At 38.9% G+C, this 57,671-nt stretch carries 53 protein-coding genes and 4 pseudogenes (1 of these 57 cut by a window edge); 18 read left to right on the forward strand and 39 right to left on the reverse strand.

What is annotated here, in order from left to right; genetic code table 11:
* Nucleotides 1-33: 33 nt before the first annotated feature.
* The 3 genes from QT327_RS15430 to QT327_RS15440 form a co-directional block, all read right to left on the reverse strand.
* On the reverse strand, nt 34-1,236 hold the full coding sequence (locus tag QT327_RS15430) for a Gfo/Idh/MocA family protein (RefSeq protein WP_289553281.1): 1,203 nt from the start codon (nt 1,234-1,236) through the stop codon (nt 34-36).
* A gap of 4 nt (nt 1,237-1,240) precedes the next feature.
* On the reverse strand, nt 1,241-2,611 hold the full coding sequence (locus QT327_RS15435; RefSeq protein WP_289553282.1) for a 3-keto-disaccharide hydrolase: 1,371 nt from the start codon (nt 2,609-2,611) through the stop codon (nt 1,241-1,243).
* 303 nt (nt 2,612-2,914) lie between these two features.
* Nucleotides 2,915-4,159, reverse strand: coding sequence for an ABC transporter permease (locus QT327_RS15440; protein WP_289553284.1), 1,245 nt, complete (start codon nt 4,157-4,159; stop codon nt 2,915-2,917).
* A 256-nt stretch (nt 4,160-4,415) separates the two neighbouring features.
* Here QT327_RS15440 and queA point away from each other — a divergent pair, with 256 nt between their 5' ends.
* Nucleotides 4,416-5,465 (forward strand): tRNA preQ1(34) S-adenosylmethionine ribosyltransferase-isomerase QueA, encoded by a 1,050-nt coding sequence (gene queA, locus QT327_RS15445; RefSeq protein ID WP_013667241.1) that lies wholly within the window; start codon nt 4,416-4,418, stop codon nt 5,463-5,465.
* Nucleotides 5,466-5,527: 62 nt separating this feature from the next.
* The gene (locus tag QT327_RS15450) at nt 5,528-6,229 is read left to right on the forward strand and encodes a 2-C-methyl-D-erythritol 4-phosphate cytidylyltransferase (protein WP_289553286.1); all 702 of its coding nucleotides are present in this window, start codon (nt 5,528-5,530) and stop codon (nt 6,227-6,229) included.
* Here QT327_RS15450 and QT327_RS15455 read toward each other — a convergent pair.
* Both QT327_RS15455 and fbaA read right to left on the reverse strand, forming a co-directional pair.
* Nucleotides 6,226-6,378: a lmo0937 family membrane protein gene (locus tag QT327_RS15455; protein WP_013667243.1), complete on the reverse strand. Its 153-nt coding sequence runs from the start codon at nt 6,376-6,378 to the stop codon at nt 6,226-6,228. The two genes, QT327_RS15450 and QT327_RS15455, sit on opposite strands and share 4 nt — an antisense overlap.
* A gap of 223 nt (nt 6,379-6,601) precedes the next feature.
* Nucleotides 6,602-7,680: pseudogene (gene fbaA, locus QT327_RS15460) on the reverse strand (class II fructose-bisphosphate aldolase).
* A 201-nt stretch (nt 7,681-7,881) separates the two neighbouring features.
* Here fbaA and accD point away from each other — a divergent pair.
* A complete protein-coding gene (accD, locus tag QT327_RS15465; RefSeq protein WP_013667245.1) occupies nt 7,882-8,724 on the forward strand; it encodes an acetyl-CoA carboxylase, carboxyltransferase subunit beta in 843 nt (280 codons plus the stop codon).
* A 38-nt stretch (nt 8,725-8,762) separates the two neighbouring features.
* Here accD and QT327_RS15470 read toward each other — a convergent pair whose 3' ends face one another.
* From QT327_RS15470 to glmM, 3 genes are all read right to left on the reverse strand, one after another.
* Entirely contained in the window at nt 8,763-8,936 is a 174-nt protein-coding gene (locus QT327_RS15470; RefSeq protein WP_013667246.1) for a hypothetical protein, read from the reverse strand.
* Nucleotides 8,937-9,031: 95 nt separating this feature from the next.
* The gene (locus QT327_RS15475) at nt 9,032-10,168 is read right to left on the reverse strand and encodes a cysteine desulfurase family protein (protein ID WP_130855771.1); all 1,137 of its coding nucleotides are present in this window, start codon (nt 10,166-10,168) and stop codon (nt 9,032-9,034) included.
* Between the two features lie 65 nt (nt 10,169-10,233).
* The gene (gene glmM, locus QT327_RS15480; protein ID WP_130855770.1) at nt 10,234-11,616 is read right to left on the reverse strand and encodes a phosphoglucosamine mutase; all 1,383 of its coding nucleotides are present in this window, start codon (nt 11,614-11,616) and stop codon (nt 10,234-10,236) included.
* 357 nt (nt 11,617-11,973) lie between these two features.
* Here glmM and QT327_RS15485 point away from each other — a divergent pair, with 357 nt between their 5' ends.
* Entirely contained in the window at nt 11,974-12,474 is a 501-nt protein-coding gene (locus tag QT327_RS15485) for a phosphatase PAP2 family protein (protein WP_354004821.1), read from the forward strand.
* On the forward strand, nt 12,471-13,190 hold the full coding sequence (locus QT327_RS15490) for a ZIP family metal transporter (protein WP_130855769.1): 720 nt from the start codon (nt 12,471-12,473) through the stop codon (nt 13,188-13,190). The genes QT327_RS15485 and QT327_RS15490 overlap by 4 nt, the downstream gene beginning before the upstream one ends.
* Before the next feature lie 22 nt (nt 13,191-13,212).
* Here the strand turns inward: QT327_RS15490 and QT327_RS15495 are convergent, their stop codons facing one another.
* The 8 genes and pseudogenes from QT327_RS15495 to QT327_RS15530 all read right to left on the reverse strand — a co-directional run bounded on the left by QT327_RS15495 (nt 13,213) and on the right by QT327_RS15530 (nt 19,353).
* The gene (locus tag QT327_RS15495; RefSeq protein WP_013667251.1) at nt 13,213-13,662 is read right to left on the reverse strand and encodes a MarR family winged helix-turn-helix transcriptional regulator; all 450 of its coding nucleotides are present in this window, start codon (nt 13,660-13,662) and stop codon (nt 13,213-13,215) included.
* Between the two features lie 103 nt (nt 13,663-13,765).
* A complete protein-coding gene (locus tag QT327_RS15500) occupies nt 13,766-14,704 on the reverse strand; it encodes an MBL fold metallo-hydrolase (protein WP_130855768.1) in 939 nt (312 codons plus the stop codon).
* The gene (coaE, locus tag QT327_RS15505) at nt 14,701-15,315 is read right to left on the reverse strand and encodes a dephospho-CoA kinase (protein WP_130855767.1); all 615 of its coding nucleotides are present in this window, start codon (nt 15,313-15,315) and stop codon (nt 14,701-14,703) included. The genes QT327_RS15500 and coaE overlap by 4 nt, the downstream gene beginning before the upstream one ends.
* Nucleotides 15,306-16,247 carry a CdaR family protein gene (locus tag QT327_RS15510; RefSeq protein WP_130855766.1) on the reverse strand — a complete coding sequence of 314 codons (942 nt, stop codon included), beginning with the start codon at nt 16,245-16,247 and terminating at the stop codon, nt 15,306-15,308. The genes coaE and QT327_RS15510 overlap by 10 nt, the downstream gene beginning before the upstream one ends.
* A gap of 105 nt (nt 16,248-16,352) precedes the next feature.
* Nucleotides 16,353-16,699: pseudogene (gene yajC / locus QT327_RS15515) on the reverse strand (preprotein translocase subunit YajC).
* A gap of 28 nt (nt 16,700-16,727) precedes the next feature.
* A complete protein-coding gene (locus tag QT327_RS15520; protein ID WP_130855764.1) occupies nt 16,728-17,204 on the reverse strand; it encodes a DUF1573 domain-containing protein in 477 nt (158 codons plus the stop codon).
* Nucleotides 17,205-17,279: 75 nt separating this feature from the next.
* Complete coding sequence (gene nusB, locus QT327_RS15525; RefSeq protein ID WP_013667257.1) at nt 17,280-18,227, reverse strand: transcription antitermination factor NusB; 948 nt, start codon at nt 18,225-18,227, stop codon at nt 17,280-17,282.
* A 43-nt stretch (nt 18,228-18,270) separates the two neighbouring features.
* Complete coding sequence (locus QT327_RS15530; protein WP_013667258.1) at nt 18,271-19,353, reverse strand: Glu/Leu/Phe/Val family dehydrogenase; 1,083 nt, start codon at nt 19,351-19,353, stop codon at nt 18,271-18,273.
* A 201-nt stretch (nt 19,354-19,554) separates the two neighbouring features.
* Between QT327_RS15530 and QT327_RS15535 the strand changes: the two genes are divergently transcribed.
* Entirely contained in the window at nt 19,555-21,336 is a 1,782-nt protein-coding gene (locus QT327_RS15535; protein WP_289553291.1) for an ABC transporter ATP-binding protein, read from the forward strand.
* Between the two features lie 48 nt (nt 21,337-21,384).
* On the opposite strand, the gene QT327_RS15540 is transcribed toward QT327_RS15535, so the two are convergent.
* The gene (locus QT327_RS15540) at nt 21,385-21,921 is read right to left on the reverse strand and encodes a tetratricopeptide repeat protein (RefSeq protein ID WP_013667260.1); all 537 of its coding nucleotides are present in this window, start codon (nt 21,919-21,921) and stop codon (nt 21,385-21,387) included.
* Between the two features lie 162 nt (nt 21,922-22,083).
* Here QT327_RS15540 and ung point away from each other — a divergent pair.
* Nucleotides 22,084-22,754, forward strand: a pseudogene (ung, locus tag QT327_RS15545) (uracil-DNA glycosylase).
* 31 nt (nt 22,755-22,785) lie between these two features.
* On the opposite strand, the gene QT327_RS15550 reads toward ung, so the two are convergent.
* The 7 genes and pseudogenes from QT327_RS15550 to pyrF all read right to left on the reverse strand — a co-directional run bounded on the left by QT327_RS15550 (nt 22,786) and on the right by pyrF (nt 29,722).
* Entirely contained in the window at nt 22,786-23,256 is a 471-nt protein-coding gene (locus QT327_RS15550; protein WP_013667262.1) for an Lrp/AsnC family transcriptional regulator, read from the reverse strand.
* 120 nt (nt 23,257-23,376) lie between these two features.
* Complete coding sequence (locus QT327_RS15555; protein ID WP_013667263.1) at nt 23,377-23,796, reverse strand: SufE family protein; 420 nt, start codon at nt 23,794-23,796, stop codon at nt 23,377-23,379.
* Nucleotides 23,797-23,807: 11 nt separating this feature from the next.
* A pseudogene (locus QT327_RS15565) lies at nt 23,808-25,030 on the reverse strand (aminotransferase class V-fold PLP-dependent enzyme).
* 32 nt (nt 25,031-25,062) lie between these two features.
* On the reverse strand, nt 25,063-26,370 hold the full coding sequence (gene sufD, locus QT327_RS15570) for a Fe-S cluster assembly protein SufD (protein ID WP_289553295.1): 1,308 nt from the start codon (nt 26,368-26,370) through the stop codon (nt 25,063-25,065).
* A gap of 42 nt (nt 26,371-26,412) precedes the next feature.
* On the reverse strand, nt 26,413-27,183 hold the full coding sequence (gene sufC, locus QT327_RS15575; RefSeq protein ID WP_289553296.1) for a Fe-S cluster assembly ATPase SufC: 771 nt from the start codon (nt 27,181-27,183) through the stop codon (nt 26,413-26,415).
* Nucleotides 27,184-27,250: 67 nt separating this feature from the next.
* Nucleotides 27,251-28,702 carry a Fe-S cluster assembly protein SufB gene (sufB, locus tag QT327_RS15580; RefSeq protein ID WP_013667267.1) on the reverse strand — a complete coding sequence of 484 codons (1,452 nt, stop codon included), beginning with the start codon at nt 28,700-28,702 and terminating at the stop codon, nt 27,251-27,253.
* A gap of 183 nt (nt 28,703-28,885) precedes the next feature.
* Nucleotides 28,886-29,722, reverse strand: a complete 837-nt coding sequence (pyrF, locus tag QT327_RS15585) for an orotidine-5'-phosphate decarboxylase (protein ID WP_289553298.1) — start codon at nt 29,720-29,722, stop codon at nt 28,886-28,888.
* A gap of 367 nt (nt 29,723-30,089) precedes the next feature.
* Here pyrF and rho point away from each other — a divergent pair, with 367 nt between their 5' ends.
* Together rho and QT327_RS15595 are read left to right on the forward strand one after the other, a co-directional pair.
* On the forward strand, nt 30,090-31,649 hold the full coding sequence (gene rho / locus QT327_RS15590; protein WP_013667269.1) for a transcription termination factor Rho: 1,560 nt from the start codon (nt 30,090-30,092) through the stop codon (nt 31,647-31,649).
* A 142-nt stretch (nt 31,650-31,791) separates the two neighbouring features.
* Nucleotides 31,792-32,499: a CDP-alcohol phosphatidyltransferase family protein gene (locus QT327_RS15595; RefSeq protein WP_013667270.1), complete on the forward strand. Its 708-nt coding sequence runs from the start codon at nt 31,792-31,794 to the stop codon at nt 32,497-32,499.
* 64 nt (nt 32,500-32,563) lie between these two features.
* On the opposite strand, the gene folK is transcribed toward QT327_RS15595, so the two are convergent.
* On the reverse strand, nt 32,564-33,049 hold the full coding sequence (folK, locus tag QT327_RS15600; protein ID WP_130855758.1) for a 2-amino-4-hydroxy-6-hydroxymethyldihydropteridine diphosphokinase: 486 nt from the start codon (nt 33,047-33,049) through the stop codon (nt 32,564-32,566).
* Nucleotides 33,050-33,222: 173 nt separating this feature from the next.
* On the opposite strand from folK, the gene sppA reads away from it, so the two are divergent.
* From sppA to QT327_RS15635, 7 genes are all read left to right on the forward strand, one after another.
* Nucleotides 33,223-34,989, forward strand: a complete 1,767-nt coding sequence (gene sppA / locus QT327_RS15605) for a signal peptide peptidase SppA (protein ID WP_130855757.1) — start codon at nt 33,223-33,225, stop codon at nt 34,987-34,989.
* 141 nt (nt 34,990-35,130) lie between these two features.
* A complete protein-coding gene (locus QT327_RS15610) occupies nt 35,131-36,813 on the forward strand; it encodes a DNA polymerase/3'-5' exonuclease PolX (RefSeq protein WP_130855756.1) in 1,683 nt (560 codons plus the stop codon).
* 12 nt (nt 36,814-36,825) lie between these two features.
* The gene (locus QT327_RS15615; protein ID WP_013667274.1) at nt 36,826-37,434 is read left to right on the forward strand and encodes a DUF4254 domain-containing protein; all 609 of its coding nucleotides are present in this window, start codon (nt 36,826-36,828) and stop codon (nt 37,432-37,434) included.
* 33 nt (nt 37,435-37,467) lie between these two features.
* Nucleotides 37,468-38,499, forward strand: coding sequence for a glycosyltransferase family 9 protein (locus QT327_RS15620; RefSeq protein ID WP_013667275.1), 1,032 nt, complete (start codon nt 37,468-37,470; stop codon nt 38,497-38,499).
* Nucleotides 38,492-38,983 (forward strand): SixA phosphatase family protein, encoded by a 492-nt coding sequence (locus QT327_RS15625; RefSeq protein WP_130855755.1) that lies wholly within the window; start codon nt 38,492-38,494, stop codon nt 38,981-38,983. Before QT327_RS15620 ends, QT327_RS15625 begins: the two co-directional genes overlap by 8 nt.
* A gap of 52 nt (nt 38,984-39,035) precedes the next feature.
* Nucleotides 39,036-39,905, forward strand: coding sequence for an aldose 1-epimerase family protein (locus QT327_RS15630; RefSeq protein ID WP_130855754.1), 870 nt, complete (start codon nt 39,036-39,038; stop codon nt 39,903-39,905).
* Nucleotides 39,906-40,045: 140 nt separating this feature from the next.
* Nucleotides 40,046-40,885, forward strand: coding sequence for a mechanosensitive ion channel family protein (locus QT327_RS15635; RefSeq protein ID WP_013667278.1), 840 nt, complete (start codon nt 40,046-40,048; stop codon nt 40,883-40,885).
* A 252-nt stretch (nt 40,886-41,137) separates the two neighbouring features.
* Here QT327_RS15635 and cls read toward each other — a convergent pair whose 3' ends face one another.
* The 10 genes from cls to QT327_RS15685 all read right to left on the reverse strand — a co-directional run bounded on the left by cls (nt 41,138) and on the right by QT327_RS15685 (nt 53,795).
* Nucleotides 41,138-42,598, reverse strand: coding sequence for a cardiolipin synthase (gene cls / locus QT327_RS15640; RefSeq protein WP_130855753.1), 1,461 nt, complete (start codon nt 42,596-42,598; stop codon nt 41,138-41,140).
* Nucleotides 42,599-42,647: 49 nt separating this feature from the next.
* Nucleotides 42,648-43,433 carry a GLPGLI family protein gene (locus QT327_RS15645; protein ID WP_130855752.1) on the reverse strand — a complete coding sequence of 262 codons (786 nt, stop codon included), beginning with the start codon at nt 43,431-43,433 and terminating at the stop codon, nt 42,648-42,650.
* A gap of 45 nt (nt 43,434-43,478) precedes the next feature.
* Complete coding sequence (locus tag QT327_RS15650; RefSeq protein ID WP_130855751.1) at nt 43,479-46,259, reverse strand: outer membrane beta-barrel family protein; 2,781 nt, start codon at nt 46,257-46,259, stop codon at nt 43,479-43,481.
* A 220-nt stretch (nt 46,260-46,479) separates the two neighbouring features.
* A complete protein-coding gene (locus QT327_RS15655; RefSeq protein ID WP_130855750.1) occupies nt 46,480-48,360 on the reverse strand; it encodes a M1 family metallopeptidase in 1,881 nt (626 codons plus the stop codon).
* A gap of 70 nt (nt 48,361-48,430) precedes the next feature.
* Nucleotides 48,431-50,458 carry a M3 family metallopeptidase gene (locus QT327_RS15660; RefSeq protein ID WP_130855749.1) on the reverse strand — a complete coding sequence of 676 codons (2,028 nt, stop codon included), beginning with the start codon at nt 50,456-50,458 and terminating at the stop codon, nt 48,431-48,433.
* Between the two features lie 130 nt (nt 50,459-50,588).
* Complete coding sequence (locus QT327_RS15665) at nt 50,589-50,813, reverse strand: hypothetical protein (RefSeq protein WP_013667284.1); 225 nt, start codon at nt 50,811-50,813, stop codon at nt 50,589-50,591.
* A 31-nt stretch (nt 50,814-50,844) separates the two neighbouring features.
* Nucleotides 50,845-51,186 carry a hypothetical protein gene (locus tag QT327_RS15670; protein ID WP_130855748.1) on the reverse strand — a complete coding sequence of 114 codons (342 nt, stop codon included), beginning with the start codon at nt 51,184-51,186 and terminating at the stop codon, nt 50,845-50,847.
* 33 nt (nt 51,187-51,219) lie between these two features.
* A complete protein-coding gene (locus QT327_RS15675; RefSeq protein ID WP_013667286.1) occupies nt 51,220-51,795 on the reverse strand; it encodes an RNA polymerase sigma factor in 576 nt (191 codons plus the stop codon).
* A gap of 211 nt (nt 51,796-52,006) precedes the next feature.
* Nucleotides 52,007-52,930: an SMP-30/gluconolactonase/LRE family protein gene (locus QT327_RS15680; protein ID WP_130855747.1), complete on the reverse strand. Its 924-nt coding sequence runs from the start codon at nt 52,928-52,930 to the stop codon at nt 52,007-52,009.
* Nucleotides 52,931-52,964: 34 nt separating this feature from the next.
* Nucleotides 52,965-53,795, reverse strand: coding sequence for an alpha/beta hydrolase (locus QT327_RS15685; RefSeq protein WP_289553300.1), 831 nt, complete (start codon nt 53,793-53,795; stop codon nt 52,965-52,967).
* Between the two features lie 181 nt (nt 53,796-53,976).
* On the opposite strand from QT327_RS15685, the gene QT327_RS15690 reads away from it, so the two are divergent.
* On the forward strand, nt 53,977-54,462 hold the full coding sequence (locus tag QT327_RS15690) for an anthrone oxygenase family protein (protein ID WP_289553301.1): 486 nt from the start codon (nt 53,977-53,979) through the stop codon (nt 54,460-54,462).
* A gap of 4 nt (nt 54,463-54,466) precedes the next feature.
* Here QT327_RS15690 and QT327_RS15695 read toward each other — a convergent pair whose 3' ends face one another.
* Both QT327_RS15695 and QT327_RS15700 read right to left on the reverse strand, forming a co-directional pair.
* Nucleotides 54,467-55,057, reverse strand: a complete 591-nt coding sequence (locus QT327_RS15695) for a 2'-5' RNA ligase family protein (RefSeq protein WP_289553303.1) — start codon at nt 55,055-55,057, stop codon at nt 54,467-54,469.
* A gap of 217 nt (nt 55,058-55,274) precedes the next feature.
* A complete protein-coding gene (locus QT327_RS15700; RefSeq protein WP_354004822.1) occupies nt 55,275-55,538 on the reverse strand; it encodes a VOC family protein in 264 nt (87 codons plus the stop codon).
* Between the two features lie 454 nt (nt 55,539-55,992).
* Here QT327_RS15700 and QT327_RS15705 point away from each other — a divergent pair, with 454 nt between their 5' ends.
* A complete protein-coding gene (locus QT327_RS15705) occupies nt 55,993-56,427 on the forward strand; it encodes a soluble adenylyl cyclase-like protein (protein WP_130855743.1) in 435 nt (144 codons plus the stop codon).
* 116 nt (nt 56,428-56,543) lie between these two features.
* On the opposite strand, the gene QT327_RS15710 is transcribed toward QT327_RS15705, so the two are convergent.
* Entirely contained in the window at nt 56,544-57,338 is a 795-nt protein-coding gene (locus QT327_RS15710) for a response regulator (RefSeq protein WP_289553304.1), read from the reverse strand.
* Nucleotides 57,339-57,544: 206 nt separating this feature from the next.
* Nucleotides 57,545-57,671, reverse strand: partial view of a LytR/AlgR family response regulator transcription factor gene (locus QT327_RS15715; RefSeq protein WP_013667294.1) — the end only. It continues 605 nt past the right edge of the window; the window shows 127 of its 732 coding nt (coding positions 606-732); its start codon lies beyond the right edge, outside the window; its stop codon occupies nt 57,545-57,547.

A 57,671-nucleotide genomic window follows, 5' to 3' on the forward strand; every position in this document is an offset into this window, starting at 1 on the left:
GTCGGTGATCTCCGGAGCAAATACGGGTATTTTTTATATATCATAGTCCGCCTTCCAATACTCAGGCCGATTGTTATAAATGGCGTTATTAGCCATGGCGACACAAATAGCAGCGCTAGCACCACGTTTTACGTTTGACGAAGGCATCGTATTGGTCTTTATAGCTTTGTAAAACTCCTGTAGTGCATACCAAGTACCATCTTTAGTCGGTTCATCTAAAATCGGTGTTCCGCCATCTTTGTTCCAAACAATTTTCGTTGCACCACTTACCCCATCTACTGTACTTAAAGCCTCCTTTGCTTCTTTTTCAGGATAAAACAGCCCTGTGTTTGTCAACAAGGAAACAGTTCCTTTGGTACCCTTGATCTTAAATAGATAACCATCTCGCGCATTTCCGCAAGTGGCACCAAAATTACCGATCATCCCCTCCTTTTTGTACCTAAACATGACTTGGATATTATCAAACGTTTCCCTACCATCAGGATAAATATCAATACCGCCGGTACCATAAACTTCATCCGGGTGCGTATCAAAGGCCCAGTTTATAAAATCGATCTGATGTGACAACAATTCTGCTGCTAAGCCACCGGAAAATTCTTTATACATGCGCCAATTAATTTGCCTTTCCAGCCCAGGTTCGGGTACTGCCCTTCTCCAAGTGCCATTTCTATCCCACCTGCAGTCAACCTGACTAACTTTGCCAAGGAAGCCGCTACTAATCATATCTTTCACTTTGAAATATAGGGGTGAATACCGGTATTGATAACCTACTTGAACCGTTTGTTTAGGGTGTTGATCAGCTAACCTCACTAATTGCTTTGCTTCATCAATCGAGTATGTCATCGTTTTCTCTACGTAAACGTGTTTACCTGCTTCAATTGCGTCCTTAGCAATACTAAAATGCGCACTCAAGGGCACTGCAATAAAGACAGCATCAAGATCCTTGTCGTCAAGCATTGACTGATGCGATTTGAATTTAATAATCTTATTGTCTTTCAGAAGATGATTTGCCTCATCTAATCTAAAGTCCAAGACATCACAGTAACTTCTGATTCTGAATAACTGGGGCAACGACTTTATGACAGATAACACGCCCTTTCCCCGATCACCACAACCAATCATCCCAATGTTAATTGGCTTATCATTCAGCCAGTTCGTTTTCGCCAACAGCTCATCAAACATAAGTAGACTCCCCCCTAACAAACTGCCTTGTTGTAAAAAACTTCTTCTGTCCATTCTTTTACAATTCCCTTATTTTAATGCTTCTAAAGCTCACCTCATTCCCGTGATCTTGTAGTAAAATACGACCCTCTTTTGCCTCACCAAATCCAGGTTTATCTTTAAATTTACTTAAAGATACCATTTTTTTGAATTCATCAGAGCCCCTTACATACTCAAGAACCTTTACACCATTTAAGTAATGCTCTACCTTATTATCCGGATACACAACGATTCGTGCATTATTCCAGGAACCTATTGGCCTTAAAAACCTTGGCTGCTTTTCGGCAGTCAATAGATCGTATAGCGAAGCGAGCGTCCGATTGCCATCACGTCCCATTTTTGCGTCCGGATGTTTTACATCATCAAGTACCTGGTATTCTAGACCCAAAGGCCAATCTTTGTTTTTGTCATCGATTACGACGAAATATTTAAGTCCACTATTAGCACCGGGTGTTAGCTTAAATTCAAAGGATAAGTCGAAAGCACTAAAAAGCTCTTTAGTTACAATATCACCGGCACGGGGTATATCTGTTCCTTCAGTAGCATGCACGCGCAATTCTCCTTGATCGTACGACCATCCCTTTTCAGGAAAGACATTTTTATTTGAGCTGACCCAATTATTTGTTGTTTTACCATCATAAAGCAGTTTATATCCGCGCTCGCGTTCATGGGACGAAAGTGTGTTGGGCTCTAAATTCACAACATAAATTTCCTTTCCTATCCTTTTGGGCTGTAAATTATTCGTTTGTATTTTAATATTTTTGAAATAGACTTTTTTGCCCTCCTCGCCATTTTTGCCGACGCTATGAACCTGTAAACCGATAAACCCGGTCTTGTCTAGGGTATCAACGACATAAGAGACAGGGATGTCATTAATCCAAGTTTTGGTTGTGTTGCCAATGCATTCAATCCGAAAATGATTAAATTCTCCTTTTTTGAATGCTGATTTACTTGTCGGATTGAGATCTAAAGGATAAAGCCAATTTCTTCTCGCCTCGTCATAAATGCCACCTGTCCAACTACGTGGAGTCGGATCGATTTCAACCTGTCTTCCATATACCCGCCCTTTACCATTATTTGCCTGTTGATCGATATGACTTCTCGTTTGAATGCCTGAATTATTGTGATCTCCTTCTATTTTCGCATCCAGTTCCAAAATAAAATCCCCATATTCCTTTTCCGTTACCAGAAAGGTATTCCCGGTATTTTTAACGGTAGTTCCAACAATCATTCCGTTTTCTACGGTATAAGGGGCATCCCCTGCAACTTGTTTCCAGCCTTTTAACGACTTTCCGTCGAATAAATCCTGCCAAGTGCTTTTCTGAGTATAAAAGGCTGAAAAAACACAGACCCCAATGGCGCTCAAAGCAATTAAACTTATTTTTCTCATGTTTTAGTATCCCTATATTGGTTTAATAATATACATTCTAATGGCTAGCGAAGCTTCTTCAATATGTGCGAGTGATTTTTAAGCGGGACAAAATTTAACATTGCTAGCGAGTCGGTTATCATTGGATATTTATCAATTGAAACGCTGTAGACTGCACCCCTTGCAGGCTATCTATCATTTAACAGCCTACAATCGGATCTTTGTCCCAACGTTCAATATTAGTAAATATTCCCAATACTAAGGTTGGAAAGGATGTATTATTTACGAAAACGATATCGTAATTTTTTCGCGACGGTGGGCAGATTATTTGCTTCTTATAGCCTCAACAGGATCCAGTTTACTAGCAATTATAGCGGGTATAATTCCGGAAATGAGCCCAATAGTAGTGGAAATAAAAATAGCCAACAACACTTCATCAAGGTGTACGACAACGCCTATACCAGCGATGATTTTTAATAAAAACGCCAAGGTGTATACCACAAATAAACCCATTAAACCGCCAAAAATGCATAAAGCGACTGATTCGATCAAAAATTGCCAAAGTATAAAGTAGTTCTTTGCACCAAGCGATTTTTGAATGCCAATAATATGGGTACGCTCTTTAACGGATACAAACATAATATTGGCAATTCCAAATCCCCCAACTAATACAGAAAGAATGCCTATACAAAAGCCTGCTGTATTTACAATTTGGAACATGGTATCGAGCTGCGCGGTAATAATGGTTGTTTGATTAAGTGCAAAATCGTCCTCCTGTTTAGGGCTAAGCCGATGAATGGAACGCATGAGCCCTCTCAATTCGCTTTCCGCTTCATCCAAGGAAACACCACTTTTTGCGTTAACAATAATCGACGGTCCGAAATTTCTCACATTAATTACGTTTCTGGCAAAATTCAACGGTACCACTGCAATATTATCCAGCGAAACATCAATTAACATGCCTTCCCCCTCTTCCTTGAAAACACCTATTACTTTTAATCGGCGCCCGAGCGCCTGTATAGTCTTTCCTATGGGATCCGTATGCGGAAATAAACCTTTAGCTATCGTTGATCCAATAATGACAACAGCGGTACCTCTCTCTGATTCACTTTCGGTAAAATATCGTCCTGTCTGAAATTCGAGATTTCGTATTTTATAGTAATCATTTGAAACTGCACTGATGTACACCTTCTCCACATTGTTATTCAAAAATTTGAGCGTTTTGTCCGACATTCCGACTTCAAGTGCGATACCATCAGCAAGTGTTGCCCGTTGTTTTAATTGATCAAAATCACGGACAGTAGGCTCGGGTCTGTTCACATATTTCCACCAAGGGTAATCACCTCCACCACCCCAGGGCCACTTTTGAATGTAAATTGATCGACTTCCCAATTTTTCAACGCTACTTTCTAAATTCGCTCGGAGTGTATTAACGGCAGAGAAAATACCAATAATCGTCATAATACCGATCGTTACACCTAATAGTGAAAGGAAAGTACGCGTCTTATTTTCCCTTAACGCTGAAAATGCAAACCGGAAACTCTCAAAAAATAGCTTGATAAAAATCATACGCTCTTAAGACACGTAAAACAGGGAAAGGTTACAAGTTTCGGTACTTTTTTATAGGCGGATGTTTTTATCCAACAATCACCTAATATATAGCCTTTAAGGCTTACGTTTTTAAAACTTTTTTTTGTAAATTTGCGCGCTAATTTATCAGCTAATAAAAGAGGGGAACAAATTATGCCCCGTTTTTGTTATTACCATATTTAGGTTGACTGACCTATTTATTATTAAGAAATAAGATATATAAAATTCACAAAACATGAAGTTATCTCAATTTAAGTTTAATCTACCTGATTCGTTAATTGCTCATGAACCCGCAGAAACGAGGGACGAGGCGCGTTTAATGGTGCTTGATCGCAAAACCGGTGCAATTGAACACAAAATTTTCAAGGATGTATTGAACTATTTTGAAGAACATGATGTGATGATCCTCAATAACACAAAAGTTTTCCCCGCTCGTTTATATGGCAATAAGGAAAAAACAGGCGCCACGATAGAAGTCTTCTTACTCCGTGAATTGAATAAGGAATTGCGTCTTTGGGATGTACTGGTTGATCCCGCCAGAAAAATCCGGGTCGGGAATAAATTATATTTTGGCGACAACGACTTATTGGTTGCTGAAGTTGTAGACAATACGACATCGCGTGGTAGAACCATTCGTTTCCTGTTTGATGGGTCTGATGAAGAGTTTAGGAGAAACATTGAAATCTTAGGAGAAACACCACTTCCCAAGTATATCAAAAGAAAGCCTACGCCGGAAGATAAGTTTAGATATCAAACTATTTTTGCTAAGAACGAAGGCGCTGTAGCGGCACCTACAGCTGGTTTACACTTTAGCAGAGAATTGATGAAGCGCTTGGAATTAAAGGGTGTTGAGTTTGCAGAGGTTACTTTACATGTTGGTCTTGGAACATTCCGTCAGGTAGAGGTAGAAGACCTAACGAAACATAAAATGGATTCGGAGCAATTTATTATTGAACAAAAAGATGCTGATATTGTCAATAAAGCGATTGCTGAAAAGCGAAGAGTATGCGCAGTTGGTACAACAAGCATGCGTTCTATCGAGTCAGCGGTTTCGGCCAACCGGACCTTGAAAGCGGCAAACGATTGGACCAGCAAGTTTATATTCCCGCCTTATGATTTCAGTATTGCAAATAGTATGATCACTAATTTCCACACACCGGAATCCACCCTTTTAATGATGATTTGTGCTTTTGGCGGTTATGAACATGTGATGAATGCTTACGAGATCGCCGTAAAAGAGAAATACCGTTTTTATAGCTACGGTGACGCGATGTTAATCATATAAGGGGGAATACTCTTAACGAATAGGCTATCTAATAAGGGTAGCCTATTTTTCTTGGTATTGGAATGATGAAAAACTACGTAATAATTGTTGGCGGCGGATCGGGAACGCGCATGCAAAGCGCAATTCCGAAACAATTTATGCTATTAAATGGTCTTCCGGTACTAATGCACACGCTGACTGCTTTCTCACAAAGTAACACCAGACCAACGATTATATTAGTATTGAATAACCGACTGAAATCAGAATGGGAACAGCTTTGTATTAAGTATAGTTTTGATGTACCCCATATAATTGTTGAAGGTGGAGATACCAGATTTCACTCCGTACAGAATGGATTAAACCACATAAAGCAGTTAAGTGAACCAATAAAGCCAACTTACATCGCGGTTCACGACGGGGTACGTCCACTTGTATCTAAAGAAATCATTGATTACGGCTTTCAACAAATAGGTCGGCACCGAGCACTAATAACAGCTGTCAGCAGCAAGGACTCTGTACGCATTAAAGAGTCGGGAGATACCTCTAGAGCGGTTGATAGAAGCACCGTTTTCCTCGTTCAAACGCCTCAATTTTTCTCCGCGGAGATTTTATTTGAAGCTTATGAGCAAACCTATAGTGATACATTTACAGACGACGCTTCTGTTGTGGAAAAAAAAGGGTATCCGATTCAGATTCTACCTGGGGATACCCGTAATATTAAAATCACTTTTTCGGAAGATTTACTCTTTGCAGAGGTCATAATGAAGTCGTTAGCCAACGACTAGGCAGCTCCTCTGATAATTCTAAGCAATACCGCAATGATTGCAATTACCAACAGAACATGGATAATACCGCTACTGGTGTATCCCCCGAAAAAACTGATGGCCCAGATAATTACCAGAACAACAGCGATTAAATACAATAGATTTCCCATAACAATTCGATTAATAATTAGTTCAGGCAGGCACATTTCATTGCGCTGTAACTGCCTATTTATTTCTTGCCATAATAAAGCTTTTAAAAGCTATTTTGTTTTACATTTTTTATATTAGTCAAAAGAAAGGGAATCGGAAGACTACGAGAGGATGTTTAGAAAATTTTGAACATAAAAAAAGGGAAACAACTTGTTTCCCTTTACTATGGCAAAAATACCTTTTTTATAATTTATCGTTCACATCAACGCAATTAAGTTCTTCGAAAGCCTGTTTTAAACGTTTCACAAAGCTCTCTTCTCCCTTCCTTAACCAAACGCGAGGGTCATAATACTTCTTATTAGGAGCATCCTCTCCGTCAGGGTTACCAATTTGACTCTGAAGATAGCCTTCATTTGCTTTGTAGTAATCTTTTATCCCCTCCCAAAACGCCCATTGCATATCGGTATCAATATTCATTTTAATGGCTCCATAAGAGATCGCTTCCTCAATTTCGGCCGGAGACGAACCTGATCCACCATGAAAAACAAAATTCACGGGTTTTTCAGCGCTTAGTCCAAACTTTTCTTTAATATAGTCCTGAGAATTCTTGAGGATAACCGGTTGAAGTTTAACATTTCCCGGTTTGTAAACGCCATGCACATTTCCAAATGCTGCCGCCACGGTGAACTTATCGCTTACTTTACTGAGTTCTTCAAAAGCATAAGCTACTTCGGCCGGTTGTGTATAAAGTTTTGAGCTATCAACATCGCTATTATCCACTCCATCTTCTTCTCCGCCAGTTACTCCCAATTCAATTTCAACAGTCATTCCAAGCGGCTTCATGCGCTCTAAATACTTTTTAGAGATTTCTATATTTTCTTCAATAGGTTCTTCTGATAAATCAAGCATATGAGAAGAAAATAAAGGCTTACCATGTTGGGCAAAAAACGCTTCGCCGTGATCTAACAAACCGTCTATCCAAGGTAGAATTTTTTAGCTGCATGATCTGTATGTAGGATAACCGCTACACCATAATGTTCGGCCAGTAAATGCACGTGTTTTGCAGCAGATACAGCACCTAGTATACATGCTTGCAATTTACTATTATCCAGCGTTTTACCAGCATAGAATTGCGCACCGCCATTTGACAATTGAATGATTACCGGTGAATTAACTGCTTTTGCAGTTTCCATCACTGCGTTGATAGAATTTGTTCCAATGGTATTTACTGCGGGGAGAGCGAATCGATGTTTTTTAGCGATCTCAAATAGCTCTTGTACAGCATCTCCATGCAGAACACCTTTATAACCTTTTAAACTCATTTGTAATACGTTGTTTAATTTTTGATTCCCGAAAGTAGGTATTTTATTTAAAATAAGCTACTTTCCCTTTCATTTTTCTTTCAACAGCAGGAGCCGTTTAGGGTAGTTTTTAGTAAAATAGGATATAAAGTGATAAGGTTACACAAAAGGTCACGTTTTATACATTTTTTTTGTTTCTTTGTACCTCTAATATTTTTTTGAATGGCTTGGTTTAAACGAGATCGTGCCGGTATTAACACGGCAACAGAAAATAAAAAAGAAGCTCCCGACGGGTTATGGAATAAATGTCCGTCCTGTAAAAAACCACTCTTGAAATCAGAGCAAGTTGAAAACAAATATGTATGTCAATATTGCGGCTATCATTTGAGGATAGGCTCAGCAGAATACTTTTCAGTACTATTTGACGACAATCAATTCACTGAGCTGTTTGGCAGTCTACGTTCAGCAGACCCCCTTAACTTCGAAGACACAAAAAAATACACGGAACGAATTGCGGAAAGCCATGCTAAAACGGGTTTAAACGATGCAATACGTGCCGGGCACGGCAAGATCGAAGGGCTTGATCTAGTCATAGCCTGCATGGATTTTACTTTTATCGGTGGTTCAATGGGCTCCGTAGTGGGAGAGAAAATTGCAAGATCGATCGACTATTGCATACAGCACCGTCTACCTTTTTTACTTATCTCAAAATCGGGTGGTGCCAGGATGATGGAAGCAGCGTTTTCGCTTATGCAAATGGCCAAGACATCGGCTAAGCTAGCGCTTCTCAGTCAGGCGAAGCTTCCCTATATATCCCTTTTAACAGACCCTACGACAGGAGGCGTAACAGCCTCATATGCCATGCTCGGTGATATCAACATTGCGGAGCCGGGTGCATTGATCGGATTTGCAGGGCCTCGTGTCATTAAAGAAACGATCAAAAAAGATTTGCCAAAGGGATTTCAAACAGCTGAATTTGTGCTTGAACATGGCTTTTTAGATTTTATTGTTGATCGAAGGGAAATGAAGCATAAAATAGCAACATTCCTAAGAAATATTTTATAGTGTAAAAAAAGCCTGATTTAAAATCAGGCTTTTTTACACTATTTCCGTTCTCTTGTGGTAGGTGAGTCTGCAGTAAAAGCAGGACCTTCGTTTTTTCTATGATGGTCTCTCTCGGAAAAACTGCCTTGATTCACCTCAACGACTTTTTTCTTTCCATCTTTTTCCTTTATGATTTCTTTGTCACTTTTTCTATCTTTCAATTCATCACGCATAATAACCTCCTCTTAATTAAATAAACAAAAAACGGGTTGGTAATTGATTAACAAGTCCAAACCCATTTTGTTGGATAAATATCACGAAAGTTACGTTATACGTTCTCCGGACATACTTCCTTCAATTTAGAAACAACGAAATCGATTTCTTCTTTCGTATTGAATTTACTAAAAGAAAATCGAACAGACGGCCGTTTGGCATCCACGCCAATCGCGGTTAAAACATGAGATCCGATATTTGATCCCGAACTGCATGCACTGCCGCCCGAAGCGGAAATACCCGCAATATCTAAGTTAAAGAGTAACATGTCAGCTAAATCTGTAGGTGGAAACGACACATTTAATACCGTATACAAGCTTTGATCGGCTTCCAACTCGCCGTTAAAGCTTACACCGGGAATATGCTGAATAAGTTGCGCTCTCATGTAATCTTTCAGCCCCTGTATATAAGCCCTATGTTCGGCCATATGTTCATAAGCAATCTCGAGTGCCTTGGCCAAGCCAACAATGCCATAGACATTCTCCGTGCCCCCTCGCATATTTCGTTCTTGCGCACCGCCATGGATGAACGGCTTTATTTTTACTTCATGATTAACATATAGGAAGCCTGCTCCTTTCGGGCCGTGGAATTTGTGCGCTGCTCCCGCCAAAAAGCTTACTTTCAGAGCACTTAGGTCATGCACAAAGTGTCCCATTGTCTGGACCGTGTCGGTATGAAATAATGCGTTATAGGTCTGACAGATATCGGATACCCTTTGTATATCGGTTATTGTGCCTATTTCATTATTTGCATGCATCAATGAGACGAAACTAGGTGGACTATTTTGCAAAACTCTTTCCAGTTGCGATAAATCCACATGTCCCTTCGCATCAACGTCAAGCAGTGTTAGCTTAATGCTCCCTTCTTTTTCCAGTTCTTGTAAGGTATGCAAAACCGCATGGTGTTCGAGCGGTGAACTGATTGCGTGACTTAATTGATGATCTAAAATTCCCCTTCGAATTGCCGTATTGTCGGCTTCTGTTCCTCCTGATGTAAAAAAAATCTCCGCTGGAGAAGTATTTAATAAAGCAGCGACTTTTTTTCGGGCTTTTTCGATAATTGTTCTAACCTTTCTACCATCCGCATGAATGGATGAAGGGTTCCCATAATCGTCTCGCATAACAACCATCATCTCTTGCAATACTTGTTCATCTATTGCAGTGGTTGCCGCATTATCTAAATATACGCGCATGCTACAAATCTACTAAGTAATCCATTAACAGAATTTTATTCTTTTATACTTTTACTTCTAGGTGATCAAGATAAAATGGCTTCTATTTCGCCAATAATCTTATCAGCCAATAAGTCGGCGCGATTCTGTGTTGGCGATTCTGTGTAAATACGGATGATCGGTTCGGTGTTCGACTTCCGTAGATGAACCCATTCTTCCTCAAAATCTATTTTCAAACCATCAATGGTGCTATGGGGGGTATCCTTATATTTTTCCTCCATCGATTTTAAAAGCTGATCAATATCCAATCCAGGAGTGAGCGTGATCTTTTTCTTCGCCATAAAATAGGAAGGATAACTGTTGCGCAAAGCGGACACTTTTTGACCGCTTTTAGCAAGATGTGTCAAGAAAATACCGATACCTGCCAAAGCGTCCCTACCATAATGGGTAGCCGGGTAAATTACACCTCCGTTCCCCTCGCCTCCTATCACTGCATTTACCTCTTTCATTTTGGTCACTACATTCACCTCCCCAACCGCTGCTGCGTAATAAGTACCGCCGTGTTTCTCTGTTATATCCTTAAGGGCCCGTGTGGAGGATAAGTTAGATACCGTATTCCCTTTCTTTTGCCGGAGGATATAATCTGCAACGGCTACTAATGTATATTCCTCTCCAAACATTTCTCCATTTTCCATGACGAAACACAACCGATCGACATCTGGATCAACCGCAATTCCGAGATCGGCTTGCTTTTCTTTTACAAGGGCAGATAAATCCTTTAGATTTTCGGCCAAGGGCTCAGGATTATGCGGAAAGAGGCCATTTGGCTCACAATACAATTCATATACGGTTGATACCCCTAGTGCTTTCAATAAAGCTGGTACAAAGCGTCCCCCCGTTGAGTTAACGGCATCTACAGCAATTGAAAAATTAGCCTGTGCAATTGCGTCTCTATCAACTGTTTCCAGCGCTAAGATCTTCTCAATATGCCTTTCCAGGTAGGTGTCCTTTTTTATGACCCGTCCAAGTGCGTGTACTTCAGAAAAATCAAAACTCAATTCATCGGCTAAAGCCAATACTTCTTTTCCCTCGTAATCATTAATAAACTCTCCTTGCTGATTAAGCAACTTCAATGCATTCCATTCTGTCGGATTATGGCTAGCTGTCAAGATGATACCACCTGCCGCATCCTCCTCGGGCACGGCTATTTCAACGGTAGGCGTAGTAGACAGACCGAGATCAATCACCTCAATGCCGAGACTTTGGAGTGTACCTGTTACAATATTACTTACCATTTCTCCTGAAAGCCGTGCATCTCGACCTATTACTATTTTTTTATTGCCGGCTTTTTCGGTAATGTATTTTCCAAAAGCAGCGGTAAATTTTACAATGTCAATAGGAGTCAGGCCTTCGCCAGGTTTTCCACCTATGGTTCCGCGAATACCCGAAATAGATTTTATCAATGTCATTTTATACTCGAATTTATTAAGTAGGTGGTAAAAATAGCATTTTCATTAGAATATTCTAACGCTTCTGTCACCATCTGTAGAAGCAACCGATTGCTTAATAAAATAATTTTTTATTTTTATGACGCAATTATAAATCCGGATACGTTTGTAAACTGTATATTTGCAACCTTATTGAATTTAGCGACACAGAAAGGCATATTACATTTCAATGGTAATTTATATACAGATCGCTTTGGGGGTAAAAAAGATTAAAATCTTATTTCATAAAAACACATGTTTGCTTCTATCATACAATTTGATATAGATCTTTTCCTGATAATAAATCAGGATATGGCCAATGTTGTCTTTGATTGGCTAATGCCTTACTTGCGGAATCCATATACGTGGGCCCCCTTATACTTGTTCATCTTAATTTTTTCGATACGTACTTATAAAAAACGAGGAGTAATCATGATGTTATTTCTGGTGCTTAGCTTTGGAATAGCTGACTTTTTATCTGCCTCGGTTATTAAACCCATAGTAAAAAGGATAAGACCCTGTAATGAACTTACCCTACAGGGGGAAATGGTAAGCCGGGTACGATGCGGCAGCGGATACAGTTTTCCGTCGTCCCATGCAAGTAATCATTTTGCCATGGCTCTATTTCTTATTATGGTCTATAGGAAGCGTTGGAGCGCCATATTATGGTTTGCTTTGTTATGGGCTTTCGCTATTAGTTTTGCTCAAGTCTATGTAGGCGTGCACTATCCTCTTGACGTAACTGCCGGCGCCCTATTTGGTAGTATCATTGGCTATTCTATGGCAACGTTATTTCTTTATATTCAGCCCGAAACAACTCGGCAGATAGCACAACCATGACACTTCTTATAATAGTTACTTTATTTCTTTCGGCTCTCTTGGGCGGTTTGGCTGTATTCTTTGTAAAAAGAGATAATACCGATTTATTAAGGCTCGTACTTTCTTTTAGCGGTGCGTATTTATTTTCGATCACTGTATTGCATCTTATCCCTGAGATCTACGCGCATAACGACGATCATTATTTAGGCTTATATGTACTTGGCGGTTTTTTATTTCAGTTATTATTAGAGAGATTTTCAGAAGGTATAGAACATGGTCACATTCATAAGCATGGCCACCACGGACATTTCCCGATAGGCGTTATGACCAGCTTATGCTTACATGCTTTTTTAGAAGGGATGCCACTAGCAAAGGGACATCAGAGAGAGCTGTTATTCGGCATTGCCATTCATCATATTCCTGCTGCCTTCGCTTTAGGCAGTTTACTCATTCAGTCAACTGTTAGGCAACGCACCATTATCCTATCTCTTTTTATTTTTGCTTTAATGTCGCCAATAGGTTTTACATTGAGTAATATGATTAGTTTAGGAGGTATTGGCGAAATCAACCAATACTTTGATAAAATGATGGCGATTGTCATCGGTATATTTCTTCACATCTCTACAACGATTCTGTTTGAATCTTCTTCAGCAGATCATCATCACTTTAATAAAAGAAAGCTCTTAGCAGTGATTACCGGGGTCACTCTTTCCCTATTTAATTTTCTGGTGCATTAAGCTACTGGTTTGTCTAATAAATTTAACCACGCAACTTATCAAGAAGGTAATTAAGTTGCTTGCATTCTTCTTCAGAAAGGTTTTCATCCAAGACGCTCAAGATAGACATTTTTTTATCTAAACGTTCCAAAATTGTCATACCATCATGGGTAATGAAAATATCAACAGCACGTCTATCTTTATGGCTCATACACCGCGAAACCAGTCCCTTTTGCACCAAACGATCGATAATTCTACTCACATCCGACATTCTATCCAACAAACGCTCCTTTAACATGTTAACGGTAGCCGGTTTTGCGTTTTGACCCCGCAAAATTCTCAACACATTGTATTGTTGAAGCGTTATTTTCTCTTTGTCGGTCCGCTCTTTTAAAAGACTTTGAATGAAGTTGCTTGTATATATGACGTTTAGAGCAGCCTTATGGTATTCGTTTTCGAATTTATTAGTGACGAGTACTTCTTCTATCTTCATATACCTAATTTAGAATTGGAGCACTAATATATAGCTTAAAATCTGATCTAAAAAATAAAGATGTCTTGCAACTACATTCTGTATAATATCGTGTAATCGACGATTATAAAATTTTCACATAACGACTGCCTCTATAATGATCTACAAGAAAACTGCCATCACCATGAAGTGTCCATATCTCCCGGGGATCAACAACATCAATTGTCTTTAAAATATCCCCCCAATCAACATGATCTGAAATAAACAATTCCATATCATTTCTGTTTTGCAGATATTTCCAACCGGAGGCAAAGACCTTTATAAGGTTTTTAGCTCTAAAATAGCTATTAAAAGTTAATGGTGGCACAAGGTAAATGATATTCTCAGGCTGCTCTTTAATAATTTTACGACCATAAGGTATATAGTGCCAACCAGCATAGCCATATTGTTCATAAATCCGATGAAAAGGAAGCACTGCATGATGGAGAAGTACTTTTTTTTCCGGGCAATATTGATTGATCATCGCCGTCAAACGTTGTGCTTTGCCTAACGCATAAGCACCAAGCATAATCGGATAGGTTGTACTATTTAGCTTATCAAGTTCCACCGAAGGGTCCGGATGTTTTACAATCGGATTCGCAAAAGTGCTTTCTGTAATCAAAACGTCCGCCTTAACAAGCGAGATGGGAGTACAGGTTGGATCTGCTTGCAACTTATAATCGCCGGTATATAAATAACGTACTCCTTTGAATTCCATCAATATTAAAGACGAACCCAAAATATGACCTGCAGAAAGAAACGTAACCGTCACACCTCCTAACGTAAAAGGCACGCCATAATCATAAACTTGGAAGTCGCGTGCAGCGCCCTTGTTATAACGCAGCTCCATAAATGACTTTGTTGGAGCCGTACAGAATACAGTAAAGCAGCCTGATGTTATGTGATCACCGTGGCCGTGAGACACCACCGAAACTCTCACCGCTTCCCGGGCATCTATAAAAAAGTCGCCATAAGCACAATAAATACCCTTGGAATTGACTGTCAAAAAATCATCTAAAATCATCTTGCTTTCAGCTGCGCTAGCAAGCGAGCCCTGACTTTTAAAACTTGCGGAATAAGAGCGTGAATCTCGTCATTATCTATCACAAAATCAGCGAGCTTGCGTTTTTCTTCATCAATCATTTGTTTATCTATTCTTGCTAACACCGCCTCTCTTGTTAGCTGGTCCCTTTCCATCACGCGCTTGATTCGAAGTTCCTGCGGGGCAACTATTAAAATATTATAGTCTGATAATTTATAGGTTCCTGTTTCGAAAAGTAACGCAGCCTCTTTAAATGTTAGCTCTGCTTGTTGTTGCCTTTCCCAGTTTTCATAGGCTTTTATTGTAGCTGGATGAACCAGGGCGTTAAGCTTATCTAATTTATCACGGTCTTGGAAAACAATCCTCGAGAGATAGACCCGGTCAAGTTTACCTTCTTTTGAATAGACTTCCGCTCCGAATATTCCTTTGATATCTTCCACTAAATCCTTATTGTCTACCATCACATTCTTAGCTTCGGTATCCGCATAAAACACCGGATATCCCATAGCTTCAAATATTTTACAAACGGTGGTTTTACCAGTACCAATTCCTCCAGTTACGCCAATGCGTAGTTTATCTTTATTTATTTCCACAATAAAAATTCTACATTTTGCGGTTCTGCCTTAATAATTTTCACGAAATCCGGCTGCTTCGTGATAATAACCGGCAAATTCTTGATGTGATTACTTCGCCAGTCGTTCAAATTAATAACTGCTTCGAACATATCCCGATCTATATCTTCGTATTTTTCTAAAGACACAATGGTTGTTAATCTTACTTTCTCAGGTAGCACTTTCACCGTTCTAAAGGCTCTACTATTCTCTGCCCTAATAGGTACCTCTATAATCTTTTCCGTCACTTCACCTACCGGTATGGTAACATCAACCGATGAGGGGTGTACATTAATATTTGCTTTCTGACTTTTTGATAAAGTAACTTTGGCAGTAATGGTATTGTCAACATTATTTCTCCTTAATGTATCTGTCGCCCAGCCATCAATCAATACCAGGTCTTCCAAAGGCCCTGTAACCGTCACAAACTTCGGTTCAATCTGAATATCGCCTGTGATATCATATTGCTTTCTAAACTTAATGTCTTTGGACAAATTAACGGTTACTTTTTTAACATCTTGCTTAGAAAAATTAAAGAAAAGTGTATCGGGAGAAATGGAAACAATACGTTGATTTGCACTAAATTGCCGATTTATATATCCCATTTGATTGGAAAATAGTATCCAATCACGTGTTTTTAAACCGCTTAAGTCAACATGTATATCTTGAGGTTTAAGTCGAAGATTAGAAAATAACACCTGCCAGCCCGTTCCTTCGACCTGCATAGCGACGGTATCTGACTGAAGTGGGTGAAATGCCCTTTTCGGCGGAACATTTACATAATTTAGAGAGGCCTTTACCGTATAAATGTAACGGTTTGATAAAGCAAAGAGGCTCCACACCAGAAAGGAGATAAAGAGACAAATAGCAAATAAGCTTAGTTTCTTTTGTTGCTTCTTATTGAGATTAAACATACCTACCCTTTATAAACGAACAAAACGCCTAACAAAAATAACAACCTTTGTCGGTCAAATCAATTTTGTCAGGCGTTTTATAGCACCTCGTCTAGCCGACAAAGTCTATTTCTTTTCGTCCGTTGTTGTAGTTACTGTCCCTTGCTTTGGTGTATTGGCAAGTTTGGAAGCATCCAATGAAATCGCAGCTTTATCGAATTTGATACGTGTACCGGAACCTACGTCAATGATAAATGTGCTTTCGCCTATCTCAACGATACGACCGTGAATGCCTGCGGTAGTTACCACTTATCATTCACCTTTAAATCTTCTATATATTTTTTATGATCTTTCTGTTTCTTCATCTGTGGGCGTATCATGAAAAAATAGAATACTACCACAATTAATCCCATCATAATGAGGGATGACATTCCGCCTGATCCTGCTTGTAATAAAATTGCTGCTGTTGTCATGTAAATTACTGTGATTTAAAATTGTTAACTATTGTACTTCACCTTTTAAGTGTAGCATTAATTGTGCGGGTTGCGCGTTACTATATACGGTAATAATTTTATGCTGTGCACCGCGTTGTCCTGCACTATTAAAACCAACTTCAATGCTGCCTTGCTCTCCGGGTTTAATCGGTTTTTTATCAAATTTGGGAGTAGTACAGCCACATCCTGCCTGCACGTCGCTTATTATTAAAGGTGATTTCCCTGTATTAGTAAATTCAAAAACGTGATTTACCTTCTCCCCTTCTTTGATCTTGGAGAAGTCATATGTATCATTCTTAAATTTTAGCACGGGAGCATCCGCTACATCGGCGGAATCCGGAATCTGCTTATTCACCCCGGTATTATCAGTCGTATTTACACTTTCGATAATATCCTCTCCAGCACTTTTCTCCTTTTGTTTAGATCCATTGCAAGCGCTTAGCGCCAAAACTGCTAATGATAGTAACAAAATTTTATTTTTCATATACTTATAATTGTTGGTTATTTGATGTAGATAAGCCATGCACTAGCTTATCGACTAAGGGTTTATAGAAACATCTCATCCAATAAGTCCCCTTCCGAATTTTCTGATTTTGCCCTCCTTTTGAAGTTCGATCAAAATTTTATCGAGGATGCCATTGATAAACGAATTGCTCTTCGGTGTACTAAATTCCTTAGAAATTTCAATATACTCATTAATTGTAACCTTAACAGGTATAGAAGAAAAATTCAATAATTCGGTGATCGCCATTCTCATCAGTAAGGTATCAATTAACGCTATTCTGTCAGCTTCCCAGTTTTTTGTTTTCCCCGAAATATATATCTGATAATCCTCTCCATGCCGAGTTGTCAATCGAAACAAGTCAACAATAAATTCTTTATCATCAACCCAATTTGGACACAATTGCGCTAACTTATTTTTCTCCGGATCTTCGCTGTTGAAATTTTTCAAAGTTTTAGCTAACAGCGCTTGTAACACATCTTTATCAGTCGTCCAATTAATAAAATGCTCATCGAATATCTGTTCAATAGCCGGTGATTTCAATATAATTTTTTTAAAGATAAACTTTATAATATCCTTCTCAGCCTTGAGCGATCGATCTTCATTCTCTAAATAAGCAACATACTCGGGAGATTGTTTTAAAATGTGGAAAATACTTTTCACCGTTTCCATATCAAAAACGGCATCTACCTTATATTTTTTACACAGATCCACAAACTCCTCATTTTGTTGTAGCAGTTCAATAAAGGTGTTATTCGCCAATCGTGTATTGGCATTGAGATCGTGTTCAGTAGGTAAAAATTTATTTGCCCGGTCTTCCGCATCTACCAACGCATATTCAGCCACCTCTGACGCGAGTGCGAGCACCCAAATATACATCTCATAAACCTGATCAACACTTTTCAGCAATGCCTTTTCAAAATTGTTTATATTCTTATCATCCGATTGCTGGAATGCATAGATTGTTTGTAATACTTTAACCCTCAGGTGCCTTCTATTTAACATATTATTTATAAAGAACGATTATATAGTCATGCTAGCCCTATGACTAGTTTTGTTTTATTTTTTTTATAAGCGCAATCCGGTCTTCAGCAATTTGCATAGCAGCCTGATGCGTTGGAATTTTTTCTTTCAACGATTTTTGAATCACCGAGCGCGTTGCTTCATAGATATTTTCGGTTAATGCGGCACTTCTTAAGACATTATATCCAGCAATTTCAGCATAGCAGCTCAAAAGGCCTCCAGCATTTATTAAAAAATCAGGCGCGTAAATAATGCCTTTTTCCAGAAGCTTAGCGCCATGTTCACGATCGTTGGCCAACTGATTGTTAGCAGAACCCGCAATAATTTTGCATTTCATACGCTCAATCGTGTAATTATTAACTGTCCCTCCTAATGCACAAGGCGCATAAACATCCAAATCCATATCGAAGAGGTTATTATGCGCGATGGCTTCTGCACCGTATTTGTTAGAAACCTGAATCATTCGATCTTCAACAATATCACTTACATATACCTTCGCATTCTCTTCCCGAAGTAATGAAACAAGATGTTCCCCCACTTTTCCCGTTCCCTGCACGGCCACCGTCCGCCCAGCCATACTATCTGTACCATAAAGTTCTTTGACGGCTGCCTTTATACCATAAAACACGCCTTTCGCGGTGAAGGGAGCCGTATCGCCGCTTCCACCCAAAGATTTCGGCAAGCCAACCACATGGTTGGTTTCCATGTGGATAAATTCCATATCCTTGGAAGTAGTTCCCATATCCAATGAAGCGATAAATGAACCATTCATCTCTTCTACAAACTGCCCGAGCCTCCTTAAGATAACTTCCGATTTCTGGGTACGGTGATCGCCAATAATTACCGCAGTTCCACCCCCTAAATTGACACCACTTATTGCCGATTTATATGTCATCGCCCGAGACAATCTTAAGACGTCGTCTATCGCTTCCAATTCGGTTTTATATGGCAACATACGTACTCCACCGATAGCGGGACCAAGTGTAGTGTCATGAATAGCGATGATAGCCTTTAATCCTATTGTATGATCTTGGCAAAATACAATCTTTTGATGTTCAAATTGTCGTAACAAATCAAACATTTGGGGGTATGGCGTTTCGGAAGACATATTTTACTATTATTTTAGTATCGGCAATTCTGCGCAAAAGTACTAATTTTATCGGTATCTTTTTACGAATTTAAAATCATTTCATTCAGTAAATAATTGTTTGCATTGCCATTTAATTTTAATATTAGTTAAATGCACTCAGTATAGCAATAGTTTTATCAGGATACGTACTTTTGTACGATAGGTTTAATTTTAGTCTTCATGAAGCACTTAGCTTATCTTAATAAATTTTTCTATAAATATCGTTGGCGAATGATTCCCGGTTTTATATTCGTGGTAGTATCAAACTACTTCGGCATTATACCGGCTCAAGTAATTCGTATTGCCTTTGATCTGGTTAAAGATAATATAGCTCTTTTTCAGCTATTCGATGGCTTTGAACGTCAGTCGTTGATTTATGAGATATTTGGACATAGTCTTCTTTTATTTGGTACGCTTGTTTTGGTCTTAGCACTGATAAGGGGACTGTTCCTCTTTCTTATGAGACAAACAATCATCCTGACTTCACGTCATATCGAATATGATCTAAAGAATGAAATTTATGATCACTACCAACAATTGGATATGGCTTTCTTTAAACGAAACAACACGGGAGATTTAATGAATCGTGTAACCGAAGATGTAAGTCGTGTCCGAGCTTACTTGGGTCCGGCCATTATGTACTCTATTAACACGGTTGTGCTCTCAGTAATGGTCATTAGTTCTATGTTTACCGTGAACGCCAAGCTAGCTATTTACGCATTAGCTCCTATACCCGTTCTATCAGCGGTCATACTTTTTATTAATAAGCTCATCAATAAAAGAAGTGAAAAAATACAGGAGCAGCTATCCGCGTTGAGCTCTTTTGTACAAGAGACTTTCTCAGGGATCCGTGTTATTAAAACATACAGTCGTGAGCAGGATAAGAAAAACAGCTTTGCAAAAGAAAGCAACGATTACAAAACTGTCTCCTTATCATTAGTGAAAGTTCAGGCTGTATTTTTTCCGCTTATCTTACTTCTCATTGGTTTAAGTACGATTATAACTATTTATATTGGAGGTATCGAGGTCATGCGTGGTAGCATATCATCCGGAAACATTGCAGAATTTATTGTTTATGTTAATCAATTAACATTTCCTGCAATGTCACTTGCCTGGGTGACTTCATTGGTGCAGCGAGCGGCAGCTTCGCAAAAACGGATCAATGAATTTTTAGATACTTCTCCTCGTATAAAATCGCAAACCGGCGGGAAAGAGGAGTTTAGAGGAGATATTGAATTTAGAAACGTATCTTTCACCTATCCGGATACAGGAATTACTGCACTAAAAGAAGTATCTTTTAAGGTTAATCCAGGAAAAATTTTAGCGATCATTGGCAAAACAGGATCGGGAAAATCCACCATTGCACGACTTTTAATGCGTATGTATGATACTTCTTCCGGTACTATTCTTGTCGATGGGATACCCATACAGGACTTAAACCTAAACAGCTATCGGAGCACAATAGGTTTTGTTCCGCAAGACGTTTTCCTTTTTTCAGATACGATAGCAAAGAACGTCGCTTTTGGGCTGGATCAACTGGATATGTCGAAGGTAGAGGAGGCAACAAAAAAAGCAGCCGTGTATGACAATATCATGGAGTTCGAAAAAGGTTTTGAGACAGCTATCGGAGAAAGAGGAATCACCCTTTCGGGAGGACAGAAACAGCGTGTTTCGATAGCAAGAGCAATTACAATAAACCCTAAAATACTAATTTTTGATGACTGCCTATCAGCGGTAGACACCAAAACAGAGGAAAAAATTCTTCAGAATTTAGGTACGGTTATGCGTGACAGAAGCGCCATATTTATTGCGCATCGTGTTTCTACCATCAAGAACGCAGATCATATCTTGGTAATGGAAAACGGTCAGATAATAGAAGAAGGTAAACACACAGAACTTCTGGCTGCTAAAGGCAGTTACTTTGAGCTATACGAAAAACAGCTACTGGAGGAAGAAGTTTAACCAACAGTAGCTGCTCTTAATTCGCTTGGGTATCTGGCGTCTTGTTTACTAACGGAATCGCATCTGCTGCTTGTCAAGCATACCCATTTGATCTTTCATCATTTTAATCTGATCGGCTAGCAATTTATTTTTATCAGCTTTTTTAGCCTCTTGAAGTAATTGTGTAGCTTCCCGCTTATTTCGCTTGGCCATGGCGATGCCCGCCAGGCTTAATTTAGCCAATGCTACGTTATGATCCATCTGCATGCCTAAGCTAAGTGCCTTCTTGAAATATTTTTCTGACTGTAATGGAGCGGATCGCGACTCAATTAGTCCAATGAGTAAATGATAATACCCATGCTGAGCACGAATCAACTGTTTCTCATAATTAGTGATTTTATTTAGCCAAGTTTTTGCTTTGTCCATATTTTCCTTTCGTAAGTAAAATTGCGCAATCAGCATATTTTCGTTAAAAAAGAAAGTGACAAAAACAACTATAGCCAAAAGAAGTGCTAATACTCCCCACGGCCAGTGGCCAAATACAAATAGACTGACAGCTGCTCCCAACAAAAGGAAAGCTATAATAATACGAATGAAATTTGGCATATCTTTACTTTATGAATGTATTCATTATAATGCTGCAAATATCCGTTAATTTATGGGTTTTAACAAAAAATTATCCGTTAAAATCTGTTGTTAAATCCGGTCTATAGGACGTGCAAACGACTATTGTATTGTATATAATGTCAATTTTAGCTAAGTTTGAGCATGAGTATAGCCCTTGAAAAAAGCTGGAAAGAAATTTTAGAACCGGAATTTTCCAAAACCTATATGAGCGAGTTACGAAATTTTTTGAGGACAGAGCAAGCACAATATCAGGTATTTCCGCCCAATAAACTTATATTCAATGCCTTTGAACACACACCCTTTTATGAAGTGAAAGCCGTTATCTTGGGGCAAGATCCTTATCATAATATCGGACAAGCACATGGATTGTCTTTTTCGGTTCAACCAGGCATTGCAATCCCTCCATCGCTACGGAATATGTATATCGAATTAAGTAATGATATTCCAGGTTTTAAGATTCCCAATCACGGTACACTGACCAAATGGGCTGATCAGGGTGTACTGCTCCTTAATGCGGTACTGACGGTGCGAGCACACATGGCAGCATCTCATCAAAAAAAGGATGGGAAGTTTTTACGGATACCGTAATTAAGGAACTCGCACAACGAAGAGAAGGAATTGTTTTTATATTATGGGGAAATTACGCTAAACAGAAAGTGAAACTGATCGATTCCTCCAAACATTTGATTATAACATCAGCCCACCCTTCGCCGCTATCTGCACACAATGGATTTTTTGGCAGTAAACCCTTCTCAAAAACCAATGACTATTTAGAAAAACACGGAAAAACGCCAATTGACTGGCAGGTGTAGACCTAGTAGATTGTTATGCAAAAAATCGATCTTAGTATTCCATTGGTACGATCGGTTCTTTTTTAGACGTTGACATAATCATCATCGTTTGAAAGGTTTTCACACATGGTATCCGACTAATCTTTTCCATAATCAACCGCTCGTAAGATTTAATGTCCTTGACATAAACCTTTAAAATAAAATCACATTGCCCGGTGACGTGATGGCATTCGGTCACTTCAGGTATACTTTTGATCGCTTCAACAAATTCAGGGATTGAATTGTGTGTATGAAAATCCAATTGTATTTGTATAAAGGATTTAATGCCCAAGCCTAGAAGCTCTTCATCCACCAAGGCATGGTAGCTTTTGATATAGCCCGCATTTTCAAGTTTTCGAACCCTTTCCAGTGTTGGTGCCGGTGACAAACCGATATTGGAAGAAAGTTGTAAGTTGGTTATTCTACCGTTTTCTTGGAGTAATTTAATAATCTTTAAATCAATTCTATCTGGTTCAAAAGCCATGGCTAACAGTTTTAGCGTAAAGTTAACAAATAACCAAATAAAATTTTACAATATTGATTTTTTTATTTCAAAGATTAGGTATTCAATAGTACATTTAATACGATGGAAAATGAGTGCCAATTAACGTTTAGCATTTAGGGCAAGCGCGTACAATTTCATTTGCTTTACCATCGCCACCAACCCGTTAGCACGAGTAGGTGACAAATGTTCTTTTAATCCGATTTCATCTATAAAATAAAGATCGGCACTCACAATATCTTCTGCACGCTGTCCGGATAAAACTTTGATCATTAAGCTAACAAGTCCCTTAGTAATGATTGCATCACTATCGGCCGTAAAAAAGACTTTGTCGTCTACATACTGTGCATGCAACCAAACGCGAGACTGGCATCCTTTAATCAATAAATCGTCAACTTTATGGGACTCGTCGATTAAAGGCAGCTCCTTCCCCAATTGAATAATATATTCATATTTAGCCATCCAATCCTCGAAAAAAGAGAAATCTTCTATCAATTCGTCCTGTATTTCCTTAATTGTCATATCAACCATCGTTATAGCAACATAGAAGCGGCTCTTTTTACAGCGCTTACCAACAGATCTATTTCTTCCTTTGTATTGTACATTGCAATGGAGGCACGCACCGTGCCAGGAATCCCAAACCGCTCCATTAAAGGTTGTGTGCAATGATGACCAGTACGAACAGCAATGCCCAACTTGTCTAAGATAACGCCCACATCGTACGGATGCGCACCATTCACCAGAAAAGATATCACGCTGGATTTCTCTTTCGCCGTACCTATAAACCGGATTTGATCAATTTCCGACAAAGCTTTAGTCGCATATTTAAGCAGTTCCGTTTCATAAAGCGCAATCTGACTCAAGCCAATCGTCTTTATATAATCTACGGCTGCCCCCAAACATATTCCCGCTTCGATATTGGGTGTACCCGCCTCAAATTTAATGGTAGTTCGTTATAAATCGTCTTTTCAAACCTAACCTCTTTAATCATATCACCCCCTCCTTGATAAGGCGGCATCTGATCCAACCATTTTTCCTTTCCGTACAAGACCCCCACGCCGGTTGGACCGTACATCTTGTGTCCTGAAAAAGCGAAAAAATCAACATCTAAAGCTTGTACATCCACATGTAAATGTTGTATGGCCTGCGCACCATCAACCAGCACGGGAATGCCATGATCATGCGCCAGCTTTGTAATCTCTTTTATTGGGTTTAAAGTTCCGAGCGTATTTGATACGTAGGTTATGGAAACAAGCTTTACTCTTTCGTTGAGCATAGCCTGATAAGCGCCCATATCCAATTCTCCTTCATCATTTATGGGAACTACACGTAGCTTCGCGCCCTGCTCTTCGCATAACATTTGCCAAGGCACAATATTGCTATGGTGTTCCATGGCCGAAATAATAATCTCGTCCCCTTCTTTTACAAATTGCTTTCCATAACAATGCGCAACCAAGTTGATGCTGTGCGTAGTCCCATTGGTTAAAATAACCTCATAATCTTGCGCTGCATTTATAAATTCAGAAAGCTTTCTCCGTGTGACCTCATAAGCATCTGTTGCCAGCTGACTTAAGTGATGAACACCCCGGTGCACATTACTATTGATTTGTGTATAATAATCAGTAATAGCATTAATTACCGATTGTGGCTTCTGCGTAGTCGCTCCGTTATCCAGATAAACCAAGGGGTACCCATTTACCTTCGTTTTTAATATAGGAAAATCAGCTCTTATACTATGAATATCGTAATGTGTCAAAATCAGAAATTTAAAGTAAGACCGAAAACTTATTACTCAATAATTAGGCCCTGTTCGATTAGATGATCAACGTAAGCTCTTACATTATCATTGCTGAACTTTTCCGTTACATCAAAGGCAAAAGCATGAACCAAGAGCACTCTTGCACTCGCTTCGCCAATACCTCTTGCTTTAAGGTAAAATAAAGCTTCATCATCGAATTGTCCCATGGTACAACCGTGACTACATTTTACATCATCTGCAAATATTTCTAATTGCGGTTTGGTCAGAATACTTGCTTTATCACCAATTAACATGTTGTTATTCTGTTGAAAAGCATTGGTTTTCTGAGCGTCGGGTTGTACAAAAATCTTGCCATTGAATACTGCCGTTGAGGTATCTTGTGCAATATTCTTGTACCATTCATAGCTTTCACAATGAGGCATTCGATGGTCAACAATAGTATGATTATCCACCAGTTGATCTTTAGCGGTAAGCGTTACCCCGTATAAATGACTTTCTACCGATGTATCGTCTAAACGGACATTAATATTGTTTCGAACGAATGAAGATCCAGGAAATGAACAATTATAGTTGTTGTACAAGCTATGCTTAGCTTGTTTAACCTCTGTATGATTAAGGTATCGAGACTTTTCGCCGGAAGTCTGTAAATAATAATGTTGCAGATGAGCATTCTCGTTCAAAACAAGTTCGGATACTGTATTGTTCAGACTTATCGTGCTACCATTTGCAATAAAGGATTCGATAATCTCTGCTTCAGCGTTTGGGTCTAAAACAAATAAATTCCTTGTTTGGTTAAAAATAGCTTCACTTGAAGATGCAACATGAATAATTTGAATGCTCTTTTTTAAAGCAATATTTTGACCTATATGGATATAGAGTCCCCCCTCATGAAGAGCTGTATTGAGCGCAACTAGTGGATTATCTGTTTTATCTGCGTATTTTGCAAAATGCACAGCGAATAATTCATTATTCGCTACATCTTCAATAGCACTCACAAATATGCCTGGTTCTGTAATAACATCAGAAAGGTCTTTGCGATAGCGCCCATTCACTAATATGAGTCGATAAGCGTCCAAACCTTTTATAATCGCTTGACTCGTATCTACATTTTTTCCCGGAATGGCGTCATTTAATAGATAATGCTGATTGATTAAAGGTTGCAGATTCGTGTACTTCCAATCTTCCGCCTTCAGCGTAGGAAAGCCCCAATCCTTAAAACGGGCAAAAGCCTCCTTACGTAGAGAGACTTGCGGTTCCTGGTATCCCTTTAAGGTGAGCCTCTCTTCAAAAAAAGTAACTAATTGATGATATAATGAACTTGAAACTTGTGTAATCATTTGTTAATTATCATAAAAGGATGAGAAAATAATCGCTATAACCTAAATGGCAGCATTCTCTTCTGCATCCACACTTTCTTTTAACCAGTCGTAACCCTTCTCCTCCAGCTCGAGTGCTAGTTCTTTCGTTCCGGATTTTACGATTTTTCCTTTATATAGTACATGTACAAAATCAGGCACTATATAGTCCAAAAGGCGTTGATAGTGCGTAATAACAATAAAAGCATTATTCTCTGAACGCAAATGATTAACACCGCTCGCCACAATGCGAAGCGCGTCGATGTCTAAGCCTGAATCTGTTTCGTCCAAAATAGCCAGCTTTGGTTCCAGCATGGCAAGTTGAAAAATTTCGTTACGCTTTTTCTCTCCACCTGAAAATCCTTCATTTAACGACCGGTTAGCCAATTTAGCATCAAATTCAACAAGCTTTTGCTTTTCTTTAACCAACTTTAAAAATTCTTTCGCTTCCATTGGGGCTAGTCCCTTATAGGCCCTGATTTCGTTAACGGCCGTTTTTAAAAAGTTGATATTAGAAACACCTGGAATCTCAACCGGATACTGAAAAGCCAGAAAAAGCCCTTCCCGTGCTCGATCCTCGGGAGATAGCTCCAGTAAATCCTTGTTATCTAACCTAACTTCCCCGCCGGTTACCTCATAAGCTTCCTTACCGGCTAAAACCGAAGCCAACGTGCTTTTACCCGAGCCATTCGGCCCCATAATAGCATGCACTTCACCCGCTTTAACTTCTAAATTTAATCCCTTTAAAATCTCTTTATCATCTACAGATGCCTGTAGGTTCTTTATACTTAACATATCTTGATCAATTCAAATCTCGCGATTTGCTATTTGTTTTTTATATTAACAATATTTACAATACTCTTTATCCAACACTACCCTCCAGTGAAATTGCCAGCAACTTTTGCGCCTCCACGGCAAATTCCATCGGTAATTGGTTAAGTACCTCCTTAGCATAACCATTAACAATCAGTCCAACGGCTTTTTCCGGATCAATACCTCGTTGTGTAAGATAGAATATCTGATCTTCTCCAATTTTTGAGGTAGTAGCCTCGTGTTCCAATTTCGCTGTTTTATTCTTTGCTTCAATGTAAGGAAACGTATGAGCTCCACATTTATCGCCAATTAATAAAGAATCACACTGCGTAAAGTTTCGAGCTTTTTCGGCACCTTTACCTATTTGAACCAGGCCTCGGTAACTATTTTGACTAACACCGGCGGAAATGCCTTTAGAAACAATTTTACTGCGTGTGTTTTTACCGATATGATACATTTTACTTCCGGTATCTGCTATCTGATGGTTTCTTGTCAAAGCAACGGAATAAAATTCTCCTACAGAATTATCGCCCTTTAAAATTACACTTGGATATTTCCATGTAATCGATGAACCGGTCTCAACCTGTGTCCAAGAGATCTTGCTATTATCACCTTTACAAATTCCTCTCTTGGTTACAAAGTTGTAGATACCTCCCCGGCCTTCTTTATCTCCGGGATACCAGTTTTGTACAGTGCTATATTTTATCTCTGCGTTTTCAAGTGCAATTAATTCTACAACGGCAGCGTGCAACTGGTTTTCATCCCGCATTGGGGCGGTACATCCTTCCAGGTAACTCACATAACTTCCTTCATCGGCAATTATTAGCGTACGTTCAAATTGCCCTGTGTTCTGCGCATTAATCCTAAAGTAGGTGGAAAGCTCCATTGGACAATTTACGCCCTTTGGTATATAGACAAAAGATCCGTCGGAAAATACAGCGGCGTTTAAAGCCGCATAAATATTATCGGTTTGTGGCACTACTGTTCCCAGGTACTGCTTTACCAAATCGGGATGTTCTTTTACCGCCTCTCCAAAAGAACAGAATATGACGCCATATTCTTTCAATTTTTCCCTAAAGGTTGTCTTTACTGATACACTATCAAAAACAGCATCTACAGCAACGACACCTGCCAACACCTTCTGTTCATCTAGGGGAATTCCCAATTTTGCGAAAGTATCCAACAATTCGGGGTCAACCTCATCCATGCTGTTTACCTTCGGTTTTTCCTTTGGCGCAGCATAGTAAGATATATCCTGAAAATCAACTTTGGGATGCTCAAAGTTTTGCCACTTAGGCATTGTCATTTTTTCAAAATGCCTTAAGGCCTTTAACCTCCAGTCAAGAAGCCAAGCAGGCTCACCTTTTTTTGCAGAAATGAAGCGTACTGTTTCTTCGGATAGACCCTTTTTAGCGATATCCATCTCGATATTGGTAGTAAAACCATATTTGTACTCCTCTACCGCGAGTTCTTGCAATATATTATCGTCTTTCGTACTCATTTCATTATCGATTTCGCTTCGTACTTCTCTTCTCCTTTAGAAGCGATTGCCATTAATTAATTTGCAAAGTTACAATTTGAAGAGCAATTATTCGAGCATTTACCGGCTCTTTTACGGCAAATAAATAATCTCAATGTAAATTAATGACGGTCGTCATTTTCCCTTCGCAGCTTTTTACTTTCTTTAAATTAGTATACCGATTTTTTGTAATTCCTGTTCCATTTCAATTTGCAATTTTTGGGCCTCCTCTCTTGCCCTTTCAGCGAAATCACTACCATTGCTCGCGTAAATAATTGATCTGGTAGCATTTACCAACAAACCACATTCCTTATTCATTCCAAACGCACACACTTCTTGCAAACTGCCGCCTTGAGCACCGATCCCCGGCACTAGCAGAAAATGATCGGGTGCTATCCGTCGTATATCCTTAAAATATTCCCCTCTGGTGGCTCCTACGACATACATTACCTGTTCACTACTTCCCAGAGCATTAACCTTTTCAATAACATGTTCAAACAACCTTTTACCACTTAAATCGGCCAAAAACTGGAAGTCCAAGCTTCCTTTATTTGATGTTAAGGCCAGCACGACCGACCATTTACCCGGATACTCCAAAAAAGGGCTAATCGAATCTTCTCCCATATAAGGTGCAACAGTTACCGCGTCGAATTCCAGACCGGACACCTCCTTTGAAAAGAACGTCTTAGCATACATATCTGCTGTGTTTCCTATATCGCCACGTTTGGCATCTGCAATATTTAAGCAACTTTTCGGAATGATCTCACACGTACGCTGTAGGCTCCGCCAACCCTGAGCGCCCTTGCTCTCATAAAAAGCAATATTGGGTTTATAAGCGACACATAGATCAGCAGTTGCCTCAATAATACGCTTATTAAATTCAAAAATGGGATCTTCCAAGTCCAATAGGCAACTTGGTATTTTCTCGATATCCGTATCTAAGCCAACACACAAAAAAGAGCGTTTCAGTTTAATCTGCTCTATTAATTGCTTACGAGTCATATAAGGGGAAAAATTATTAGGAACATGTAAAAAACACGACAAATTTAGCTATATTTGTCGGCATATACAAAAGACTTTGCAATTGAGACCTTATCACTTTTTTAATGGTGTTCAATATAAAAGGGTACTAAATTGAATCAATTTTAACAAGACGTATTGATCTCTTATTTTTTATTTTTTTCGTTTTTTTTTTGAATTTTCAATTCTTATGCATACAATTGCAGCGGAATCTCAAAATTTACCTATCCGTTAAAGGAGAATCATTAGTCCTTCAGCGAAAAATTTAAACTTATCAATCGAGTTTTTATATGGGTAAATTTCTGTTAAACACAAGCATAAAAATCCTTATTACACATAACGACATTTGATGAATATTAATGAATTGAACGCTAAGCTCGTGTCTGAGCTACGTGAAATTGCAAAATTAATCGGTATTGCAGATGCTGAAAAGTTGAGAAAACAAGAGTTGATCAACAAAATTATTGCTACAGACAATGAAAAGCCTGCAGAAGAAGAAGAGGTGGCGGACATTCTTGAAAAAGAGGAAGAATCCGGTGAAACGAAACATCGTAAACGGGTCAGGACCTCTGTAAAACAGGCCGAGCCTATAGAGATAAGAAAAAAAGTAGAGAAAGAGCCTGTCTTGGCTACGGCTATAAAAGATGAACCTAGCAAAGAAAAACTTGCTTCATCTGAAAACCGTCCACAGCGCACTGATCGCAGAGCGAGCAGCTCAACTCCCTCCTCTACAACCCCACCTCAAACAAAAACGGAAACTGCTCCGGCATCGACACCCGCTTCTAATCTTGATTTTGACAATGTGATCGTCAACGAAGGCGTATTAGAAATCATGCCTGATGGCTATGGCTTTTTACGCTCGTCTGACTATAACTACCTGACATCACCCGACGACATTTATGTCTCACAATCACAGATAAAGCTTTTCGGGCTTAAAACAGGCGATACCGTCAGAGGAAGTATTCGCCCTCCGAAGGAAGGCGAAAAATATTTTCCTTTGGTGCGTGTAGAAGCCATTAATGGCCAAATTCCCGCAGAGGTAAGGGATCGGGTTCCGTTTGATTATTTGACACCGCTATTCCCTACTGAGCGTTTGAAGCTCTATACCGATGCAGGAAACAATTCGACCCGCATCATGGATTTGTTTACGCCTATTGGAAAAGGGCAACGCGGCTTAATTGTAGCGCAACCAAAAACCGGTAAGACAGTTTTATTGAAAGAGGTGGCAAATGCCATAGCAAAAAATCACCCAGAGGTTTATTTGATCATTTTATTAATCGACGAACGTCCGGAAGAGGTGACTGACATGGCTAGAAGTGTTCGGGCAGAGGTGGTGTCTTCTACTTTTGACGAACCGGCTGAACGACATGTTAAAATCGCCAATATCGTGCTCGAAAAAGCAAAGCGTATGGTCGAATGCGGTCATGATGTTGTCATTCTGTTAGATTCGATTACCAGGCTGGCTCGCGCTTATAACACAGTTGCTCCTGCTTCCGGAAAAATTTTATCGGGAGGTGTGGACGCTAATGCCTTGCATAAACCGAAAAGGTTCTTTGGAGCAGCTCGTAATATTGAGCATGGCGGCTCGCTTACTATCTTAGCTACTGCCTTGACCGATACCGGCTCCAAAATGGACGAAGTGATTTTTGAAGAGTTCAAGGGTACAGGTAACATGGAATTACAACTCGATCGGAAGTTGGCTAATAAGCGTATATTCCCGGCTATTGATATTACTGCATCGAGTACACGTAGAGACGATTTGTTAAACGACAAGGAAACACTTCAACGTATATGGGTGCTTAGAAATCACTTAGCGGATATGAACTCCACAGAAGCTATGGAATTCTTGCTAGCTCAAATGCGTGGAACAAGATCAAATGAAGAGTTTCTTATCAGCATGAACGGCTAGAAACGGGTAATCGTACAATTAATTGATAAACAAAGCTTTCTTACTTTATAATAGGTAGGAAAGCTTTTTTGTAACACTTTATGAAGACACTGCCAAAATCATATTTTTTCTAAGCATTTGACGGGAGTGAAAGAAATGACGCATGAAACAACATATACCTAATACGATTACAAGTTTTAATCTGTTCAGTGGGTGCATAGGTGTCGTACTAGCTTTTGAAGGACAGTTGATAAATGCGGGGTACGCTATTATCATAGCCGCAATTTTTGATTTCCTCGATGGCATGGCGGCTCGTCTATTGAAAGTAAACTCTCCGGTAGGTAAAGAGTTGGATTCACTTGCTGATATGATTAGCTTCGGTTTTTTACCGTCTGTTATTGTCTTTATGATGCTGGAGACAAACCCGGCGATAGAATACGGCGGTTCGTGGATCAAATATTCGGCTTTTTTGTTAGCCGTTTTTTCTGCGCTACGTTTAGCGAAATTCAATTTAGATAGCAGGCAAACTTCTATTTTCATAGGTCTTCCTACTCCTGCCTGTGCATTGTTCATCCTATCGCTTCCACATATCGCCTTAAGCAAAGATCCGATAATCAGTGCCTATGTGCAGCATCCGGTTATTTTGCTTGCTTTAATACTTGCTTTAAGTTTTTTATTGGTGGCGGAAATCCCGCTCATGTCGCTAAAATTTAAAGATTTACAATTGCGCACCAACCTTCATCGCTATATCCTTCTTTTGGTCAGTGTAATATTGCTTCTGTTATTTCAACTAACGGCCATTCCGTTCATCATTATTTTCTACTTGGTATTGTCGCTTATGCAATATAATAAGCTTACTCAAGAGTTATAAATCGAAAAATGATTCGATTTTCAATTTATCTTTGCTCAGATTTGATGAAGTTTAATGGTAAAGTCTATTTTTCAAGTCGCCTTACCGACAGGTTATCATCTAATTTTTCATATAAGTCGGCTATTCCCATTCTATAGGAAGGGTGCATTAGGCCAGGCGCTATTTCAACGAGAGGAGTTAGTACAAACCTCCGTAAATGAAGCAACGGATGAGGGATTTTCAAATTAAGGGTATCTAAGATGATTGCATCATAAAATAAAATGTCAATATCGATTAGTCGAGCCTCCCACTTTGTATTTCTTTTCCTTCCAAGCGTCTCCTCAATCGCGAGAATTTCTTTTAGCGTTTGTTCAGGGGTTAAAATCGTATTGACTTTGAGTGCCTGATTTAGGTAATTCGGTTGGTTGTTTACCCCCCAAGCAACTGTCTCATAAATTGCGGATTGATCAATAACGTTTCCTACTCTACTTTCAATTAATTGAATGGCTTTAGTTAATTGCTGTCTGCTGTCTCCTAAATTTGAACCCAATATCAGATAAACTGTGTGCATAAACAAACTTAATCAAAATGACATTGATATCCAATTATGGTTTTGACGGTACTCCGATGATCGATTGAGCTTCTATACCGATGATTACTTATTTTGCATTTCATGTAACAATACAGCACCTTATTTGTCTTATAGCAGTGTAAACATTTAAATTTCAGACATAGAAAACATACATGAAGCAATTTTTCAAATTTGTATTTGCCTCCATGCTTGGAGTATTTTTATCAACGATCATTTTTTTCTTCGTTGCTATTGCCATTATGGCCGCGATAATAAGTGCTGCCAGTTCAGACAAGGCAGTAGAAATAAGTGAAAACTCCATTCTACGCGTGTCTTTAAATTACGCCATTAAAGAACGTACAGACAGAAGTCCCTTTAACAATGTTAGCCTTCCGTCTATGAATTCGGAAAAATATATTGGTTTAGATGAGATATTGCTTCGAATTGATGCAGCAAAAAATGACAATCGAATAAAAGGTATTGTACTCGATATGGACGGTATCGGTGCAAGTTTTGCCACACTTCAAGAGATTAGAGATGCATTGCTCAAATTTAAAGAATCAAAAAAATTCATATTAGCTTACAGTGAGGGGTATTCAATGAAGGGATACTACCTTGCTTCAACAGCTGATAAGGTTTATTTGAACCCGGAAGGGTCGGTCGACTTCCGCGGAATGGCAGCGCAGCTTCCATTCTTTAAAGGCACACTTGAAAAACTGGGCATTGAAGCACAGGTAGTGAAAGTAGGTACTTACAAGAGTGCGGTAGAGCCTTTTATATTAGATAAAATGAGCCCGGCAAACAAAGAACAGGTCAACTCCTATCTTAATTCTTTATACGACTATTACCTTGGCAATGTGTCCAAATCACGGAATATACCTATGGATTCCTTGCGGAACATTGCCGACAACTACAGTGGAAGAGATGCCGAGAAGGCGCTGAACGCAAAATTAGTTGACGGGTTGAAATATAAAAATGAAATAATAGATGAACTAAAAGTTAAGTTGTGCATTGATAAAAAGAAGAAGATCAAGTCAATAAATATTGAAGATTATACTTCTCCAAAAACAGAAGAAAACGGTTCGCAAAATCGGCTAGCTGTAGTCTACGCAGTAGGTGATATCGTTTCCGGTGAGGGTTCTGATGAGCAAATTGGTTCGGAAAGAATTTCGAGAGCGATTAGAACAGTACGTGAAGATGATAAAGTTAAAGCAGTTGTGCTTCGTATCAACTCTCCGGGTGGAAGCTCGTTGGCTTCTGATGTTATTTGGAAAGAAGTTGAACTGACAAAAAAGGTAAAACCTATTATCGTATCAATGGGCGACGTTGCAGCTTCGGGTGGTTACTATATTGCCTGCGCCGCCGATTCCATTTTTGCTCAACCGAATACCATTACAGGTTCAATCGGTGTGTTTGGTATTATTCCAAATTTACAGAACTTTTTCAACAACAAATTGGGAATTACGTTTGATGAAGTAAAAACAGGAAAATATGCTGACCTAATGAGTGTTAATAGACCACTTACAGCGGACGAGCGCGACCTTATTCAACAAGAAGTAAACAAGACGTACGATACCTTTACAAAAAAAGTAGCTAACGGTAGAAAAATAAGTCAAAGCCAAGTAGATAGTATCGGTCAAGGACGGGTATGGACGGGTGCACAAGCGGCAAAAATTGGTTTAGTTGATCGTTTAGCCAGTTTCAATGAAGCTATTACAGCTGCAGCTCGTAAAGCCAAATTGAAAGACTATAAACTGGTGAGCTACCCTGCCATGAAAGATCCTTTAGAAGCTTTTCTCGGTTCTTCCAGCGATAAGCTGAAGACTTGGATAATGAAGAAAGAAATGAATGAAGGCTACCTTCTTTACGAACAAGCAAAGCAGGTTATGCAACAAAGCGGTATACAGGCAAGATTACCGTATATGATTAATATTCATTAAATCTTACCGTGCGCAACCAAAAAAGGGCACTCCTTTCGGAGTGCCCTTTTTGGTTGCGCACATTTTGTTATATATCGTCTATATACGTAAGTTTGCCCGTTATATTGGCAAAGCTTCGAAGCCCCTTAACAATACATCGAAATGGAAAATAAAATTATATCCCGCAAATTTAGATTGCTTTCGCAATTGATGGAATTACATGGCGAGAATTCCTTCAAAACTAAAGCGATAGCTAATGCAGCTTTTAAGCTAGATAAGCTACCTTTTAAAATTATTGATAAAACGGAACAAGAATTAAGTACAGAGCAAGGTATCGGCAAAAGCATAGCGTCAAAAGTTTGGGAGCTTATCCATACGGGCTGTATAGAGGATCTAGAGGCATTACTCGCTAAAACACCTGAAGGCATTTTAGAGATGCTAACAATAAAAGGTTTGGGGCCAAAAAAAATCTTGATCATATGGAATACGCTTGCAATCGAAACGTTAGGAGAGCTTTACTATGCGTGTAACGAAAATCGACTGATCGAAGCAAAGGGGTTCGGGCTAAAAACACAAGAAGAAATCAAGATGGCCATTGAGTTTAATATGGCCAGTCAAGGTTTATTTTTGTATTCCCAGGCAGAGAAGTTAGCCAGTTCAATTTTTGATACACTCAAAGAGATGCTTTCCGACCAACATCTCTTGAGTTATACAGGTGATTTCAGGCGCAAATTGGAATTACTATCATCGGTCGAATTGATTACAACTGCCAGTGCCGAGGAAATATTGATATATATTGAAAAAGATAAGCGACTTATCCAATTTGATTATCAGGAAAATAAAATTCGGACAGTTCACGAAAGCGGTCTTCCTATACATTTTATTTTAAGCAACGTAAATGAGTTCTCTAAGCACCTATTAATCACCACAGGTAATCAACAGCACATCGCGTTACTCGAACAACTTTATGAAAAAGGAGTTCCTAATGCGGAAAGTGAAGAGGAAATTTACCGTCAATTAAACTTAGACTTTATTGAACCTGAATTGCGTGAAGGCTTGGATGAAGTCCAAAAAGCCCACGACCATACACTTCCTAACCTTATAACTTATGACGATATAAAAGGCACTTTGCATAATCATAGCACCTATAGCGACGGCGTTCATTCACTGAAAGAGATGGCTCTATATTGCAAAGACGTTCTTCAGTTACAATATTTAGGGATATGTGATCACTCTCGGACAGCAGTTTATGCAAATGGCTTAAAAGAGGACCGGGTAAGATTGCAATGGGAAGAAATAGATTCGTTAAATCAAACATTATATCCTTTTAAGATTTTTAAAGGTATTGAGTCGGATATTTTGGGAGACGGCTCTTTGGACTACCCGGATGAGTTATTAAGAGAATTTGATTTTGTAGTTGCTTCTGTGCATGCCAACCTGAAAATGGACGAGGAAAAAGCTACCCTACGTTTAATCAAAGCTATTGAAAATCCTTATACGACCATTTTAGGGCATCCAACCGGGCGCCTTCTGTTAAGCAGAAAGGGATATCCCATTGATTATAAAAAGGTAATCGATGCCTGTGCTGCCAATGGGGTAGCCATCGAAGTCAATGCAAACCCGTTAAGATTAGATTTAGATTGGCGCTGGCACCGTTATGCGATTGAGAAGGGTGTCTATCTTTCCATCAATCCCGACGCCCATCGCGTAGAAGGATTTCACGATATGCGTTATGGAACTTTAGTGGCAAGAAAAGGAGGACTTACAGCCTCGCAATGCCTCAATTGTTTTGATCTGGAAAAATTGGACAGCTACTTTAGCTCTCGTAAAACAAGTATAAAATAATTACCTTTGAGAATGATCGCACAACACGCTAATAAAATATTCAGTCAAGCTATTCACGATTACCATGTTCTTAATAATATAGACCATCCTATAAAGAATCCTTATGAAGCTCATACGCTGGAACATTTACTATATCTTAAATGTTGGATAGACACGGTACAGTGGCATATGGAAGACGAAGTACGTGATCCCAATATCGCTCCGGTGGAAGGGCTAAAATGGAAAAGGAGGATCGATCAGTCCAATCAAGACCGCACAGATACGGTTGAATACATAGATAGTTACTATCTAAATGCATTCAAAGATGTAAAGCCTCTACCGGATGCTAGGATAAATACGGAGAGTCCTGCCTGGGCTATTGATAGGCTTTCTATCCTGGCATTGAAAATTTATCACATGCAAATTGAGGCTGAACGTCGTGATGCCACGCCTGAACATCGCGATCAGTGTGGTCAAAAGCTTCGTATATTATTAGAGCAGCGGGAAGATCTTTCCAATAGCATCGATGAGTTACTCGAAGATATTAAAATGGGAAAAAAATATATGAAAGTATACAAACAGATGAAGATGTATAATGATCCCTCGCTGAATCCGGTTTTATATACAGGCGAAAAGAAATAAGAAACCTCTGAATACGTTAGGGGTGAATAACACATGAATAAAAGGAGCATTTTGGTTTTTCGTTTTTCAGCAATGGGCGATGTCGCTATGATTTCACCCGTTATAGAACAGCTATGTGAACAACATCCCCAAGTCAGCATAATTCTGGTAAGTAGGCCTTTCTTCAAACCTTTTTTTGATACAAATCCCCAGATACGCTTTCATCCTATTTATCCAAAAGAACAGCACCGGGGCCTAAGAGGCTTGTATAGATTGTTCAAAGAGCTGCGAAATTATAAGATAGATGCAATAGCAGATCTTCATGACAGCCTCAGAAGTCGTATTCTTTCTACATTCTTTAGACTAACTACTATTCCAATAAAAAGAATAGACAAAGGAAGAGCTGAAAAAAGAGCTCTAACGCGCATTCAGAACAAGCATTTAATCCCTCTTAAATCGACTTTTGAGCGTTATGCAGAAGTGTTTCAGTCGCTTGGATTCTCTATTCGGCTAACAAATAAATTAGTAAAAAAGACCAGGCCGCTTCCTGCTGCATTCTTGCGTCAATTTAATAGTTCTTCTGCGCTGAGGAGAATAGGTATCGCTCCCTTCGCGCAACATCGGTATAAAGTATATCCGCTTGATAAAATGGAGGAAGTAATCGCTGTTTTAAGTCGTAATCACGAACTGTTTATATTCGGTGGAGGCGAAACGGAACAAGAAATGGCGACAAAATGGGAGAAAAAATACGCGCATGTTACCAATGTAATAGGTGTGGTAGACTTAACCCACGAGCTTGATTTAATAGCTAACTTAGATCTTATGCTCAGTATGGACTCCTCCGGCATGCACATGGCTTCTTTGGTAGGCACTCGAGTAATATCCGTTTGGGGGCCAACGCATCCCTATGCTGGTTTTTTGGGCTTTGGCCAAAAAGAAGATGACTGCCTACAGTTCCACCACCCCGCAAGACCTAGCTCCATATACGGCAATAAACCCTGTTTATGTGACGGGATTCCGTGTATTGAACGCATTAGTCCTGAACAAATCGTCACAAAAATTGAAAAAACATTAAGCTATGGCTAAATATTTATACCTGATTCGTCATGCCAAGTCGGACTGGAACTTTGATCTCCCGGACTTTGATAGACCGTTAAATAAGCGCGGATTGAGAGACGCCCCTATAATGGCTAAACGGTTAAATTTGCAAAATCTACGCCCGGATCGGTTGGTGAGCAGCCCTGCCAATCGTGCCATTTCTACCGCTAAAATTTTTGCTAAAGAGTTAAAATTTTCTGAGGCCGATATACAGGAAGAAGCAGCCATATATGAAGCCGATGTTCCTACCTTACTGAAGGTTATCAATTCATTCCAAGCTGAAGCGGATTGCGTAGCAATCTTTGGACACAATCCGGGCATTAGTTTGTTGGCGGAGTATCTTTGCGATGATGCAGCCATCGATTTCCCCACTTGTGCAATAGGCTTTCTGTCTTTTAACATAGAACAATGGAGTGAGGTAAGTATAGGAACAGGCAATTTAGTTTGGTTCAATTATCCCAAACTTGTTTAGCAACAGAAGCTTTATTAACTTTACCAGATAACAATTATTCTTTCCTGTTCACATGATTCAATTAAGCAACGAATATATCCGCGTAAATATTAAAAAAAAGGGCGCAGAGCTTTCTTCAATTTATAACAAGAACATGGCTCATGAATATATTTGGCAAGGAGATCCAAGCTTTTGGCCATGGCATGCCCCTAATCTTTTCCCCATTGTTGGCGGCTTAAAAGATAACCACCTAGCTGTTGATGGCCAAATCTATGAATTAGCCAGACACGGTTTTGCAAGACATACCAACTTTCAAGTTATTGAGTCATCGGGCACCCATGCAATCTTTTCATTACGTTATAATCAGGAAACATTACGTGTTTTTCCATACCATTTTGAGTTTCAGGTTATTTACCATCTGGAAAACGAATCCCTTAAGTGCATTTACAAAGTCATCAATCTAGAGACGAAGCCGATTTATTTTTCAGTAGGAGCCCATCCCGCCTTCAATGTGCCTTTTTTTTCCTATGAACATTATAATGATTATTACCTGGAGTTTGAAAAAGATGAGCCCTTGATACGCCATCACCTTTCTGACGCCGGTTATTTTAACGGCGAGGAATCAACGATTTTACTTGACAATAGAAAGCTGCAACTAAATGAAAACCTTTTTGATACCGATGCTCTTGTTTTTAAAACATTGCTAAGTAAACGTGTAGCTATTCGAAGTAAAAATCATCCTCACGCGCTGCTCATCAGTTATTCTGATTTTAAATCTTTAGGTATTTGGGCGAAACCGGGTGCACCTTTCGTTTGTATTGAGCCTTGGCTGGGATACGCAGATAGTGAGGCCGGCACTTCCACTATAGAAAAGAAAGAAGGCATCGTATCCTTAGCCCCAGGTCACGTATTTGAAGCCGGCTATTCTATCACAATTCAATAATTTGATCATTTTAAACAGATCTAACATAAGAAAAAAGCCTAAAGTAGGCTTTTAAATTGAAAAAATAATTTTCGAAACTGTAATTGCTTTTGCGGGTTATATCATTAGTATTCCGACAAAGTGCAAAAAAACAAATAACAATGAATAACAGAGTAGAAAGAACCATTGAAAATTTGATCGATTCTTTTATTGACAAACTTCCTTCGCTTTTACTGGCTATAATCACATTAGTTTTAGGTATTTGGCTAATTAAGGTATTAGTTCGTTTTTTACATAAACGGTTTACGAGTGGAAAAATCGATATTTCACTTGCTGAATTCTTGACCAGCATTATACGTGTTTTGCTCTACGTTCTATTGTTCTTGAGTGTTGCTTCCACTTTAGGTATCCAAACGACGTCTTTTGTTACCATGCTAGGTGCTGCGGGATTGGCCGTTGGTCTTGCGCTGCAAGGCAGCTTATCTAATTTTGCAGGAGGTGTTTTAATCCTGCTCTTTAAACCTTTTCGTGTCGGCCATTTTATAACGACCAATAACAATGTCTCAGGAACGGTATTAAAAATAGATATTTTATATACTACGCTAAAAGCAGGAAACGGCACGACTATATATGCGCCAAATGGGCCCTTGGCTAACGCTGTTATTAATAATGTGTCCGACAATCCTACTCGGATGGCGGAATACAAAATAGGCATCTCCTATAATAATAATATTGATACGGCACGAAAAATAATTCTTAATGTATTGGAGAACGATGAACAAATTCTAAAAGATCCGAAGCCAGCTGTATTGGTAGATTCTTTAGGTGACAACGCCGTTGTGCTAGTTATAAGAGGATGGGTTAATAACAAAGAGTTTTGGCCGGTTTATCATGCCAATTATCAGAAAATTAAAGAAGCTCTAGATCAACATAACATAAGTATGCCTTACCCTCAGCGAGACATACATATCATAACTAACAACACGGATAGCAATTCTTAAAAAACAGGGAAAGGAATCCCTTTTCATCTGCATAATGAAAGGGATGAAACAGTACTTTTAACAATGCCTATCTTTATTTTAACCAATAGGTTAAGATATGCCATATCTTTTTAAAGACAAAAATAAGTGTCCACAAAAAATAATGGTACAAGGTGAAATTATGTTTGACTCTCATATTTGTTAAAATTAAGCGTTCACTCTCACCAAGTTAACGAACTTTTATTAACTTTTCGTTAATAAAACAATAATATTTTATAGCAATGGAGATATCATTCTAGCCGACTTTTCCAGTAGTTTACGCCATTTGGCACGATGTTCCCACCGTTCCGCGTCTATTTCTTCTGCATTTAATAAGTCTTCATTGAAAATTTCGCGTAATTCTTCCGCTACTTTTGGATCCAGTATAAGAGACATAACTTCAAAATTAAGATCGAAACTGCGCTGATCCATATTCGCTGTTCCTATAATCGCTAATTTACTGTCAAACACGATCGTCTTAGCATGAATAAATCCTTTTTTATAGCGAAAGATACGTACCCCTGCTTTTAATAAATCATCGTAGTATGAATGTGCTGCCGCATTTACAATTTTAGAATCAGAAATATAAGGTACTAACAGCTTAACGTTGACACCACTTAACGAAGCAATGATGAGCGCATCCATTAAACTTTCACCGGGAATAAAGTAAGGCGTTGTAATAAGAATTTCCTCCTTCGCGGTAGCTATGGCCTTCAACAAGGTGTATAAAATAGAGGGAGAAACCGAGTCTGGTCCGCTTGACACGATCTGAACCAAGCTTCCCCCCTCTTCACTGGATAGCTCGCTGAAAAAACGCGGCTCCGGATGGAGCTTATTTGGGCTACAAAAGTTCCAATCACATAGAAAAATATACTGAAGGTATAAAGAGCCCTGTCCTTTTATACGAACGTGAGTATCTCTCCAAAAGATTTGCTGCTCTTGTCTTTCATCATTCACATATCGATCAGCTACATTAATTCCGCCAACGAACGATGTATAACCATCTATCACAATGATTTTTCGGTGATTCCTATAGTTTAATCTATTGGCTAATAAAAGAAATGTAATTTTATGAAAGGGGTACACTTCTACTCCTGCAGCAGCCAACTCATCAGAAAAGCTCCCATCAATCGATCGGCTGCCGAAATGATCGTAAATAAAACGGACTTCTACCCCCTCCTTCGCCTTTCTGATAAGTGCATCTTTAATCGTATTGCCGATGGCATCGTTTTCAAACGTATAATACTCGAGATGTATATGGTCTTTTGCCTGGCTAATTGCCTGTAAAATTGCGTCGAATGTTTGCTCTCCATTAATCAAAATCTTAACCTCATTACTTGTGGTCAGCGGACTCATCATGTCTTTCAAAATCATATGAGCAAGTCCTTTATAGCTCAGACCATAATCGCCCACACTATGTAAGGCATCGAATGACGATTTATAGATTTGTATTTTAAGTCGTTCTTGCAGTTTTTGATCGGAAAGTAGCTTTTTACTATACATGCTCCTATTCCGATAATTTATTCCTATCGAAAAGTAAAGGATGATACCCGCTATTGGAACAAATATCGTTAATAGTAAATAAGCCAGTGTTTTTGTACTTGATCGGGTTTCATATATAATCCGCAGACAGACACCAATAACAAGAAGGATATAGGTAATTTCTGCAACAAGGAACCAGTCGATCGAAGGCATAGCATTTATCCCGAATATGGGAATAAACTTAACAAAAATTATTGATACCCTAAAGCATCATTGCCTTGAACACTTCTTGTGCATATTCTCCCCAGTCTTCCATACTCTCTTTTAAGGTGCTTAACAAACCTACATTATTAACTTTTTTCGCTTTTTTTGCCGGCGTAATAGGACTGGGTTGTATAGAAACATCACTAACTTTAGTGGCAAACCAGGTTGTATTATCGTGCGGTAGCGCAAGACCCAAAATCATACCCGGTAACCCGGTAAAGGATTCCGGTCCGCCCGAAACAGGTATTTGATCCGTATAAAAAGCGACGACATAGATTGAGTCCATCACCAATGCGTTTGCTCTTCTGCAATCATATCCGGCGATCTCCCTGGTTTCATCGGTAATCTTCCATTTAATTTTTCTTACGCTGTCTTCCACGAGAAAGATCTCTTCGTACAGTTTCTTTTCACTGACGGAAATACCATTTTTAAAGTCTGTATAAATAGTTTTTTTCAAATCGATCGTAGGATCATTGCTAAAAAAACTATTAGTTGACGGCATGTTGGTTTCTATCGGTTTATATAAGGACGCGGTTTGCGAAAAGGATAAAGTAGCCTTTACTGAGTTGAACTGTGGCTGTGTCTTTTTGTACTGATCGTAAATTTGTTGCATCCAGCTTGAATTTCTCTTTGTAATGCGTTTTGCTAATTTAGCGTACATATTCACTCTCTTTTCGTATTCTATAGTTCCGCTATTAACAAAACGAACGTTTTGGCCATATACTAAATGACTGATTATTAATAACAGAACAATGGAGGTTGCGAGTTTTATTCCTTTTTTCATTTCCCTTAATAACTTTATAAACACAATATTTACATCTGGGTTAACCTATGGTTTTGCCCCCATTTTGCTAAATTCCCAAGTAACCGAGAACATAAAATAACGACGAATGGTTGTATAACTACTCTGATTAATGGTATTATTAAAAGCATTTCGATTAAAGCCTACGTTCTGGTTCAACAGATCATTTCCGGAAATAGTAAAACGAAGGTTTTCTTCTTTAAAAAACTTTTTGGTGATATAAGCGTTCAGTATAAATCGCTCAAAATTTTCATCGAAAGACTGTGTCGCTTGCGTATAAGTATAACTTCCGTCAGATCCTATTTGAATCTTACCGGGCAAATATATATTGAACCCCGCATCTCCACTCATGCCCCATCCGTTATTGTTGAATTCAGGCTGCAGCGATGATTCAGAAGTGTTGTAGCTTGGCCCAAAATTCACACTAAAATCATATTTCTTCTCCTTATACTTTGATAAAGATAAGCGGCTTGAATAGTTGTATGACTTCGTCTCATTGAGGTTATCATTGGTTAAATTATAGTACGTATTACCATTCGTACTCAAATCAAGCCCTATCTGCATATCCAATTTCTTTATTTTCTTACCTGCATACATACCACCGTAAAAATTAGAGGTGTTTCGATCTTTTAGGTTAGCGGATTGATAGGTGCTTTTCCCAACGGAATCCGTTACTGTATTACTTACGATAGGGTTTGTGGTAAACGAATAGCTACCATAAAAATTAACATACTGATTGCTGAGCACCTTGTAAGAATAATAACTCAAATTAAAGCGATTGGTAAAAGAAGGCTTTAGATCCGGATTACCCAATACGATATTGAGTGGATCTGTGTTTACCCTAACAGGTTGTATCTGATTGATTGTAGGCTGTGTATTGTTACCATTATATCCAACGCGTAAGGATTTTTGCTGCGAAAATTTATATTGGTAATTCAACTGTGGATTGAAATTCGTAAAATTTCTTGTAAACAAATCGTCTGTGTACCTATCAAGTTGTTTGAACCGCACGTCACTTACCTTTGCTCCAAAATTCAAGTTGGTTTTCTCCGTCTTATAATTGAAAATGGCCCCAACCTGGTTGGATGTTTGATCCAATTTATAATCATTACTGTATAAACTATCCAATACGTCATAAGCTCCCGTTGCCGATTGATTAAAGGACCGCCTATTAGAATGGCCACTATTAATACTAAGTCCATAATTCAATACCACAGCGAAGTTCTTAAAAAGAGGTTCTGAGTAGGTTACATTAGATCGAAAAGAGTTATTTACAATATCGTTAGTTTTGTATTGATTGATGTTAGAAACGCTATCTTCCACGCCGGCACTACTATAAAATACGTTTTCTGCATCTAAAAACCCGTCCGTTTTGTTTGTGTTGGATGATTGATTCAGATTCAGGGAAAAAGACCGCCCCATCTTTTTAAATTTCTTTGTGAACAAAGCACTTGCATTAAAAATCCGATCGTCTGCCTTGTTGGTTAGCCTTCTTTGACTTTGGTTCAATAATCCGCCGGAACCGTTCCTACTTTCGGAAGTATAATTGTTTTCGGTGTCACTGTTTCTCAGGGTTCCATCTACTGAAATACGCAGGTTCGTAGTCGAATCTAATTTAATGTCATATCGTGCATCCAGTTTATGGCGGAACATATGGTTATTAAACGTCTCGTCTGAACGATCATTGATAACTCCCGTGGGTAAGTTGCGTTGCGTCAAATTATTTCGAGTACCGTCCACATCCAATGTACCTATTTTATAGTTGGTATTGATTGATTGTTTATCGCCATCCCACTTGTTATCATAGTGTAAACCACCTGTACGTGCCAAAGGAATGCCTTGTCCATCATATTGCCCGTTGAATGATTCCAAGTCGTCTCCCCCTCCCCCATAAAACATCATGCCGCCATCGTCCGTAAATTCCATGTTATTGGACGTTGTACCGTATCTATTTGCATCCTGCCAGCCAAGCCCTACTTTCCCCGTATTCCCGATGGTTCCGTAGGCAGACATTTTTTCTTTCCCTTTAAACTTATTGATCATACCCTGTGCCTGATAAAATTCGTCATTTCCCGCTGCCGCTTCCAATTTACCAAAGTAACCCCTTTTACTGTCTTCCTTTAACTGAATATTGATCGTCTTGGTTTTTTGCCCATCATCAACTCCTGTAAAGGCGGCTTGGTCACTTTGCTTATCATATAGCTGCACCTTATCGACCATATCACTTCGAATGTTTTTTGTAACTAAAGTAGGATCGTCTCCAAAAAATTCCTCGCCATCTACCAGTACCTTATTAACCGTTTGTCCTTGCGCGGTAATCTTACCATCTTTATCCACCTGTATACCCGGAAGTTGCTTTAACAAATCTTCTACTTTAGCATTTGGCTGCAGCTTAAAACTTGCGGCATCATACTCAGTCGTATCGCCCTTAATGGTTATCGGTTGCCGCCCGGTAATAACCACCTCTGCTAAAAGCTGAGATTTTAAAATCATATCGATCGATCCGAAGTTAATTTCATTTAACGAATCGAGTGTGAAATTTTCAACGTAATCAGCGTATTTAGGATAAGTAACAAGCAAAATATATTTACCTTTCTCCAATCCCTCCAATTTAAAATTGCCCATCTGATCAGCTCTTGTAAATTTATAAAGCATGGAATCCCGCGCATGTAAAATACTAATCGTAGTATTGCTAAGTTTTATATTGGAAGCAGTATCTATTACTGTTCCTTTAATTAAAAATCCGTTTTGAGCGTGCGAACTAAAACAAGAGATAAGTAAAAGCAAGATAAAGGTTAATCTTTTCATAAATTTTTAGGCAATCGGCCTCTAAAATATTAAAAATATCTACACTCCAACTAAAAGATCAAAAGTTTTAACATTAATTAACATAATATTAAAGTATGAGGATCAGGCTTCTTTTAGGCAGCATTTTCATCCGGCAAATGCCAGTCTGAATTACTTAGAACATAAACTATTGCGCCGAACCGGGAAGGTTTTTAACGATGCATAATAAAATTCAAGATGACTAATTAACGTAGAAGACATTGTCTTGATTATTCTTATCCGGCACATAAGTATTGCCGAGCGCAACCGACTTAATTTTTTTCTGAGTGTTTAAGAACAAAGACACGGTTCTTCCGCCATCCTTCCATATGCCAATCGATCGATTTATCTTTTCTGTCGACCCATCTGAATAATAGACCGTGAGATAGATAGGCAGTGGTTTATTACTCTTATTTTTAACGGTTATTAGGTATTCATCATTTTCCTGTTTTACGACACGCTGAATGGCTAAATCCAGCATGCCCTCTTCGTAAAACCACCGATTCCAAAACCAATCCAAATTCTCTCCACTTCCTGCATTCATAGCACGAAAAAAATCCAAGGGCTGTGGATGCTTTCCTTGCCATGTTTTGATATAGTGATGTAACGCGTTTCGAAACAATTCCTTTCCCAAATAGCCTTCTAAATAGAGATACCCTAACGCCGGTTTTGGGTAAGAATTTGTAAAGGCTCCACCACCCTTCAAGTCGGTAGTCAACGTCATGATTGGTGTATCGTTCCGATCGCCGGAACTTTTAGCCGTAGCTTGTATTCCATAATCGTCCACATAGCTACTGTCAACATAATTAGAAAGCTTCCATTCTCCTATAGTTGCCCATCCTTCATCCATCCAACCGTACTTTGTTTCATTTGTTCCCATATAGAAGGGAAACATCGTATGGAATATCTCATGATTAGTTAGAGTAATAGCATCTTCTCTCGTTTTTGTAGGGTTATCATTAGCCATCATTGGGTATTCCATTTGATCGAGTCCGTCAAAAACAGTCATATGACTATAGGGAAAAGGCCAAGCCGGAAAATGAAAGCTCATCCCTTCCACTGTTTTTGCCGCAAAATCGATTACTTCATTATAATCCTCGTGTATGGGGTTATAAACAGCATCAACCCGTGTTCTCCGGCCAGTAAGTGAATCAACAACTAAACTGACGGATTTCCAAACGTAGTGATTACTCAAAGCAAAAGCGAAATCAGTTACCTGTTTCGCCTCAAACTTAAAAGTATTAAAAGATTTTCTTTTTGTAACCGCATTGGATTTGATGTCCTGTTCATCGATGACATTGACAATCGTGTCGGATATACCTGCATATTCAACCCGATCGTTTATTTGCTTTTGATATATTTTCTTCCCATTCTTTAAATCGCCGGTAGCCCATAAGGCGTAACCATCGGGCACTTCGATTGCTGCTTCAAAATTGCAGAAATCATTATAAAATTCTTCCTCGCCTGTATAAGGATACTTATTCCAACCATCTATATCATCGTATACGGCAACTCTAGGAAAAAAATAGGCAATAAAATAGGCACCATTATCTATTTTTCCTGTGCGCAAGTGCGACCCTTCGTTCAAGGTATATTCATAATCTATTCGAAAATGCGCAGAGCTGTGAGGCAGCACTTCAGCATTCTGTAATTTCATGTTGGTGCCGTCAATAATGACATCATGATTTTCAATCGCGTGTTTATCAACCACAATTTTTTTAAGCGTCAAACCGTCTCCTAAATCTTTCTTTTCGATTTTGGATTTCCTGTTCACACCTTTCTTATAAATATTGGCATATAATTTAAACCATATTTCAGATAAGGTGTCCGGACTGTTATTGCGATAATCTATTTCTGCTGTTCCTATCAATAGGCGGGTTTTTGGTTCAAATTTTACCTTAAGTTTATAGTCTGCTGTATTTTGCCAGTATTTATTGCCAGGTATTCCATTCAAGGTACGCGTGCCTTTCCTCACAGCCTTGGAAAAACTTGAATCGATTCGCAAGATATCTTGAGCAAAACATTCAGCTATTCCAAAAACGAAATATACTAGAATAAGAGTTTTATTGAAGTTCATTTTCATCGAATACTATTTGACACATTTCCTCGATCAGCGCCCTATGGAAAACGTAAATTAAATCAAACAGGCTGGCCTAGTTACTGATTAATCCCGCTCGTTTTAACAATGCATCAATTGAAGGCTTCCTCCCGCGAAAGTCTTTATAAAGCTGCATTGGATCAACGGTACCGCCTTTACTGAGTAGAACCTTAAACTTTTCAGCGATTTCCCTATTAAAGATACCTTTTTCTCGAAAATATGCGTATGCATCTGCATCAAGAACTTCAGCCCATTTGTAGGAATAATATCCTGCAGAATACCCACCGGGAAATATGTGGGAAAAGGATGGACTCATAGCGGTGCCCTCGACTGCCGGATAAAGTTGCGTTTCGGCTACAATGCGCCGCTCGAATTCTGCTATTGCATCATCTGGCCTTAACTGATTTGTGTGATAGGCTAAATCCAACAAACCGAAACTCAATTGTCGTAAAGTTTGATAAGCTTCCATGAAATTTGCAGACGCAACGATCTTATCAATTTCTACTAAAGGAAGCGGCTCGCCTGTTTTATAATGTTTTGCAAAACTAGATAAAAATGTTTTATCATAGCAATAGTTTTCCATGAACTGTGAAGGAAGTTCAACAAAATCCCAATATACATTGGTACCGGAAAGACTTTCATATACAGTATCCGCCATTATTCCATGCAAGGCATGACCAAATTCATGAAATAAAGTAGTCACTTCATTAAACGTCAGTAGCGATGGGATATCTTCATAGGGACGCGAAAAATTACAAACGATAGAAATATGAGGTCTTATGTTTTGACCCTCAAACTTTGATTGCCCACGATAACTCGTCATCCACGCCCCCGCACGCTTACCTTCTCTAGGAAACCAATCAACGTAAAGCAATGCCTTATGTTTACCATTCTCCGACACTTCAAAAACGTCCACCTCCTGATGGTATTTCTGAATATCATTCCGCCTGTCAAATGTCAATCCATATAGCCTATTCGCTACATCAAATGCAGCTTTGATTACGCTTTCAAGCGGGAAATATGGTTTTAAAGCTTCTTCAGAAAAATTGTACTTAGCTTCCCTTAATTTTTCCACATAGTATGCGTGATCATATGGCATCAATTCGTCTATATCGTCTGCCGATGCAATATGCCTTAACTGATCAATTTCCTTTTGCGCAAAAGGTTTAGCCTTGATCAACAAATTATGGAGAAAATCCTCAACTTGTTTGGGTTCGGCCGCCATTCTTTCTTCCAAAATAAAGTGAGCATGTGTTTCATAACCCAGTAGCTCGGCGCGTTCTTGTCTCAAAGCAACTATTTTTCTAACACATTCTTCATTATCGTATTCGTTTTTGTTGAAAGCCTTTTTAGAAGAAGCTAAATAAAGTTCCTTTCTTAAATTCCGTTTTTTTGCATACTTCATAAATGGCATCATGCTTGGAAACTGCAAGGTAAAGATCCAGCCTTCCACTCCTCTTTTCTCTGCCTCTTCCTTTGCTACACTTTTTACAGACTCCGGAAGTCCGTCCATATCCTGCTCGCTTGTAATATGCAAAGTGTAGGCATTCGTTTCATGCAAAACGTTTTGTGAGAATTTAACTTTCAATGTTGAAAGCTCTTTATCAATATACCGTAGCCTTTCTTTTTGGACAGCGTCAAGTAATGCACCATTTCTTGTAAAACTTTTATAAGTCTTATCTAACAGTCTATATTCTTCTTCAGACAAACTTGATTTAGGTGTATCGTTAAATACTTTCTTTATCCTTTGAAAAAGACTTTCATTAAGGGTTATATCGTTTCCGTATGCTGCAAGTAAAGGGGAAAGTTCCTGCGCTAAATTTTGAAGGTAGTCATTGGTTTCAGCAGAATTGATATTAAAAAAACCTTCAGCGATAACATGCAATGGTTTCCCTGCTTTTTCAAGTGCTATTATAGTATTGTCAAACGTCGGATCGGCTGGATTGTTAACTATTTGTGCGATCTCCTGCTTCGCCTGTGCTATACCGTCTAAAATTGCAGGCTTAAAATCTTCTTGATTTATATTTTCAAATGGAAAACTATTAAAGGGGGTATTGAATGGCTTCAAAAGTGGATTATGCATAATATTGGAAATAAATTCCAAACTTAGACAAAATGCTCGTCATTCGCGAACGCTGTAGAAAAAAAGAGAAAGTAATTGCTTTTATATGTAATCTGTGAATACCTATAAAAGCAATTGGCCTTCGTCGAATTTACAACTCATACTCCATATGTTCACAATATATACCTTCTGTTCTCAATAAATTTTCAATCATTTCGGGACGGACATTTAACGATACCACCCGTAGGACTCGATCACAATCGTCTAAATCAAAACTCCACTGTTTGATTAACTTAATGGATTTAAACAAGGCAGCTACTTGCTGTACATGTTTTTGAGCATTAACACTCGTTTTAAAAATTAACACTTGGTTCATGATACTTCCTTAATTTTTGTTGATTTCCATTCTATTTTTCCTCTTGAAAGCTCCTCCAATCACACCACCGCTCGCGCATGTAGGTTCTCATTTTTTCTGTATCCATTTCATTCGTTTTTTCAAATTTATCGCGCATTGACCGTTTGCTCCAAGGTGCACCTCCTCTTCGCCCTCCTTTGCCAAAGCCAAAAAGAACCTTGGAAAGAACAAATAATGCCATTGCCTGCCAAAGATTTATGCTATGTATATTAAAGATTGCTGCAATACTGAAATTCCATAATAGCATAACGATATAACTTACCAAGAACAGGAAAGTAACCGCTAGTATAGGTATGGCAATAAATCTAAATTTACTTCTGAATATCCGTTTCATCACTTTATGTTTTTATCAATTTTACCGATTCATTTATTTATCCAACTCTTTATAAAAGACAAGTAAGCGTTTCCTTAAATGTAGCACAGCATAACGCTTCCTAGAAATCAATGTATTCACGGACTCTCCGGTACGTTCCGCAATTTCCGCAAAAGGGATATGGTCTAACTCATGCCATACAAAAACATCACGTTGTGCTGCAGGCAATTCTTCCAGTGAGCTGAATAACGTTTTCCACATCAACCGATCTTGATAAGTTTTTTCCGGACTGTCGTTAACACCTAAAAGTAACTCACTAAATGATACAGATTGTTCATTGTCATCTTCCATGGTATCATCGTAAGAAGTTTCTGTCTTCTTTCTGTATTTATCGATAATACGGTTTCTTGCCACTCGGTAAAGCCACCCACCTACCTGTTCTACCGGCTCCGAATTAATGACTGCTGTTAGCTGAAACCACACATCTTGCAAAATATCCTCTGCATCTGCATCACTTTTGACACGCTTCCTAATAAAGCTTAGCAACCCCTTCCCATAAGATGTTATGGTGGTTAAGATTTTGCTCTGCTTATCTTCTGACATGCCTTTTGCTATTGATAACTGATCCATCTCTTTAACTTATCTGTATAGACGAGTGGGTCAATGAAATATTTCAATTTTTTTTAAAATTTTTCGCCTTCGTTCCAAGGCCCTCAAAAACAATATCCGCAGGTAGTTCCTGTGAAGAGCATGTGAAGCAAATTCTTGAAAAATTGATAATAGAGAATAGGAAACCGGTAAAAAAATAAGCAACTTAAAACTATCGTGGGAGTGATTATCGCTACTTACTATAACCCTTTGTGCGCATTTTTAGCGTAAACACCTTATCACTAGCGGTAATAAAAAGAATATTTCCATCACGGCCTCCGAAACATACGTTCGCGGTCCATTTTGCCGGCACTGAGATATGTGCAATCTCCTTCCCCTGCTTATCATAGACGGTGACTCCTTTACCTGTTAAATAAAGGTTTCCTTGAGTATCAATTGTCATTCCATCAGAGCCCTTATGAATAAAGAGCCGCTTTTTTGCGAGCTTCCCATTCTTTTTTAAGGTATAACGATAGGTTTTATTGTCGCCGATATCTGCTACGTATAAATAATGGCCATCAGGCGTTCCAACAATTCCGTTGGGCCTTTTGAATCGATCGTCCAATCGAACCAAGTGCCCGCCTTTTTTGTACAAATACAATGCTTGCACTTTTAAATCAGGGGCCTTTCTCTTCCAATAATCTCTCTGGTAATAAGGATCCGTAAAGTAAATGAAGCCGTTAGGTGCTACCCAAACGTCATTTGGACCATTGAGAAGTGTATCTTGATAATGCCTCACTAACTTCTCAACCACGCCGTTCTCAATTCGCCAAAGCTGGTTCTGTTCATCAGCACAAGCGATCAGCGCCCCTTCCTTGTCGAAATACAACCCATTTGCCCTTCCTGCATTCTCCATAAAAATGCTGAGTTTTCCCTGTAAGTCATATTTCCAGATACGGTTATTAGGTTGGTCAGTAAAATATACATTACCATCACGATCAGCGGCGGGCCCTTCAGTAAAAGCAAAACCATCTCCCACGAGTTGTAACTGCTCACCAGCAAGGACTATTTCGCTACTATCAGTTACCGGTGTTGCGGAGCCATTCACTTCGTGATTATAAAGAAATAAACAACAGACAATCAAAACAAAACGGGTACAATTATTAATTGGTTTCATAATCTATAGAAAATGGTCGCCAGGTGGGAATGGATCAGTTTAAACGATTGACAATCTCTTCTGTCCTACGAGTGACTTCCTTAAGCAGCAAGGGAAATGCGGGAAAAGTCATATTATGTCCATATCCGCCTAGTTCAATAAGAGACGTCGCATTATGCCCTGCTAACTTCATCATACGCGCCATGTAGGCATTTTCTTCGTATCTTCCCAAAAGCTCTAAATCCCTGTCCCCCGTTATGAGTAATAGTGGCGGCGCATCGGCTCGTACATAAAACAAAGGAGCAAATTCGTCAACCACTGCCTGTACATCACGGATTCCTCTTTCTTTCCTTATCGTGAAATGAGTAATGGTATGACCACTAAATGGTATCACACCGGCAACTTGATTGGCGTCGATATTATATTTTTTTAAGTAAGCTTTATTAAGGGTCAGCATCATTCCGAGGTACCCTCCCGCCGAATGTCCGGACACGAAAATTAGTTTCTCATTCCCCCCAAACTCTTTGATATGCTTAAATACCCAAGCTGTTGCTGCTGAGGCGTCCTCAATCACGTCACTTCCTTTAACTTTCGGAGAAAGCCTATAACTGACACCAACAACAGCAATTCCTTGATTTTTTAGCGCTTCCGGCACTTCCTTCTCGCCTCCTGTCAAACCACCTCCATGAAACCAGATAACGGTAGCAAAGTCGCTTTTATTTTCGGGATAATAAATATCCAGCGTGCATCGCTTCTTCTTGTAGCTATCCAATCGGGAGCCCTCCTCGTAATAAGACACGTTAGCTTTCGTATTATATTGAACGACTTGCGCATTCGCAGATAATTTTAGTAGAATTAGATATAAAACAAAAAAACAACGCTTCATTTTGTATTTGCTTAAGGGAAAACCATTATTGAGTAAAGTCTAAAATTACACTATTTTTTAAAAATAGCGATAATGATTCGTTTTATTCCCTAAGTACCTAAAATTGTCGTATTTATTCTATTCTGTGAGGCAGTTACAATTTATTTTTACATGTACATCAATAAACATTAAAATATAGATTATGAATCAGTTATTAACTTTATGCGCACTCTTAGCAACAGCGATCATGTCTGGGCTTTTTTTTACTTGGAGTAACGCCATCATGCCGGGTTTGAGGAGGTTACCAGCTTTCGAGTCATTGTTGGCATTGCAATCGTTCAATCGGGTCATACTTAATCCTTGGTTTATTATCGTTTTTCTGGCTCCCTTACTATTGTTACCGCTAAAGGTCTTTTTTGCTTATCGACAAGAATCTCAGCTTAAAATCTATCTGCTTGTTTTCGCTACATTGATATATGTGTTAGGTGTCTTTATTATCACAATGAGCGTAAATGTCCCCATAAACGAAGGGTTAAATAAGTTTCATTTACAACAGGCAAACCAGCAAGAATTAATGAATCGAAAAGAAATTTTTCAAACAACCTGGGTGCGCTTTAATTTCGTACGTGCGGTTAGTGCGTCTTTAAGCTTCCTCCTTCTGTCGATAGCTTGCGTTGATAAAGAATAACGCACTAAAATAAATCACCTTGTTTTGGATAAGACTTATTTCCTACGAAACGAATCGTATTAACCGGTTTATATGGGCTATAAGCCGTCGTCCGCTTTAGTAATAACATTTGGGATGCTATGAAAGCTGCTTGATATGAAGGAATCTTCCAACTTCGACTAATTTCCAGACGCTGTAGTTGTAAAAGCCCCCTTGCAATCGTTACATGTGCGTTCCGAGTAAAATGATAGCAATTTTTACCTGCACGTAATAGTGGTAGCAGCGAAGACCGTTGATTGTATACGACATCCAAAATAACGCTTCCCGTTGCCACGTCAATGTAAAAGACCCGTTCGAAAAATCTAAAACCGTTTAAAATTACTTGAAATGGGCTAACATAACAAGCTAATTGGATCAGCTTATTTATAATAGCTCCTTCATAGTTTTCAAACTGCATAAACTTCAATAGTGTAAGGTGAGGATATGTGATTAAGGCGTTTGGAAAATCATATGTATCCTTAAAGACATTCTTAAAATACATAACGTGTTGTTCCACCTCCTTGGGCAACGGCAACACGAGCAAATATTCGAGCTCTCTATGTTTAATAGAAACCATAAACGACAAAACACTAAATATATTAGCAAATATAACAATTATATAGGTTTTTCTATTACGTTGATTACTTGCCATAGACTGCTTCCAACTCAGCGATGTTGATTTTTTTCATTTGAAACATCGCTTTTAAAACACGATTAACCTTAACGACATCCGGATCCAAAATCATTTCGTTTAGCACAAGCGAAGCAACTTGCCATGATACACCAAATTTATCTTAAAGCCACCCGCATACTTGTGCTTTTTCGTCACCGCCCTCGCAAAGACGTTTCCAATAATAATCAACTTCGTTCTGATCTTCACAATTCACAATAAGCGATATCGCTTCGTTGAACTTAAATATTGGCCCACCATTTAATGCCAAAAACTCTTGGCCATCAAGGGTAAATTCAATGGTCTTTATGGACCCTGCCGGTTTTCGGTGATGCTCAAAGCCCTCTTCGGTATAACGAGCGATACTTTCAATTTTACTATCTTGAATATCGAGGTATAAAAGCGAACCGCCTCTTCTGCTTCTTTTTCGAACACAAGTTTGTCGTAATTCTTTGTGATATAACGTCTCTTTTCATTGTATTTTTATCATTATTTGTTAAAATTAGTCTTCACACCAGCCAAATGATTCTTCTATAGTTAATTGAAAAAAAAGCTAAACCATCTCCGCTGCAATTTGCAGTAAACTCTATCACAAAATTGTAACGATACGAATCTACATGATCAATAAAAAAAAACAGCAGTCGCTCTATGAGAAATTTATAAGGAAAATGCGACAAACGCCTATCCGTATTCGCTTTCTTTTATCACAGAACAAACAATTTAAAAAAACAAAGCATACGATTTTTGATGTCTCTACCACAACAATGCATCAATCTTAGTCCTTCGAATTGTATAATTTATTTAAATTATATAAGTTTGTAAAAACCAATCACTAACATTACATGAAAGCTCAAGTTCAAGAAAAACAAGTAATCGAATACTTGAAAGAAATGCGGGAAGCGCTTTTACAGGAAATAAAAAGCATCGACAAAACTATTGAGGGCATTACGGGCAATAAAAGCAATAGCCTTGCCAGTCTGATCCCTTCCTCTGCCGGTTATACCCTTGAAAGTAAAGCCAATAAAAAGGTACTCAAACCGGTAGAAAATTTTGATCCCCATTCCAAACTAGACTATAAGATCAGCTATGCATTGACAAATGTAGGACAAGGATTCAAAGAGGATATTTTGGATGTTCTACAACAGGCACAACCCGAATTGGATCCATATAAACTGGAAAAAGTAGTTGCGGTAAGGCTGTCCTATCTTCTTAAAAATGGCTTTATTGAAGGTAGAAAAATAGGTCGGAGATTTGAATATACCCTAATAGGTGCTTAACGATAACTCCCCATATTTTATGGGGAGCCTATTAAAGAACAAGTTGTGGACCGTGCTTGTCCTATATTTTGACGTCCTCAAAATTTGCTAATAGATCTAAATGATATCCATTACTTCTAGTCAAGCATGGCCGCAAGCAAAGGCTTTACATCTTTAATTTCTTCATCTATTCTTTTTAAATGTTCAAGAAGAAAATCTTCATCAAAACTCGCTTGGTTTTCTAGCAATAATGCATATTCACTAAGCAGCGGCAAGCGAGCGTTGAGTGCGGTTCCTCGAAGTTCATGTGCAAGTTTTTGTATTTGCTCTTGATTTCCTTCAGTTATTAAGTTTCTAAACCTCGGCAAGAAGGTGTCCAGACTATTTAGCACATAAGTTAAAACTTCATTGATCAATTGTCTGTCATTAGCTAAAGATCGCTCCAGTTCCTCATAATTAAAATGCCGTTTATCGTGTAATATGTCGCCTTCTATTGTAATCTCCAAGTTATCCGTGCTTTCTTCTATATTTTTCCCATCTACAATAACCGGCGATAGCAGTGTCAACAGAGCTTCTGCAGTAAACGGCTTGATGATATAATCATCAATCGCCTCCTGATTATGAGTCCCATCATCGACATTGAGTGAATTCCCTGTCAATGCAATTATCCGAGGTTTGTCCCCGTTTGTTTCGGCTAATTGCTTAATTGTTACGGCAGCCTCATTTCCTCCCATAATCGGCATATTTAAATCAAGCAGCACTAAATTCGGCCTATACGCTTCATATATTTCAACAGCCTCTCGACCATTTTTGGCTTCCAAAATCAGCATACCTTTAAAGTGCTGTTCGAAGAGAGACCGAAGATAAAACCGATTGACCTCATTGTCCTCGGCAAATAAGATTCTAAGCTCGCTCGTTTTGTTTTCTTCCATTAGAAATTCTCTTTAAGTGGCAATAAAATTCAGCTGGTCATCCACGTGAGAGGTGAATTATTTCACACCTCTCTTCAATCCACAGCTGTTCATACTTTTCATGACCTTATAACGCACATAAAACTGAATAATTGCGTTTCTTTCGCGCTGCAAAATACGAAATGTAATACGTCTCCCGAAATCTACAGAAACAAGCAATGCCGTCTCTAAGAACCAAATTGATCCGCGTTCAATCGCTCAATCAGCCTTTTCTTATAGAATCGCCCAACGGGCAGGACCTCGTTTCCCACCCTCAATCGATCGCATTTATACGCCTTAATCTGGTGTAGGTTT

This window comes from Olivibacter sp. 47 (assembly GCF_030372825.1).
GTDB lineage: Bacteria > Bacteroidota > Bacteroidia > Sphingobacteriales > Sphingobacteriaceae > Olivibacter > Olivibacter oleidegradans.

Bases quoted from the DNA above. Each gene is read 5' to 3' on its own strand.
- QT327_RS15430 (WP_289553281.1), bottom strand. From the start codon at position 1,236: ATGGACAGAAGAAGTTTTTTACAACAAGGCAGTTTGTTAGGGGGGAGT.
- QT327_RS15435 (WP_289553282.1), bottom strand. From the start codon at position 2,611: ATGAGAAAAATAAGTTTAATTGCTTTGAGCGCCATTGGGGTCTGTGTT.
- QT327_RS15440 (WP_289553284.1), bottom strand. From the start codon at position 4,159: ATGATTTTTATCAAGCTATTTTTTGAGAGTTTCCGGTTTGCATTTTCA.
- queA (WP_013667241.1), top strand. From the start codon at position 4,416: ATGAAGTTATCTCAATTTAAGTTTAATCTACCTGATTCGTTAATTGCT.
- QT327_RS15450 (WP_289553286.1), top strand. From the start codon at position 5,528: ATGATGAAAAACTACGTAATAATTGTTGGCGGCGGATCGGGAACGCGC.
- QT327_RS15455 (WP_013667243.1), bottom strand. From the start codon at position 6,378: ATGGGAAATCTATTGTATTTAATCGCTGTTGTTCTGGTAATTATCTGG.
- accD (WP_013667245.1), top strand. From the start codon at position 7,882: ATGGCTTGGTTTAAACGAGATCGTGCCGGTATTAACACGGCAACAGAA.
- QT327_RS15470 (WP_013667246.1), bottom strand. From the start codon at position 8,936: ATGCGTGATGAATTGAAAGATAGAAAAAGTGACAAAGAAATCATAAAG.
- QT327_RS15475 (WP_130855771.1), bottom strand. From the start codon at position 10,168: ATGCGCGTATATTTAGATAATGCGGCAACCACTGCAATAGATGAACAA.
- glmM (WP_130855770.1), bottom strand. From the start codon at position 11,616: ATGACATTGATAAAATCTATTTCGGGTATTCGCGGAACCATAGGTGGA.
- QT327_RS15485 (WP_354004821.1), top strand. From the start codon at position 11,974: ATGCCTTACTTGCGGAATCCATATACGTGGGCCCCCTTATACTTGTTC.
- QT327_RS15490 (WP_130855769.1), top strand. From the start codon at position 12,471: ATGACACTTCTTATAATAGTTACTTTATTTCTTTCGGCTCTCTTGGGC.
- QT327_RS15495 (WP_013667251.1), bottom strand. From the start codon at position 13,662: ATGAAGATAGAAGAAGTACTCGTCACTAATAAATTCGAAAACGAATAC.
- QT327_RS15500 (WP_130855768.1), bottom strand. From the start codon at position 14,704: ATGATTTTAGATGATTTTTTGACAGTCAATTCCAAGGGTATTTATTGT.
- QT327_RS15510 (WP_130855766.1), bottom strand. From the start codon at position 16,247: ATGTTTAATCTCAATAAGAAGCAACAAAAGAAACTAAGCTTATTTGCT.
- QT327_RS15520 (WP_130855764.1), bottom strand. From the start codon at position 17,204: ATGAAAAATAAAATTTTGTTACTATCATTAGCAGTTTTGGCGCTAAGC.
- nusB (WP_013667257.1), bottom strand. From the start codon at position 18,227: ATGTTAAATAGAAGGCACCTGAGGGTTAAAGTATTACAAACAATCTAT.
- QT327_RS15530 (WP_013667258.1), bottom strand. From the start codon at position 19,353: ATGTCTTCCGAAACGCCATACCCCCAAATGTTTGATTTGTTACGACAA.
- QT327_RS15535 (WP_289553291.1), top strand. From the start codon at position 19,555: ATGAAGCACTTAGCTTATCTTAATAAATTTTTCTATAAATATCGTTGG.
- QT327_RS15540 (WP_013667260.1), bottom strand. From the start codon at position 21,921: ATGCCAAATTTCATTCGTATTATTATAGCTTTCCTTTTGTTGGGAGCA.
- QT327_RS15550 (WP_013667262.1), bottom strand. From the start codon at position 23,256: ATGGCTTTTGAACCAGATAGAATTGATTTAAAGATTATTAAATTACTC.
- QT327_RS15555 (WP_013667263.1), bottom strand. From the start codon at position 23,796: ATGACAATTAAGGAAATACAGGACGAATTGATAGAAGATTTCTCTTTT.
- sufD (WP_289553295.1), bottom strand. From the start codon at position 26,370: ATGATTACACAAGTTTCAAGTTCATTATATCATCAATTAGTTACTTTT.
- sufC (WP_289553296.1), bottom strand. From the start codon at position 27,183: ATGTTAAGTATAAAGAACCTACAGGCATCTGTAGATGATAAAGAGATT.
- sufB (WP_013667267.1), bottom strand. From the start codon at position 28,702: ATGAGTACGAAAGACGATAATATATTGCAAGAACTCGCGGTAGAGGAG.
- pyrF (WP_289553298.1), bottom strand. From the start codon at position 29,722: ATGACTCGTAAGCAATTAATAGAGCAGATTAAACTGAAACGCTCTTTT.
- rho (WP_013667269.1), top strand. From the start codon at position 30,090: ATGAATATTAATGAATTGAACGCTAAGCTCGTGTCTGAGCTACGTGAA.
- QT327_RS15595 (WP_013667270.1), top strand. From the start codon at position 31,792: ATGAAACAACATATACCTAATACGATTACAAGTTTTAATCTGTTCAGT.
- folK (WP_130855758.1), bottom strand. From the start codon at position 33,049: ATGCACACAGTTTATCTGATATTGGGTTCAAATTTAGGAGACAGCAGA.
- sppA (WP_130855757.1), top strand. From the start codon at position 33,223: ATGAAGCAATTTTTCAAATTTGTATTTGCCTCCATGCTTGGAGTATTT.
- QT327_RS15610 (WP_130855756.1), top strand. From the start codon at position 35,131: ATGGAAAATAAAATTATATCCCGCAAATTTAGATTGCTTTCGCAATTG.
- QT327_RS15615 (WP_013667274.1), top strand. From the start codon at position 36,826: ATGATCGCACAACACGCTAATAAAATATTCAGTCAAGCTATTCACGAT.
- QT327_RS15620 (WP_013667275.1), top strand. From the start codon at position 37,468: ATGAATAAAAGGAGCATTTTGGTTTTTCGTTTTTCAGCAATGGGCGAT.
- QT327_RS15625 (WP_130855755.1), top strand. From the start codon at position 38,492: ATGGCTAAATATTTATACCTGATTCGTCATGCCAAGTCGGACTGGAAC.
- QT327_RS15630 (WP_130855754.1), top strand. From the start codon at position 39,036: ATGATTCAATTAAGCAACGAATATATCCGCGTAAATATTAAAAAAAAG.
- QT327_RS15635 (WP_013667278.1), top strand. From the start codon at position 40,046: ATGAATAACAGAGTAGAAAGAACCATTGAAAATTTGATCGATTCTTTT.
- cls (WP_130855753.1), bottom strand. From the start codon at position 42,598: ATGCCTTCGATCGACTGGTTCCTTGTTGCAGAAATTACCTATATCCTT.
- QT327_RS15645 (WP_130855752.1), bottom strand. From the start codon at position 43,433: ATGAAAAAAGGAATAAAACTCGCAACCTCCATTGTTCTGTTATTAATA.
- QT327_RS15650 (WP_130855751.1), bottom strand. From the start codon at position 46,259: ATGAAAAGATTAACCTTTATCTTGCTTTTACTTATCTCTTGTTTTAGT.
- QT327_RS15655 (WP_130855750.1), bottom strand. From the start codon at position 48,360: ATGAAAATGAACTTCAATAAAACTCTTATTCTAGTATATTTCGTTTTT.
- QT327_RS15660 (WP_130855749.1), bottom strand. From the start codon at position 50,458: ATGCATAATCCACTTTTGAAGCCATTCAATACCCCCTTTAATAGTTTT.
- QT327_RS15665 (WP_013667284.1), bottom strand. From the start codon at position 50,813: ATGAACCAAGTGTTAATTTTTAAAACGAGTGTTAATGCTCAAAAACAT.
- QT327_RS15670 (WP_130855748.1), bottom strand. From the start codon at position 51,186: ATGAAACGGATATTCAGAAGTAAATTTAGATTTATTGCCATACCTATA.
- QT327_RS15675 (WP_013667286.1), bottom strand. From the start codon at position 51,795: ATGGATCAGTTATCAATAGCAAAAGGCATGTCAGAAGATAAGCAGAGC.
- QT327_RS15680 (WP_130855747.1), bottom strand. From the start codon at position 52,930: ATGAAACCAATTAATAATTGTACCCGTTTTGTTTTGATTGTCTGTTGT.
- QT327_RS15685 (WP_289553300.1), bottom strand. From the start codon at position 53,795: ATGAAGCGTTGTTTTTTTGTTTTATATCTAATTCTACTAAAATTATCT.
- QT327_RS15690 (WP_289553301.1), top strand. From the start codon at position 53,977: ATGAATCAGTTATTAACTTTATGCGCACTCTTAGCAACAGCGATCATG.
- QT327_RS15695 (WP_289553303.1), bottom strand. From the start codon at position 55,057: ATGGTTTCTATTAAACATAGAGAGCTCGAATATTTGCTCGTGTTGCCG.
- QT327_RS15705 (WP_130855743.1), top strand. From the start codon at position 55,993: ATGAAAGCTCAAGTTCAAGAAAAACAAGTAATCGAATACTTGAAAGAA.
- QT327_RS15710 (WP_289553304.1), bottom strand. From the start codon at position 57,338: ATGGAAGAAAACAAAACGAGCGAGCTTAGAATCTTATTTGCCGAGGAC.